This is a genomic window from Aliiglaciecola aliphaticivorans, assembly GCF_054782055.1.
Genome location: NZ_BAAGTF010000097.1, coordinates 1 through 57,671, shown reverse-complemented (window position 1 = coordinate 57,671; position 57,671 = coordinate 1). Strand labels below are relative to the sequence as shown.

57 protein-coding genes (1 of these 57 running past the window's edge) are annotated in these 57,671 nt (G+C 41.6%); 20 read left to right on the top strand and 37 right to left on the bottom strand.

Going from position 1 to position 57,671, the window contains the following annotated elements:
• Positions 1–206 carry the start of a TetR/AcrR family transcriptional regulator gene (locus tag ACYVIL_RS22010; RefSeq protein WP_460315063.1) on the bottom strand. The gene continues 394 nt to the left of window position 1, outside the view, so the window shows 206 of its 600 coding nt (coding positions 1–206); its start codon is at positions 204–206; the stop codon falls past the left edge of the window.
• Positions 207–405: 199 nt separating this feature from the next.
• Here ACYVIL_RS22010 and ACYVIL_RS22005 point away from each other — a divergent pair, with 199 nt between their 5' ends.
• The gene (locus tag ACYVIL_RS22005) at positions 406–1,167 is read left to right on the top strand and encodes a haloacid dehalogenase type II (protein ID WP_460315061.1); all 762 of its coding nucleotides are present in this window, start codon (positions 406–408) and stop codon (positions 1,165–1,167) included.
• 208 nt (positions 1,168–1,375) lie between these two features.
• Here ACYVIL_RS22005 and ACYVIL_RS22000 read toward each other — a convergent pair whose 3' ends face one another.
• The 15 genes from ACYVIL_RS22000 to pssA all read right to left on the bottom strand — a co-directional run bounded on the left by ACYVIL_RS22000 (position 1,376) and on the right by pssA (position 16,835).
• Positions 1,376–2,392: a proline iminopeptidase-family hydrolase gene (locus ACYVIL_RS22000; protein WP_460315059.1), complete on the bottom strand. Its 1,017-nt coding sequence runs from the start codon at positions 2,390–2,392 to the stop codon at positions 1,376–1,378.
• Positions 2,393–2,590: 198 nt separating this feature from the next.
• Complete coding sequence (locus ACYVIL_RS21995) at positions 2,591–3,001, bottom strand: DUF2802 domain-containing protein (protein WP_303474285.1); 411 nt, start codon at positions 2,999–3,001, stop codon at positions 2,591–2,593.
• A gap of 32 nt (positions 3,002–3,033) precedes the next feature.
• Entirely contained in the window at positions 3,034–3,528 is a 495-nt protein-coding gene (locus ACYVIL_RS21990; RefSeq protein WP_303474287.1) for a chemotaxis protein CheW, read from the bottom strand.
• 25 nt (positions 3,529–3,553) lie between these two features.
• A complete protein-coding gene (locus ACYVIL_RS21985) occupies positions 3,554–4,291 on the bottom strand; it encodes a chemotaxis protein CheW (RefSeq protein WP_460315056.1) in 738 nt (245 codons plus the stop codon).
• Positions 4,288–5,070: a ParA family protein gene (locus tag ACYVIL_RS21980; protein WP_303474289.1), complete on the bottom strand. Its 783-nt coding sequence runs from the start codon at positions 5,068–5,070 to the stop codon at positions 4,288–4,290. Before ACYVIL_RS21980 ends, ACYVIL_RS21985 begins: the two co-directional genes overlap by 4 nt.
• A gap of 34 nt (positions 5,071–5,104) precedes the next feature.
• Positions 5,105–6,256 (bottom strand): protein-glutamate methylesterase/protein-glutamine glutaminase, encoded by a 1,152-nt coding sequence (locus ACYVIL_RS21975; protein WP_303474290.1) that lies wholly within the window; start codon positions 6,254–6,256, stop codon positions 5,105–5,107.
• A 28-nt stretch (positions 6,257–6,284) separates the two neighbouring features.
• A complete protein-coding gene (locus ACYVIL_RS21970; protein WP_460315053.1) occupies positions 6,285–8,525 on the bottom strand; it encodes a chemotaxis protein CheA in 2,241 nt (746 codons plus the stop codon).
• A gap of 13 nt (positions 8,526–8,538) precedes the next feature.
• Entirely contained in the window at positions 8,539–9,306 is a 768-nt protein-coding gene (locus ACYVIL_RS21965) for a protein phosphatase CheZ (RefSeq protein WP_460315051.1), read from the bottom strand.
• A gap of 33 nt (positions 9,307–9,339) precedes the next feature.
• Positions 9,340–9,723, bottom strand: a complete 384-nt coding sequence (gene cheY, locus ACYVIL_RS21960; RefSeq protein ID WP_303474294.1) for a chemotaxis response regulator CheY — start codon at positions 9,721–9,723, stop codon at positions 9,340–9,342.
• 38 nt (positions 9,724–9,761) lie between these two features.
• Positions 9,762–10,493, bottom strand: a complete 732-nt coding sequence (locus tag ACYVIL_RS21955) for an RNA polymerase sigma factor FliA (RefSeq protein ID WP_303474295.1) — start codon at positions 10,491–10,493, stop codon at positions 9,762–9,764.
• Positions 10,490–11,356, bottom strand: a complete 867-nt coding sequence (locus tag ACYVIL_RS21950) for a MinD/ParA family protein (protein WP_303474297.1) — start codon at positions 11,354–11,356, stop codon at positions 10,490–10,492. The genes ACYVIL_RS21955 and ACYVIL_RS21950 overlap by 4 nt, the downstream gene beginning before the upstream one ends.
• Positions 11,353–12,735 carry a flagellar biosynthesis protein FlhF gene (gene flhF / locus ACYVIL_RS21945; RefSeq protein WP_460315048.1) on the bottom strand — a complete coding sequence of 461 codons (1,383 nt, stop codon included), beginning with the start codon at positions 12,733–12,735 and terminating at the stop codon, positions 11,353–11,355. Before flhF ends, ACYVIL_RS21950 begins: the two co-directional genes overlap by 4 nt.
• Positions 12,736–12,789: 54 nt before the next feature.
• Positions 12,790–14,886 carry a flagellar biosynthesis protein FlhA gene (flhA, locus tag ACYVIL_RS21940; protein WP_460315165.1) on the bottom strand — a complete coding sequence of 699 codons (2,097 nt, stop codon included), beginning with the start codon at positions 14,884–14,886 and terminating at the stop codon, positions 12,790–12,792.
• Between the two features lie 282 nt (positions 14,887–15,168).
• A complete protein-coding gene (locus ACYVIL_RS21935) occupies positions 15,169–15,762 on the bottom strand; it encodes a PEP-CTERM sorting domain-containing protein (protein WP_460315046.1) in 594 nt (197 codons plus the stop codon).
• Between the two features lie 257 nt (positions 15,763–16,019).
• On the bottom strand, positions 16,020–16,835 hold the full coding sequence (gene pssA, locus ACYVIL_RS21930; RefSeq protein ID WP_460315044.1) for a CDP-diacylglycerol--serine O-phosphatidyltransferase: 816 nt from the start codon (positions 16,833–16,835) through the stop codon (positions 16,020–16,022).
• Positions 16,836–17,292: 457 nt separating this feature from the next.
• On the opposite strand from pssA, the gene xdp1 reads away from it, so the two are divergent.
• Positions 17,293–18,096, top strand: coding sequence for an exosortase-dependent surface protein XDP1 (xdp1, locus tag ACYVIL_RS21925; RefSeq protein WP_460315042.1), 804 nt, complete (start codon positions 17,293–17,295; stop codon positions 18,094–18,096).
• Between the two features lie 182 nt (positions 18,097–18,278).
• Entirely contained in the window at positions 18,279–21,062 is a 2,784-nt protein-coding gene (gene prsT, locus ACYVIL_RS21920; protein ID WP_460315040.1) for an XrtA/PEP-CTERM system TPR-repeat protein PrsT, read from the top strand.
• A 117-nt stretch (positions 21,063–21,179) separates the two neighbouring features.
• On the opposite strand, the gene clpB is transcribed toward prsT, so the two are convergent.
• The 3 genes from clpB to rluD form a co-directional block, all read right to left on the bottom strand.
• Positions 21,180–23,750 carry an ATP-dependent chaperone ClpB gene (gene clpB / locus ACYVIL_RS21915; protein ID WP_460315038.1) on the bottom strand — a complete coding sequence of 857 codons (2,571 nt, stop codon included), beginning with the start codon at positions 23,748–23,750 and terminating at the stop codon, positions 21,180–21,182.
• Positions 23,751–23,935: 185 nt separating this feature from the next.
• Positions 23,936–24,691, bottom strand: a complete 756-nt coding sequence (gene pgeF, locus ACYVIL_RS21910; RefSeq protein ID WP_460315036.1) for a peptidoglycan editing factor PgeF — start codon at positions 24,689–24,691, stop codon at positions 23,936–23,938.
• Positions 24,684–25,667 (bottom strand): 23S rRNA pseudouridine(1911/1915/1917) synthase RluD, encoded by a 984-nt coding sequence (rluD, locus tag ACYVIL_RS21905; protein ID WP_303474308.1) that lies wholly within the window; start codon positions 25,665–25,667, stop codon positions 24,684–24,686. The genes pgeF and rluD overlap by 8 nt, the downstream gene beginning before the upstream one ends.
• 245 nt (positions 25,668–25,912) lie before the next feature.
• Between rluD and ACYVIL_RS21900 the strand changes: the two genes are divergently transcribed.
• Positions 25,913–26,680, top strand: coding sequence for an outer membrane protein assembly factor BamD (locus ACYVIL_RS21900; RefSeq protein ID WP_303474309.1), 768 nt, complete (start codon positions 25,913–25,915; stop codon positions 26,678–26,680).
• A 96-nt stretch (positions 26,681–26,776) separates the two neighbouring features.
• Here ACYVIL_RS21900 and ACYVIL_RS21895 read toward each other — a convergent pair whose 3' ends face one another.
• From ACYVIL_RS21895 to ACYVIL_RS21885, 3 genes are read right to left on the bottom strand one after another with little or no spacing between them, the layout of a single operon-like run.
• The gene (locus ACYVIL_RS21895) at positions 26,777–27,448 is read right to left on the bottom strand and encodes a ChrR family anti-sigma-E factor (RefSeq protein ID WP_460315033.1); all 672 of its coding nucleotides are present in this window, start codon (positions 27,446–27,448) and stop codon (positions 26,777–26,779) included.
• Complete coding sequence (locus ACYVIL_RS21890; protein ID WP_460315031.1) at positions 27,441–28,055, bottom strand: sigma-70 family RNA polymerase sigma factor; 615 nt, start codon at positions 28,053–28,055, stop codon at positions 27,441–27,443. The genes ACYVIL_RS21895 and ACYVIL_RS21890 overlap by 8 nt, the downstream gene beginning before the upstream one ends.
• A gap of 57 nt (positions 28,056–28,112) precedes the next feature.
• The gene (locus ACYVIL_RS21885; protein ID WP_460315029.1) at positions 28,113–28,694 is read right to left on the bottom strand and encodes an LON peptidase substrate-binding domain-containing protein; all 582 of its coding nucleotides are present in this window, start codon (positions 28,692–28,694) and stop codon (positions 28,113–28,115) included.
• A gap of 188 nt (positions 28,695–28,882) precedes the next feature.
• Between ACYVIL_RS21885 and ACYVIL_RS21880 the strand changes: the two genes are divergently transcribed.
• The 7 genes from ACYVIL_RS21880 to ACYVIL_RS21850 all read left to right on the top strand — a co-directional run bounded on the left by ACYVIL_RS21880 (position 28,883) and on the right by ACYVIL_RS21850 (position 34,363).
• Entirely contained in the window at positions 28,883–29,305 is a 423-nt protein-coding gene (locus ACYVIL_RS21880) for a nuclear transport factor 2 family protein (RefSeq protein WP_303474314.1), read from the top strand.
• Positions 29,302–30,030: an SDR family NAD(P)-dependent oxidoreductase gene (locus tag ACYVIL_RS21875; protein WP_460315027.1), complete on the top strand. Its 729-nt coding sequence runs from the start codon at positions 29,302–29,304 to the stop codon at positions 30,028–30,030. The genes ACYVIL_RS21880 and ACYVIL_RS21875 overlap by 4 nt, the downstream gene beginning before the upstream one ends.
• Positions 30,027–31,316, top strand: coding sequence for an NAD(P)/FAD-dependent oxidoreductase (locus ACYVIL_RS21870; protein WP_460315025.1), 1,290 nt, complete (start codon positions 30,027–30,029; stop codon positions 31,314–31,316). The genes ACYVIL_RS21875 and ACYVIL_RS21870 overlap by 4 nt, the downstream gene beginning before the upstream one ends.
• Entirely contained in the window at positions 31,316–32,059 is a 744-nt protein-coding gene (locus ACYVIL_RS21865; RefSeq protein WP_303474319.1) for a DUF1365 domain-containing protein, read from the top strand. Before ACYVIL_RS21870 ends, ACYVIL_RS21865 begins: the two co-directional genes overlap by 1 nt.
• Positions 32,049–33,302 (top strand): class I SAM-dependent methyltransferase, encoded by a 1,254-nt coding sequence (locus ACYVIL_RS21860; RefSeq protein ID WP_460315023.1) that lies wholly within the window; start codon positions 32,049–32,051, stop codon positions 33,300–33,302. The genes ACYVIL_RS21865 and ACYVIL_RS21860 overlap by 11 nt, the downstream gene beginning before the upstream one ends.
• Positions 33,303–33,368: 66 nt before the next feature.
• Positions 33,369–33,812, top strand: coding sequence for a chalcone isomerase family protein (locus ACYVIL_RS21855; RefSeq protein ID WP_303474322.1), 444 nt, complete (start codon positions 33,369–33,371; stop codon positions 33,810–33,812).
• A gap of 2 nt (positions 33,813–33,814) precedes the next feature.
• Positions 33,815–34,363, top strand: coding sequence for a DUF3833 domain-containing protein (locus ACYVIL_RS21850; RefSeq protein ID WP_303474323.1), 549 nt, complete (start codon positions 33,815–33,817; stop codon positions 34,361–34,363).
• 25 nt (positions 34,364–34,388) lie between these two features.
• On the opposite strand, the gene ACYVIL_RS21845 is transcribed toward ACYVIL_RS21850, so the two are convergent.
• Entirely contained in the window at positions 34,389–35,318 is a 930-nt protein-coding gene (locus ACYVIL_RS21845; protein ID WP_303474324.1) for a flagellar motor protein MotB, read from the bottom strand.
• Between the two features lie 3 nt (positions 35,319–35,321).
• On the bottom strand, positions 35,322–36,086 hold the full coding sequence (pomA, locus tag ACYVIL_RS21840; RefSeq protein WP_303474325.1) for a flagellar motor protein PomA: 765 nt from the start codon (positions 36,084–36,086) through the stop codon (positions 35,322–35,324).
• A 313-nt stretch (positions 36,087–36,399) separates the two neighbouring features.
• Between pomA and ACYVIL_RS21835 the strand changes: the two genes are divergently transcribed.
• Genes ACYVIL_RS21835 through dxs form a run of 3 tightly spaced genes read left to right on the top strand, consistent with a single transcriptional unit; the run spans position 36,400 to position 39,442 of the window.
• Positions 36,400–36,651, top strand: coding sequence for an exodeoxyribonuclease VII small subunit (locus ACYVIL_RS21835; RefSeq protein ID WP_303474328.1), 252 nt, complete (start codon positions 36,400–36,402; stop codon positions 36,649–36,651).
• Positions 36,648–37,541 (top strand): (2E,6E)-farnesyl diphosphate synthase, encoded by an 894-nt coding sequence (gene ispA / locus ACYVIL_RS21830; protein ID WP_460315020.1) that lies wholly within the window; start codon positions 36,648–36,650, stop codon positions 37,539–37,541. The genes ACYVIL_RS21835 and ispA overlap by 4 nt, the downstream gene beginning before the upstream one ends.
• A gap of 38 nt (positions 37,542–37,579) precedes the next feature.
• On the top strand, positions 37,580–39,442 hold the full coding sequence (dxs, locus tag ACYVIL_RS21825) for a 1-deoxy-D-xylulose-5-phosphate synthase (RefSeq protein WP_460315018.1): 1,863 nt from the start codon (positions 37,580–37,582) through the stop codon (positions 39,440–39,442).
• A 36-nt stretch (positions 39,443–39,478) separates the two neighbouring features.
• Here the strand turns inward: dxs and ACYVIL_RS21820 are convergent, their stop codons facing one another.
• The 8 genes from ACYVIL_RS21820 to nrdR form a co-directional block, all read right to left on the bottom strand.
• Positions 39,479–39,967 carry a phosphatidylglycerophosphatase A family protein gene (locus ACYVIL_RS21820; RefSeq protein WP_460315016.1) on the bottom strand — a complete coding sequence of 163 codons (489 nt, stop codon included), beginning with the start codon at positions 39,965–39,967 and terminating at the stop codon, positions 39,479–39,481.
• Positions 39,964–40,929: a thiamine-phosphate kinase gene (thiL, locus tag ACYVIL_RS21815; protein WP_460315014.1), complete on the bottom strand. Its 966-nt coding sequence runs from the start codon at positions 40,927–40,929 to the stop codon at positions 39,964–39,966. Before thiL ends, ACYVIL_RS21820 begins: the two co-directional genes overlap by 4 nt.
• Before the next feature lies 1 nt (position 40,930).
• On the bottom strand, positions 40,931–41,362 hold the full coding sequence (gene nusB / locus ACYVIL_RS21810) for a transcription antitermination factor NusB (RefSeq protein ID WP_460315012.1): 432 nt from the start codon (positions 41,360–41,362) through the stop codon (positions 40,931–40,933).
• Positions 41,363–41,364: 2 nt separating this feature from the next.
• Complete coding sequence (gene ribH / locus ACYVIL_RS21805) at positions 41,365–41,838, bottom strand: 6,7-dimethyl-8-ribityllumazine synthase (protein WP_303474336.1); 474 nt, start codon at positions 41,836–41,838, stop codon at positions 41,365–41,367.
• A gap of 65 nt (positions 41,839–41,903) precedes the next feature.
• Positions 41,904–43,001, bottom strand: a complete 1,098-nt coding sequence (gene ribBA, locus ACYVIL_RS21800) for a bifunctional 3,4-dihydroxy-2-butanone-4-phosphate synthase/GTP cyclohydrolase II (protein WP_303474337.1) — start codon at positions 42,999–43,001, stop codon at positions 41,904–41,906.
• A 37-nt stretch (positions 43,002–43,038) separates the two neighbouring features.
• On the bottom strand, positions 43,039–43,701 hold the full coding sequence (locus ACYVIL_RS21795) for a riboflavin synthase (RefSeq protein WP_303474339.1): 663 nt from the start codon (positions 43,699–43,701) through the stop codon (positions 43,039–43,041).
• Positions 43,702–43,736: 35 nt separating this feature from the next.
• Entirely contained in the window at positions 43,737–44,870 is a 1,134-nt protein-coding gene (gene ribD / locus ACYVIL_RS21790) for a bifunctional diaminohydroxyphosphoribosylaminopyrimidine deaminase/5-amino-6-(5-phosphoribosylamino)uracil reductase RibD (RefSeq protein WP_460315009.1), read from the bottom strand.
• Positions 44,871–44,902: 32 nt separating this feature from the next.
• A complete protein-coding gene (gene nrdR / locus ACYVIL_RS21785; protein WP_303474342.1) occupies positions 44,903–45,358 on the bottom strand; it encodes a transcriptional regulator NrdR in 456 nt (151 codons plus the stop codon).
• A 68-nt stretch (positions 45,359–45,426) separates the two neighbouring features.
• On the opposite strand from nrdR, the gene ACYVIL_RS21780 reads away from it, so the two are divergent.
• Positions 45,427–45,906 (top strand): DUF6265 family protein, encoded by a 480-nt coding sequence (locus ACYVIL_RS21780; RefSeq protein WP_460315006.1) that lies wholly within the window; start codon positions 45,427–45,429, stop codon positions 45,904–45,906.
• Between the two features lie 12 nt (positions 45,907–45,918).
• Here the strand turns inward: ACYVIL_RS21780 and ACYVIL_RS21775 are convergent, their stop codons facing one another.
• From ACYVIL_RS21775 to ACYVIL_RS21765, 3 genes are all read right to left on the bottom strand, one after another.
• Entirely contained in the window at positions 45,919–46,317 is a 399-nt protein-coding gene (locus tag ACYVIL_RS21775) for a rhodanese-like domain-containing protein (RefSeq protein ID WP_460315004.1), read from the bottom strand.
• 136 nt (positions 46,318–46,453) lie between these two features.
• Positions 46,454–47,710 (bottom strand): serine hydroxymethyltransferase, encoded by a 1,257-nt coding sequence (gene glyA / locus ACYVIL_RS21770; protein ID WP_303474346.1) that lies wholly within the window; start codon positions 47,708–47,710, stop codon positions 46,454–46,456.
• A 208-nt stretch (positions 47,711–47,918) separates the two neighbouring features.
• The gene (locus ACYVIL_RS21765) at positions 47,919–48,911 is read right to left on the bottom strand and encodes a Gfo/Idh/MocA family protein (RefSeq protein ID WP_460315001.1); all 993 of its coding nucleotides are present in this window, start codon (positions 48,909–48,911) and stop codon (positions 47,919–47,921) included.
• 225 nt (positions 48,912–49,136) lie between these two features.
• Between ACYVIL_RS21765 and ettA the strand changes: the two genes are divergently transcribed.
• The 3 genes from ettA (at position 49,137) to ACYVIL_RS21750 (ending at position 52,313) form a co-directional block, all read left to right on the top strand.
• Entirely contained in the window at positions 49,137–50,804 is a 1,668-nt protein-coding gene (ettA, locus tag ACYVIL_RS21760; protein ID WP_460314999.1) for an energy-dependent translational throttle protein EttA, read from the top strand.
• Positions 50,805–50,919: 115 nt separating this feature from the next.
• Positions 50,920–51,273, top strand: coding sequence for a PilZ domain-containing protein (locus tag ACYVIL_RS21755; RefSeq protein WP_303474349.1), 354 nt, complete (start codon positions 50,920–50,922; stop codon positions 51,271–51,273).
• 119 nt (positions 51,274–51,392) lie between these two features.
• Positions 51,393–52,313, top strand: coding sequence for a GGDEF domain-containing response regulator (locus ACYVIL_RS21750; protein WP_460315163.1), 921 nt, complete (start codon positions 51,393–51,395; stop codon positions 52,311–52,313).
• A gap of 15 nt (positions 52,314–52,328) precedes the next feature.
• On the opposite strand, the gene radA is transcribed toward ACYVIL_RS21750, so the two are convergent.
• The gene (gene radA / locus ACYVIL_RS21745; RefSeq protein WP_303474350.1) at positions 52,329–53,693 is read right to left on the bottom strand and encodes a DNA repair protein RadA; all 1,365 of its coding nucleotides are present in this window, start codon (positions 53,691–53,693) and stop codon (positions 52,329–52,331) included.
• A gap of 137 nt (positions 53,694–53,830) precedes the next feature.
• Between radA and ACYVIL_RS21740 the strand changes: the two genes are divergently transcribed.
• Positions 53,831–56,338, top strand: coding sequence for a PilZ domain-containing protein (locus ACYVIL_RS21740; RefSeq protein ID WP_460314996.1), 2,508 nt, complete (start codon positions 53,831–53,833; stop codon positions 56,336–56,338).
• A gap of 135 nt (positions 56,339–56,473) precedes the next feature.
• Positions 56,474–57,247, top strand: a complete 774-nt coding sequence (gene suhB, locus ACYVIL_RS21735) for an inositol-1-monophosphatase (RefSeq protein ID WP_303474353.1) — start codon at positions 56,474–56,476, stop codon at positions 57,245–57,247.
• Positions 57,248–57,577: 330 nt separating this feature from the next.
• Here suhB and ACYVIL_RS21730 read toward each other — a convergent pair.
• On the bottom strand, positions 57,578–57,671 hold a 94-nt coding region (locus ACYVIL_RS21730), incomplete at its 5' end, for an IS3 family transposase (RefSeq protein WP_460312743.1).

Below are 57,671 nucleotides of genomic sequence, written 5' to 3'. Positions count from 1 at the left end.
TGTTCTGAGCCTAATTGGGTGTAGCGTATAAGCGCTTGTTTAAATAAACCTTCTTTACTGCCAAATGCAGCGTAAATACTGCCTGGGCGCATATCAATTTCATCCTGTAATATGCGCATAGAAGTGCCGTGAAATCCCCTATTCCAATATAGCTGCAACGCCTTATCAATTACCTCATCGCGATCAAATTTTGTATTATTTGCCATCTGCAACCTCCTTTTGAACAACCGCTCAATATTATCTTGAACGATTGTTCAAAGCCAGATATATTACGCCAATGAATTTAAAAGCCTTCAATCGGTTTTGTTTGAAAAATTTAAATTCGTTCCTGATATTGGTTGTTTAAGGAAATGTTTTCCCCTTTTGAATAACTGTTTTCCCACCTAATAAATGTAGCGAGTACCCATGTATTTAAAAGTATTATCCCAATACGTCCGTTTTTTACTGTTAAGCATTATTTTGGTTGGAGTCAGTTTTACTAGCCAAGCTGCAATTAAACCTAAAGTCATTGTATTTGATGTGAATGAAACCTTACTTGACTTGGAGTCTATGCGCACATCCATAGGTAAAGCACTGAATGGAAATGATGATCTCATCAGCTTGTGGTTTTCAACTATGTTGCATAACTCACTGGTGACCACTGTGACCGGCGACTATCACGATTTTGGTAAAATTGGCGTTGCAGCACTGATGATGGTGGCTGAAAGTAACAATATTGAAATCTCCGAGGAGCAGGCACTTACAGCCATTAAAACCCCGTTGTTATCATTGCCTCCTCATCCAGATGTAAAAGCTGGATTAGCGGCATTAAAGTCTCAGGGTTATATGCTCGTAAGCTTAACCAACTCATCAAATAAAGGGGTGGAAACACAATTTAAGAATGCGGGTTTAACCGAGTTTTTTGATAAACGTCTGAGCATAGAAGATATCAAAATCTATAAGCCCGACTTAAGATCTTATGCTTGGGCCCTTGAACAATTAGGGATCAAGCCTGAAGAGGCCTTAATGGTCGCAGCCCATGGTTGGGACGTTGCCGGCGCTAAGGCCGCGGGTATGCAAACAGCATTTATTGCGCGTAAAGGAAAAGCCCTTTATCCCCTTGCTGAAAAGCCCGATTACATCGTTAAAGATTTACAGCAATTAGTAACGATTTTAGAATCTAAATAGAAGCGATAATGATGCAAAGAACAATCTAAATTACTCGACAAAGGGCATTAATCGGCTCTTATCACAAGGGCTCATATCAGATATTACAGTTGAATTTGAATAGATCTTTTTCCTTCGACGTAACTGATATGAGCGAATAACAACACAGATGTTTGTTGCACTTTACCTAGTAATGCTACTGTTAAAGTCTTGGGTTAAATGCACTTATTTAAAAACCAGAATCTTTTCGAGCAAGCCAGTCTTTTAATATGGCTTGGGTGATTATCGGCCGATCGGAATAGAAACCATGAGCCCCTCCTGGTACCACAGCCAGTTCAGCACCCGGGGTTAGTTTAATATAATCTTGAACGGTATCAATGCGCGCCGAGTCATATTGGCCAATCATGAAAAGAGTGCGACTGCCATCAATCTCTGTCAATAAGTGGGTGGCATCGTAGTGTTTAAGCACACCTGTGGATGAAAACTCACTTGGCCCCCACATTTGATTATAAATAAGCGGATTAAATCCCTTTCCACCTACGTTTTTATAATAGTCTTTTGCCGCTTCAGTGGCTGGTTTAGGCTGGTAATAGGGTGAATACAATACACTGTAGGCATTTTCACAAATATCTTCAGCTGGCGGCGAGTCAGACTCACATTGTTTAAGGCTTTCTCTTATAGTTTTTGGTGCTGCCGTTACAAGCAAGTTGGCATCCATGATCCAGTGTGGCGTAGAGATAAATGTACCGCCCAACACCGTGGAGACAGTATGCTGCGGATATTTCGCCGCATATTCGAGAGCCAGCGCAGAGCCCCAACTATGTCCAACCACATGCCAGCGTTCAATGTTAAGTGCTAGGCGTATTTTATCCAATGATTCAACAAAGCGCTCAACGCGCCAATTTGCCGGGGCGTTGGGCTGATCAGATTTACCGCTGTCGAGCTGATCATACATTATAACCCTGCGCTCATTAGCCAGTCCCAACATTGCAGCAAAGCCGTTATGTGTGCCCCCTGGCCCTCCATGAACAAAAATAACCGGGATAGCATCACTGTGAGACAGGCCATTTTGCCTGACATACACTTTGCCGCCTTCGACTTCGACCATTAATTCCTGTTCAGGTGGACCAAAAGGCTCTGTGATATCTGTACTACTTTCAGCTTGTGTAGCTGAAGCCGAAAATGGTATCAGGGTTGATTGAACAGCAATTAAAAAAGCGAGCACTTGCAAAACAGTCATTTTCATAAATGTATATCTCATTAAGGGAATGTTAGTCATTCGATACATGGTTAACACCACGGTAAATCAACTTATCGACGATAAAGATCATCTGCTGATATTACAGAACATATCGCTTAGTTGCGCCATAACTTTATAAACACGACTAAGGAAACCTTTTTAGAATGGATACGAATAAATGCAGTTAGCGAGATTAGAGATATGTTACTGAGATTTTTTAACCGCGATTAACAATTCAGCTTCTGCCCGAGGAAGCTCACATTCACGCATGAGTTCTTCAACACTTGCACCTGCATCGGCCATTTTAGCGGCTTGTGAATACAATTTGGTTTCCGGATCAAGATATTCAATCTCTTCTAATTTATCTTGCATCAAACCAATTTTAACCACTAAATCCTTGACCTTTGCCGCAACTCCCATGGCACCGGATCGCACTTCATGTAATTCTTCTTGGGAATAGGAAAGCTGTTGTTGTAATTGATGAACTTGTAACTGCAAGTCATCAATACGCTGATGACTTGTTCTGTTTCGACGAGAAAAAACGTAGGCTACAATACCGATTAAAATAGTGAATAAAAACACCATCAACACAGACGCCAATTGCCAAGTGAGCATTTAACTATGCCTTTTAAACAAAATAAAACGAATTATAAATCACCTATTTCGTCCCATTCTTCGTCACTGAGTAATTTGTTCAAATCTACCAAGATCAGTAACTCACCATCGCGATTACTCACACCTTGAATGAACTTAGCACTTTCTTCGGTGCCGACATTTGGCGCACTATCTATTTCAGACGAGCGCAAATAAACCACTTCGGCAACACTGTCCACTAGAATACCCACCACCTGCTCTTCAGATTCGATGATAACGATACGAGTGCTATCGGTAATTTCATGGGGCGGAAGTCCAAATCGAGTACGCGTATCAATGACGGTAACCACGTTACCGCGCAAATTAATAATACCTAGCACGTAATCCGGCGCACCAGGAACAGGAGCGATCTCTGTATGCCTAAGCACTTCTTGTACTTGCATAACATTAATTCCATAGGTTTCATCACCTAATCGATAAGTTACCCACTGCAGCACTTCATCATTACTATCAACGGCTGCATTTTTAGCACTTCTTTCATCACTCATATGACTCGCTCCCTACAAGCTGCGTCTAGTTATCATTACTGTTATGTCCCTTGTCTAACAATGTAATCAATTGTTTCACATTCACAAGAGCACACATCTTATCTTTTACCATTCCAGCCAACCAGGGTCTTTTAGAGTTAGCCTTTCGCCATTTGACATCATCTTGCGCTAACGTTGTGGTTGTAACCAAACTTTCGCACGCTAACCCCCAACCACTTGAATCTAACATTATTAAGTATTGATAATTTAATGATTCTGCCAGTTCTTCATTGTATTTTTCTGGCATGACCCACAAGGCCGTATCGACTACGTTTAATTTTTCATCTCTGTGAAGCATAACACCTTTAAACCATTTAGGTTTAGCAAACAAGGGCCCCACTTTTTTAATCTTATGTATGCCACCAAGCTCTGTAAGAGGCAATGCCAAGGTTAAACCAGCCACGTCAAAAAATAACACTTGAAAATCAGCGGTTGGCACTGAAAAATCTGGCTCTGTCGATTCATTCTCTGATGAACTTTTAGCACTTACCAATGCCTCGGGGGTAACTTTAGCTTGGAGTACTTGTGGTTCATTAACAGGGGCGGCAAGGCCCTCTTGCTTTTGCTTTGGTGTAACAGCAGCTGTTGATAGTAACTTAGCAACGCTTTCTAGCTGCAAAGTATCCTCGGCTGCATCTTCGGTCAACGGCAAAGCATCCTCGGTCAACAGTGACGTGAGGTAATCTTCTACCACATCTTCTTTTGCAAAGGTGTCTTTACTCATTTGACATAATCGATTTTATTTTTTAATTGTGACAGTAAATTTTTATATGCAAAAACCCCTCGGGTTTTAGGGCTAAACAACGAAGGAGGTGACTGTGCCTGACTAGCATCCCGGAAGCGCGTATCTACAGGAATAACGCCTGACCACACCCTGCCCTTGTAATTGTTGCATAAATCTTTGTATGCATCTGAAGCCGCATTAACGCGCTTGTCATACATTGTAGGTACAATAATATAATCAAAATCTCGCTTTTGCGACCTCGACATTATTTTTAAGGTGTGCATCATCCGCTGCAAACCTTTGAGGGCTAAAAATTCAGTTTGTACCGGTACAATTAGCTTGTCACAAGCGGCTACCGCATTGACCATTAAAACACCCAATACAGGAGGACAGTCGATTAGAACATAGTCAAATTCATCTTCAATTTTTGAAAACGCTTTTTTCAATATCAGCCCCATACCTGGACGGGTGCCCATGGTACGATCTAAGGTAGCTAACGCCATTGAAGAAGGCAAAATAAACAATGAATCGAGTTTGGTAGAACATAGACTGTCCAACACAATGTCTTTATCTAGTTCATCTCCCGCGATGAAAACGTCGTGGACGCTATGGGATAATTGCTCAGCATCAACTCCAAAATAATAACTCAAAGACGCTTGGGGATCTGTATCAACCAGTAATACTCGCTTTCCTTGTTGAGCGAGAATTCCCCCTAAGGTCACAGTAGTTGTGGTTTTACCTACACCACCTTTTTGATTAGCGATGGCCCAAACTATCACCGGAGAGCTCTTTTAGAAGAATGGACATAGGTGCTCATTTTACTCGCATTTCCAGCATAATGCTCTTAGGGATTTCAAACAATGGTAGGTTTCGCTCAGAAATATTCGCTTTAGTAATCGCTTGAGGCATGCCATAAACCACGCTTGTCTGTTCGTCTTGTGCCCAAATTTTAGCGCCTTTTTGTTTCAGCGCTGCACAGCCTTCTTTTCCGTCTGCCCCCATACCAGTTAAAATAATAGCCAATACGTTCCCAGCGTAAACCTGACTCAACGACTGAAAGGTTAAATCGACACTTGGCTTGTACAGGTGATGGTCGCGGCTCTCAACCTCGGTTATTTTTACTCTCGCATTATGGCTTAAGCCCTCAATTAACATTTGTTTACCGCCAGGTGCTAAATATGCACAACCGCTAACTAAGCGCTCACCATGGGTCGCTTCTTTCACAGTTATGTTGCACATCTGGTTCAAGCGATTGGCAAAGGCTTTAGTAAAGCTGCCAGGCATGTGTTGCACAAGAACAATGGGGTGAGGAAACGTCTCCGGTAATTCGGTCAGGATATTTTGCAAAGCAATAGGCCCACCTGTAGAGGTACCAATTGCCAACAATTGATACTCTTTTCCCGAAGAGCGGCGAATATTAGTAAATGCTGGTTCTAAATTAGTTTGTGCTGTTGCAGGTGCTACGGCAACGCTAGAACTTCTCATAAACACGTGAGTATTGCCAGGTCTGCCAGGAGAAGATAACGGTGTATTTGGTTTGACTCCGTGACGTCGAGCTACCAAGCCTCGTTTTGAGGCTAGTATTCGTACTCGAGTCTGCAGTAACTCACTCGACTCTTTACTATTTCTGGCAATATCTTCAAACTTCTTAGGTAAAAAGTCTAATGCACCAGCATCAAGTGCGTCTAAAGTGGCTTGTGCGCCCTCTGAGGTTAACGATGAAAACATTAAAATGGGTAGGGGATGCACTTTCATGATCCGCTTAACAGCTGTAATACCATCCATGACGGGCATTTCAACGTCCATTGTAACAACATCCGGCTTTAGCTCTGCGACCATTTTAATCGCTTCTTCACCATTACGGGCAATACCTATTACTTCCAACAGGCGGTCTTGATTTAGAATGTCTTTTACACGTCGGCAAAAAAAACTAGAATCATCAACTACCAATACCCTATATGCCATTACAAAAAAGCGTCCTTTTATTTAATTATTATTTCTTTTTAGCATACCGCTTTAATAAGCTCGGAATATCGAGAATTAGGGCAATGCCGCCATCACTAGTGATGGTTGCCCCCGCCATACCAGGCGTACCTTGTAACAGTGCATCAAGCGGCTTAATCACCACTTCTTCTTGGCCAATTAAACTATCGACAACAAAACCAACTTGCTGGGTTCCAATTTGTACAACCACGACGTGTCCCTGATTTTTATCGCCACTGCCACCTAGCTTAGTTAACCAGTCACGCAGATAAAAAAGAGGAATCGCTTTTGAACGCACTATCATAGTCAATTGACTATCAACGGTATTGGTTTTACTCAAATCCATATTGATAATTTCATTTACCGCGCCCAGGGGCAAAGCAAAAGTTTGTTCGCCCACAACAATCATCAAAGTAGGCAGGATAGCTAATGTTAAAGGGACTTTAATTTCTAAGCGAGTACCTTTACCTAACTCGGAACTAATATTGACAGTACCATTGAGTTGATTAATCTTGGTTTTCACCACGTCCATGCCCACACCGCGTCCAGAGATATCAGATATTTCTGTTTTAGTGGAGAACCCCGGGGCAAATATAAGATTGAATGCTTCTTCATCAGTCATTCGAGCAGCAGCATCAGCGTCTAACACGCCGCGACTAATAGCGATATCTTTTAACTTGTCAGGATCCATGCCTTTACCATCATCTTCAATGGTAAGCAGTATATGATCACCTTCCTGTGAAGCTGCCAGCTTTACTGTTCCTAGTGAAGGTTTTCCCACAGCTAAACGCTCTTCAGGCATTTCAATACCGTGATCGACTGAGTTTCGCACCAAATGAACCAGAGGATCGGCCAAAGCTTCAACTAGATTTTTATCTAAATCTGTTTCCTCACCTTCTAGAATCAAAGAAATTTCTTTTTTAAGGCTTCGTGCTAAATCTCTTACGACTCGAGGAAATCGGCCAAATACCTTTTTAATGGGCTGCATACGGGTTTTCATAACCGCGCCTTGCAAGTCGCCAGTCACTACATCAAGATTGGCAATGGCTTTAGTCATGCTCTCATCGTTGATATTAACCCCTAAACTCAACAATCTATTTCTAACCAATACCAACTCACCAACCATATTCATAATCTGGTCTAGACGCTTGGTATCTACCCTTACGGTCGTCTCACCTTGGGCACCGGCAACAGGTTTCTTTTCTTTTTCGTCTTTTTTCACGACGGGTTTAGGAGCCGCAGGTTTAGGTGTAATAGAGGGTTTTTCGTTAGTTACACCTGATTGAGATTTAGTCTCAGATGTAGGAGTTTGTTTTGCTGTTGGCGCTGGTGTCGGCGCTGGCGAAACAGGTTTGCTAACCGCTGCAGGCCCTTTGCCTTCCCCGTGCAATTGATCAAGCAAGGCTTCAAATTCATCATCTGAAATATCATCTGAATCAGAACTGCCTGCTGATGCAGAAGCTGCTGTTGGCTCGGATGGAGACGCCGGTTTAGAAGGCTCTGTTGGTGTAGAAGGTTCTGTTGGTTGCGCTTTATCAATTGAAAAGCTTCCTTCACCATGGAGTTGATCAAGTAAGGCTTCAAATTCGTCATCAGTGATATCTTCATCACTGGCACCACTCATCAAATCCGCAGGGACTGCGTCTTCATTTGCTGAGTTTGTTGAAGAGCCTTCAGCATCTTCATCAGTTTCTGTTTTACTTCCATTAAAAGTTTTGGAACCATGGAGCTCATCTAATAGCGCTTCAAATTCATCCTCGGTAATATCTTCCATGTCGTCATTCGATTCATCGCTTTTTACCTCAACCACCTCTTCTGTAACCACAGGAACTTCAGGGGTAGGCGAAGATGGATCTTCTGATTCAGGTTTGCTCAAACGGTGAAGGGTTTCGATAAGTTGGGGGTCGGCTGCTTCCAGGGGTTCGCGCTTTTTTACACTTTCAAACATTTCTACAACCACATCTGTGGCTTGCAAAATAACATCCATCAACTCAGGTGTTAACGTTCGTTGCCCATTTCGCATAGTATCGAAAACGTTTTCGGCACCATGACAAATGTCCACCAGCTCAGTGAGCGACAAAAACCCTGCCCCCCCTTTTACCGTGTGGTAGCCACGAAAAATCGCATTCAATAAGTCAGAATCATCAGGGTTGTTTTCAAGATCTACAAGCTGCTCTTGCAGTTGCTCTAGTAGTTCACCTGCTTCTACTAGAAAGTCCTGTAGAATCTCTTCATCAACTTCAAAAGACATGAATAAATACCTCTTAAAACCCTAGACTAGACAATAAGTCATCTACATCGTCTTGACTGGTAACTACATCATCTCGCAATTCTGCATCAATAATAGGTCCTTCAGCTTTCACCACTTCTGTTTCAGCTTTAGATTTATGAGGACTTTCATCTGCTTTTGTGATTAATGGACTGGTTTCAGAAGCACCAAAGACTTTCAACATATGGACTAAACTATCTTCCACTTCTTTTACAAGTTCAATGACTCTGCGTATCACTTGTCCGGTAATATCTTGATACCCTTGAGCCATCAGTATATCGGTTAACAAGCCTGTCAATTTATCGGTATCTTTTGAAGACTCCTCCAACAAAGCATCCAAGTCATTGCACAAGGATTTAAATTCACCCAGTTGCAATTCCCTCGTCATCAGCTTTTTCCATTCCGGTAGCAAATTACTAATTCCGGAATGCAGTTTTTCAGCAATTGGCATACTCGCTTCCACGGCATCCATTGTATTATTTGCTGCTTTTTCGGTCGTTTCTAAAACATAATTGAGACGACTTTGCGCATCGGGAATATCTTCGTTGGCTAAATCTGAAATACGTTCGTCGAGTTGAAAGCTGTTCAGGGAATCATGAAGTTGGCGGGTCAATTTCCCCACCTCTGCAAATAATTCAACAGAATTAGTTAACGAGGTTTCTTCAAGTAATTCACTGGCTGCCTGGTTATCTCCACGCTCCAGCAACTCAACTAATTTTTTAGCATCATCAAGAGACATTGGAGCTTTATTAGAACCGGTCATATAGACACTCCTAACTTCATTACAGATTAATTATCAACCAAGTCTCTCAAAAATTTTGTCTAGTTTTTCCTTTAACGTTGCCGCAGTAAAAGGCTTTACAACGTAACCGTTTACACCGGCTTGCGCGGCCGCAACAATTTGCTCTTTTTTAGCTTCAGCAGTAACCATTAACACAGGTAAATGTTTTAAACTATCATCTGCGCGTATTGCTTTGAGCAAGTCAATTCCTTGCATTCCTGGCATATTCCAATCAGTTACCACAAAATCAAAGTCACCTTGTTGCAGCATAGGTAGTGCGGTACTGCCGTCATCGGCTTCTTGAACACTGGTATATCCCAGATCTTTAAGTAAATTTTTGATGATACGTCTCATCGTTGAAAAGTCATCAACAACAAGAATTTTCATATTTTTATCCAAAACTATCTCCAATGAGGATTAAATCAAATGGTGTTTTATTATTCTTCGCTTAATCGCCAAGATTGCATTTTGCTTTTCAGTTTTAGCATTGCTTGACTGTGAATTTGGCTCACTCTAGACTCACTGACTTCGAGTACTTCGCCAATTTCCCTAAGATTCAACTCCTCATCATAATACAATGACAAGACGATTGCTTCTCGTTCTGGTAATGTCGTGATTGCATGGGCTAATGCTTTTTGAAATGAACCTTGTAGTAAATCTTGAAATGGCGTATCACTGCCTTTATTTTGCTCAGTAGAAATAACATCTTCAGTGATGCCCAAGTCTTCGATACCGATAATTTTGCCAGCGTTAACTTCATTCAACATTTGATGATATTCAGCTAAACTGACTTCTAACTTTTCAGCGATGTCTACGTCTCTGGCATCTCTACCTGTTTCACGTTCAACCTGATTAATAGCTTGGGTGATTGCCCGACCATTTTTGTGAACAGATCTTGGTGTCCAGTCGCCTTTGCGGATTTCGTCTAACATGGCACCGCGAATACGGATCCCTGCAAAGGTTTCAAAACTTGCCCCCTTAGAGCCATCGAAATTTTTTGCAGCTTCAAGCAATCCAATCATGCCAGACTGAATTAAATCATCCACTAAAACACTGGCTGGTAACCTGGCTAACAAATGATGCGCAATACGCTTAACCAAGGAAGCATGTCTTTCTACAAGTTGAGCCAAATCGGCTTGTTGTTGATAAGCTGCTGCCCTTTTATTCACCGTTGCCCACCTACCATTTTCTCGCTGACAAGTTGTTCTAGGAAGAACTCTAAATGCCCACCTGGTTGATTAGGGATTGGCCAATGAATAGCTTTATCTGCGAGTCCTCTAATGGCCACAGATGCTGGTGAACCTGGATATGCATCTACAATGGCTTTTTGTTTGCGAACGGATTTTCGAATATTTTCGTCGTAAGGAACGGTAGCGACGAGCTCTAGCGCAACATCAAGAAAGCGGTTAGTCACTTTAGATAACTTAGCAAATAACTCTTGACCTTCGCGCATATTACGCACCATGTTAGCCACAATTTTAAAGCGAAACACACCATGCTCTCTATTCAGTAACTTAATCAGAGCATAGGCGTCAGTGAGTGACGTTGGTTCATCACATACCACCATCATGATATCTTGAGAGGCTCTGGAGAAACTTAACACCATATCGGAAATACCTGCCGCAGTATCGACAATAAGCACGTCTATATTAGTGCGCAATTCACTAAATGCTCGGATCAGACCAGCGTGTTCCGTCGGACTAAGCTCCGTCATTGATTGGGTACCGGAGGTTGCCGGCGCAATCAAAATCCCATGGGGTCCCATCACTAAGACTTCATCTAAGGTACACTCACCAGATAAAACATGGGAAAGATTTTTTTCTACTCGCAAGCCTAACATGACGTCAACGTTTGCCAACCCTAAGTCAGCATCCAATACCATGACGCGCTTGCCCATTTTAGCCATTGAGATAGCCGTATTTAAGGTGATATTAGTTTTACCCACTCCACCTTTGCCACCGGTTACCGCAATCACTTTAATTAATCGAGATTGATTCATTCGTCTTAAGCTTCTCGCTTGGTCGTCGATCATATTGCTAATGCCGATTTATTCTGTTCTGAATTAGCAGTATGGATCAAACCATATTTTTTATAAAGCTTAGCTGCTGCAGAGATTAAAAACTTCGCATCTGCAACTTTAATATCTTCCGGGACTCGTTGCCCATCGGTTAAATAGCTTACAGCTAGCTTATGTTCTATTGCCACACTTAACGCTTCTCCGAGACTATAACTCTCATCGAGCTTGGTTAAAATACATCCCTGCAAATCAGTTGTGCTAAATGCACTAAGAGTATGTTCCAACACTTTATATTGAGCATTGGCTTGAATTACAACATACTTCTTGATGTTAGCACATGAATGCTGATTTAAGGTATCTAACTGCTTGATTAAGCGAGAATCTCTTTGCCCAAAACCGGCAGTATCAATTAAAACCAAACGTTTGTTGCGTAGTTGAAAGAGTATATCTGACAATTCTTCTGCGTTTTGTGCTTTTTTTACGCTACAGCCAATAATTTTACCGTAAGTTGCCAATTGTTCAAAAGCTGCAATACGATAGGAATCAATTGTCACCATGGCAATTTGGTCTGCGCCGTACTTTTGTGCGGCTCTAGCAGCCAATTTTGCAATAGTTGTGGTTTTACCCGTGCCCGTAGGTCCCACAAGGGCAACCACTCCTTTGTCAGCAAGAATAGCATTACCCGTGGTTTGAATACGATTAGACAATAGTTTAAGTAAAAATAACCATGCTTGTCTTTCATCTGCATTTTCGGGGGTATAAGACACTATGTCATCGGCAATTTGGCTACTTATGCCCATATCAACTAATCGTGAGGTTAAATATCCATGCATAGGATGAGCACTTTGACGCTCTTGCTTGAGCAATCCAGAAACTTGAAATTGAAGAACGTTTCGTAACGAATTCAACTCGCTCTTTATTTCACTTATGGCGGAACTTGACACCGTTTCAGGGGTAGCATTTTTTACCTGACTTAGGTTATTCACGTTGTGAACATGGCTTTCACTCTGGGCATCGGAAGAATTCGCAGCGGCTTGCTTTTCGAGTAATTCACGCAAACTGTCTGGGCCAGTATCACCAATAATTTCACTTAGGCTGGGGACTTTTTGCTTACTAGCTGGTGCACTTTGCCCTTGGGTCAATTTAGCGCTGCTAGAATGTGACTGGGCATGCTTCCCAGTGGTTGCGCTACTATTCACACCGGTGCTAGGTTGCATATTAATGTGATTAGGTTCGCCAATGGCTTCCGGTTTTGCTTGATCGTATGCCGCAACAATCTCAATTCCTTCCGAAGTTTTCTTGTTGGACATAATCACTGCATCTCCACCAAGTTCTTTTTTAACTTGGTTAAGTGCATCACGCATGTCTTTTCCGATAAAACGTCTAATTTTCACATTGCCCCCCAAAGAAGCATCTGGTCTAGTTTAAATAAATTACTCTGCGCCATTTTATTGACCCACTGCACTGACAATTCGAATTTGTTTGTCGCTTGGAATTTCCTGATAAGACAACACATGCAATCCCATCACTGAATGTTTGAAAAACTTTGAAAGTACAGGTCTGAGCATACCCGAGGTCAGCAGAACAGCAGGCTCACCTTCAAGCTCTCTTTGTTGCGACGCTTCTGTTAACGAAGTTTGCAATTTTTCTGCCAAGCCTGGCTCTATTCCCGCACCATCTTCCCCACCGGCTTGCAATGATTGATGGAGCATTTGTTCTAAATCTGGTGCCAATGTAATAACCGGTAACTCTTGTTCGTTATTATTGATTTCCTGCACAATCAAGCGTTTTAACGATATTCTCACCGCAGAAACCAACACATCTGGATCTTGAGTTTTAGGACCATATTCACAAAGGGTTTGTACAATGCTACGCATATCACGAATAGGCACGCCCTCGTAAAGTAGGGTTTGCAACACTTTCACTACTGTGCTCAATGGCAGGACTTCTGGTACTAACCCTTCAACTAATTTAGGGCTGTTTTTAGCGAGCATATCGAGAAGCTGTTGCACTTCTTCATGACCTAATAATTGATAGGCATTATTGGTGAGCAATTGGCTAAGGTGTGTTGCAACGACGGTAGCGGCATCTACAACGGTATAACCTAAGGTTTGCGCGTGCTCCCGCTGTTGCGGGCGGATCCAAACGGCTTCTAAACCAAACGCCGGATCTCGTGTTGCGGTGCCGTCTAACTTTCCAAATACTTGTCCAGGATTGATAGCCAATTCATCATCATGACTAATCTCAGCATCCCCCACAGTTACGCCTAGCATAGAGATGGTGTAACTATTCGGGTTTAAATCTAGATTATCGCGGATATGCACAGGAGGAATTAAGAACCCCAATTCTTGAGATAACTTTTTACGGACACCTTTTATGCGCGTCAGTAGCTCACCACCTTGGGTTTTATCCACCAGTGGTATTAACCGATACCCCACTTCTAGACCAATGGTGTCAACATGTTGTACATCATCCCAACCAAGCTCTTTAATCTCTTGAGGTTGGCTTGGCTCCTGAGTATTTTCCAATACCTGAGGTTCCGCGGCTTGTTTCTTTGCATTCCAAAAGTTGTAGTAGGCTACGCCACCAACAAAAGCGCTAAAACCAAGAAAAGCTAAATGAGGCATTCCTGGTACTATGCCCATCACGAACAAAATGCCAGAGGTCACATAAAGGGCTTTTTGATTCCCTAATTGACGTCTCATTTCCTGACCCATTTCTTGTGAATCATTTTCACGGGTCACAATAATGGCAGTAGCAACCGATAGTAATAAGGAAGGTATTTGGGCAACTAGGCCATCACCTATGGTGAGTATCGTGTATATTTCAATCGCTTCACTAAAGGCTAAGTCATGCTGAATAATACCGATAAACAAGCCACCAACAATATTAATAAGCATAATGAATAAACCAGCGACGGCATCTCCTTTTACAAACTTCGATGCACCGTCCATTGAGCCGTAAAAATCCGCTTCGCTAGTAATTTCCATGCGTCTTTTTCTTGCTTCATCTTGATCAATATAGCCAGCATTCAAATCCGCATCTATCGCCATTTGTTTACCCGGCATGGCGTCCAAGGTAAAACGTGCACTTACTTCTGAAATACGTCCTGCACCAGCGGTTACCACTTTAAAGTTAATGATCAGTAAGATGGCAAAAACCACAATACCTACTGCATAATTGCCTCCAATGACCACTTCACCAAAAGCTTGTATAACCTTACCGGCGGAATCGCCACCTTCATGCCCCTCTAACAAGACAATTCGAGTGGAAGCTACATTTAATGCCAAACGCAGTACCGTCGCGACTAACAATACGAGAGGGAAAATACCAAAATCCACAGGTTTATTGGTAAAAACTGCCACCAAAATGACCATAAGTGATAGGGCGATATTAAAACTAAAAAGAATATCCAGCAGAAATGCAGGCATCGGTAGAATCACCATGCCCATAATGGCTAGCACTACGATTGGGGCGCCGATCCCATTCATAAAGCTCTTGACCTGATTTTTATCTACCCGATTAAGGTAACCTGCAAGTTCCATAAACAATTTTTTGACGGTTGTGAATATAATCATAGGTTTTGCAACAAACGCGCCAAAAATATCGACTGATAATTGACGTTTTCCCAACTTAGAATAATCAACTAAGCCAATAGGACACGGTTGCTAAGGAAATTGGGTGGGGGGTAATTGAAATAGCACGTAATAAGCGTTTTAGTTGAGCTAGATGTGAGTGTTAGATAGCCGCGTTTCGTAGTGAGTTTGGAACAACAAACATAAAAAAACCCGGCAAAACTGCCAGGTTTTTTGATAAATTAGTTTAGCTTACTTAGCAGCAATTTTTCTGCGCACTAATAAACCTAGGCCAGCTAACATAAGCACTAAAGCCGAAGGCTCTGGAACATAGGTTACGTCGCCAAGTGTTGTAATACCAAAGGCGTCAAGATAAGGCCCGTCTATATTGCCACTTGCATCGTACAAATATTCATCAATAACAACTATACCATCGTAATTGCCAACATCTAACGTTAATACGTAGTCTGGCATAGCGCCAAATAAAGCGAATGTTTCAATTAAAAAATCTAACCCAGCATTTGGATCAAATGGATTAATACCCGCTATAATTGGAAGGCCAAAATCCGCTGACTCACCATCAGCCATGGTTAAAGCTAAGTCACCGATAGACAAATCAAGGTCTACAGTGCTTAAGAAACCTACTGCATCCGCGTCTTCAGTATTGTAAGTAACAGAACCTATAACCTGAGGACCTAAATCAATATTGAATGGATTAAAATCAGAAAACTGAACATCTGCATAGATATCTTGTTGAATAATCGCGCCAGCGTTTGCTGACAGAGACATTCCCAATGTTGTTGCCATAAGACCTGTCGCGAGCAAAACTTTTTTCAAATACTTCATACTAGTGAACCTTAATTATTGTTTTAAACGATTTCGTTCATTATTTATTGTTATTGTTATAGTGTTTTTGAATCATCGGTCACGACTTAAACAGTGCGACCTCTGCCACTAAGTAAAGCAATTACCGAACCAATTTATTTTTATCAAAATAATCAGTAACTTATTTTCACATGAATAAATAGGGCAAGAGAGATCGTTAAAATATTTGACACTTAATCGCTATATCATTGCTCACTTTCTGGTGTTTTTTTATGCGTCTATTTTTGTTCTGATGCCTTTTCTTGCTCTGGCTCCGATACTTTATTCGGTGATACGGCAAAATCGCAATCGGACTCTTCATGGTCGCCAACCACATCTTCCAATCGCACTTTATCGACACTGCGAAAAGTGTTAATTGGTCCCGCTAACGCATACAAGGCGAAAACGAAAAACAATACTAAAGAAGGAGCGGTAGCCACTATGATGAAAACCAACATCACGATTAATAGCCCAACAAAAGGTACCTTGCCATGCCAGTCCACTTCTTTGAATGAATTGTATTTGAAATTACTCACCATTAATAAACCAGCTAAGCCAGTTAGCACAGCAACGACAAGACCAAACTCTTTACCATCAACATCATAATCAACGCCAACCCATACCATACCCGCAACCAATGCCGCAGCCGCTGGACTAGCCAACCCTTGGAAGAATCGCTTGTCGGCTACCCCTAATTGGGTATTAAACCTAGCGAGTCTCAATGCTGCGCCTGCAACATAGATAAAAGCAGCTAACCAGCCTACTTTACCTAAATCAGTTAACCCCCAATTATAAGCAACAAGAGCTGGTGCCATTCCGAATGACACCATGTCTGCCATGGAGTCGTATTCAGCACCAAACTCGCTTTGGGTATTTGTCATACGTGCAACTCGGCCATCAAGGCCATCAAATATCATCGCCACAAAAATCGCAACGGCGGCGGCTTCAAATCGACCATTCATTGATGCAACCACGGCATAAAAGCCAGAAAACAGACCTGCCGTTGTCAGCAAATTTGGCAATAAATAAATACCTTTACGTTTAGATTCTGACATTATTCCCCCTTCAAAATGAGCGCACAAGATAGCACAACCCTGAATTAGCTCAAAATCATAGATACATTCATATGGTTTAATTTTACCCCTTACAATGACAAATATAAGTTTTCTTTTTGAAAAAACTTTTACAGTTTGTGTTTTCCATTTTAATTTTGCGCTTATCCCTCAACATACCTATGTGACAAACGATATACACAACAGCATTCAATCCCAGGCTACAATTGGTCTTTCGAAGATTTGAAGGGTGGCATTTTGTTTAAGTAGCCATTTGGAAACAGGTAATTTTTTTACTGTCCATTATTTTTACAGTAGAACTATTCCACCTGATAAAAAATCACCAAAAAAACGCGCAAGCCCTTGTTTACAGTGAATTTACTAAAGTTGGTTTAATTATTGCTTAAGACCTCTAGCAAAGGCTTAGGCCAACAGTTTCGAAGATGTAGGAATAATAGTTATGGTTAATAAAATTTTAGCGGGTTTTTTCGCGTTGGCAGTAGCAGGTTACGCCTCAGCAGGCACAACAACCTATGAGACCCAATCCTGGAATTTAGCTTCAAGTGGCAGTTGGGGATCGAATTCCCTTAGTTATACCTCTGGAACAATCGGTATGACGGTAACAGCTTGGTCATCAACCGGTAATGCCAGTTGTGGCACAGGTCCAGAATGTAACAGTAGTAATGTCGCATACGATCAAGACCCGTTTATCGAAAGCGCAGATTTAAAACGTTACTCCTCTGGTCTTGGCGCAGTCAACGATGATGAAGGTGATTCTTCTCCTCATCATGCTTTAGATAATAAAGGTAGTAATAGCGGTTGGCTTGACTACGACATGGTGTTGTTTGAATTTGACACTGCGGTAGAGTTAACCAGTATTAAAGCCGGTTGGACTAAAAATGACTCTGATGTCAGTATTTTGGGTTATACAGGTACAGGCGATTTAGGAAGCACACCATTTTCAACCAGCACCAAATGGAGCGATTTGATGTCTGATGGTTGGGGATATCAAACTGACAAATTTAATATTGGTACTAACACCGCAACCATATCTGCCGGATTTGAATCCAAGTATTGGTTAGTGGGCGTATATAACTCGGTTTTTTCAGGTAATTCTGGAGACAACTATTACGATGCGATTAAATTAAAGAACATCACGACTCGTAAAAGTGAAGGTCAAACCCAAGAAGTACCTGAGCCAGCAACATTCGCTTTATTGCTAATTGGTGCTGCGGCGATATTTAGACGCAAACTGTCAGCCTAAACAATAAATCTGTGAAAAAGACGGTTCGCCGTCTTTTTTTATGCCTGCTTGTTAGCGATATAACCTCCTCTATGTTCAGTATTTTATCCACTAACGGTGTAAAGTCTTTACGCTTTGCGGTATCTTGTTGTATCAACTTACGAACAATCCTTGAGCTCACAATTATAGAGAGATCTTACGTGGTGAAACTTGCCAAAAAAATATCTATCGCTGCCTTATTGTTATTGAGCAGTCAGGTTTTCGCACAGAGCAGTAGTGAATTTTATGAAAAAGCTCTGGCTTCATTTGAAGATAAAGATTTTGAAACTGCTTATATCCACCTAAAAAACAGCTTAAAAGAAAATGAAGATAACCTTCCCGCTAAAATACTCATGGGAAAAGTATTATTGATTAGCGGCTATATGTATGAATCAGAAGAAATTTTAGAAGAAGCTTTAGCTATGGGTGCAGACCCTAGTTTAGTTGTCGATACCCTTGGTAAAGTTTGGCTTTATACTAAGCAAAATGAAAAAATCATTGATAGCCAATTCAATAACCTTAGCGCCAAGAGTTTAAATGAATGGCAAATTATTGTTGCCACAGCCCAGTTAAATCTTAAAAATGTTGAAGCAGCACGTCAGGGTTATGAGTTAGCTTTAAAGAATGATCCAGCCAATATTCGAGTTCTCAATGCCCTTTCCTCTCTTGAGATGCGAGATGAAAAATACGACAAAGCATCGTCCTATTTAGAACTGTCAATTGCTTTGGAACCTGACAACGCACAGACTCTGCGGATAAAAGGTGATTTATATCTTTTTCAACAAAAGTTGGACGAGGCAATTAAATATTATCAACAAAGTTATGCTCTTGAACCTGAAGACCCAATCATAAAACGCTCATTAGTTAGTGCGTATTTGAAAAATCAAGATATCGACTCTGCCAAACAACTTTTAGATGAAATATTAGAACAAACACCTGGTGATCCTACCGGCATGCTATTGAAAGCGTGGTTATTGGCGAAGAATCAATTGAGTGATGATGCCGCTAGAGAATTGGAAAAGTTAAGCGCTCAGTTAGCCGGTCTTAGTGAAGAAAGTTTGCAAGACGATCCCTCTTTATTTTACGTGAGTGCGTTGTCTGCTTATGCACTACAGAATTACATTCAAGCAAAAACGTTTTTCATTCAGTATCTTAACTTTGTGCCAGATAATTTAGAAGCGGTAGCTTTATTAGCAAAAACACATTTAAAACTAAATGAATCTAAACTTGCCCTAGAAGTGATGCAGCGACATGAACGCCAACTCATTGAAAAACTCGACAACGCTTTACTCCTTGCCGAGTTATATTTAGCCAATGACAAAGCGTTTAAGGCTGTCGAAATATCAGGAAAATTGAAAAAGCAGTATCCTGACAACCCCAACGTAGAATTATTAGAAATAAAAACCCTACAATCTCGGGGTAAAGTTGAAGATGCCTTAGCACAACTAGAGCAATCTAAACATGCAAAAACGAACCTTAGGTTTGTGATTTTACGCAGTGAATTATTGATGAACCTGAATCGGTTAGCGGAAGCCGATGAAATAGCTGATCAACTCCTAGAAGCAGTACCAGAAAATATTGATTTTCTTAACTTAAAAGCAGGAATTCAGATTCGCCTAGGTAAGCCTACGGAAGCCGAAGAATACCTAGACAAAGCACTAGCCATTAATCCTGATCACTTTTCAGCACAATACAATAAGGCTAACCTCCTAAGCTCCCGAGGTAAACATCAAGAAGCACTGGAAATTGTCGAAAAACTTAACACTATCCAACCTGATAACATCCGTGTACTAACCCTTTTGGCCCGCTGTCAATTTAATGCAAGTATGTTAGAAGACGCGGAAAAAAACCTGCAAAGAGTACTACAAAAAGACATTAACAATTTGGCAGCACTTGAATTATTAGCCACGATTTATACTCAGCAAGGTGAGCTTGAAAGAGCCGTTAGACAATTAAATATTGCAATTAAAACTGAGCCGGATGCGGCTGTTTATCAGATGCGTCGAGTAGAGCTATACATTGCGTTGAAGCAAACGGATAGAGCCGCTCGGGAAATTAAAAAGATCTACAATTTGGTTCAAGATAATGCAATAGGCTTAGTTGAATTAAGTAAACTCCAGTATAAAGCAGGCCTGATTGAAGACGCTAAACAAAGCATTGTCGAAGCTTACCAAATTCATCCTGATAGCTTATTCTTAGCCACTGAATATATAAGTTTACATCTAGCAACGAATGATCTTAACAGTGCCAGTGAAATGGTTGAGAAGTGGTTGAAGACCCACCCACAAGAGTCAAGACTGTTGATATTATCGGGTGACTTAAATATCGCAAAAAATGCACTCGAAAACGCCTTTGACAATTACTTTAGCGCCTTGCAGATCAATAATTTAAACCGCAACGCCATGTTTAAATTATATCAACTCGCTTCCAGAGGGATTAACAGTAATAAATTTGAAACTTTTGTCACGGATTTTTTAGAACAGAACCCAGAACAACATTTTCAACGTAGTATCTATGCAGACTATTTACTGAATTTAAATCGTTTTGATGAAGCCACACCCCATTATAGAAAGCTAGTAACGGTTGAAAACATACCTAATAAAGCATTTATGCTCAATAATTTAGCCAATATTTATGTGGCCAAAGATTTAGCCAAAGCAGAGCAATATGTCGAGCAAGCATTAGCCATTGAATCTGAAAACTCAGCGATTTATGACACTCAAGGGTGGATAAAAACCTTGCAAGGTAAATACAATGAAGCACTTACTATACTGCGCAAATCATTTGCTATGGATTCTAATTCCCCTTCGAATCAGTACCATTTAGCCGTCACTTTACAAAAACTTGGTAGAACAGCTGAAGCCAAAACTTCAGTGCAAAGAGCCTTAAACGCTAACCAAGATTTTATGGAAAAGAAACAAGCAGAAGAATTGCTAAATCAGCTATAAAACACGCCCTCTAATTAAGCAACATAGTAAAAAACGCCGCCTTTAAATAATAAGCGGCGTTTTAGTTTTTAGTTGAATCGCATCAACATCAGCGAGACAAAGGTTTTATCCCCTTGCTTAACTGATTTTCAAAGCATCTCCATCCATATCAATTCGAATAGTACTATCAGGTTGAATATCGCCAGCTAGCAGGCGTTGTGCTAGCGGGTTTTCAATTTCTATTTGAATTGCCCGTTTAAGGGGTCGTGCTCCGTATACAGGGTCAAATCCTGCTTCGGCTATTTTTTCCAAAGCCGCGGGAGATAGGTCTAGTTCAAAGCCTTTCTCAAGCAAGCGTTCACGTAAAGACGATAATTGTATTTTCGCTATTGCTTTAATTTGCTCTAAGCCAAGGGGATGGAAGACCACCACATCATCAATACGGTTAATAAACTCGGGTCTGAAATGCTGTTCGACCGTTTGCATCACCATATTTTTCATTTCATCATATTGACTCTCTTGGTGTTTATCTTGGATCACATCAGAACCAATATTTGACGTCATGATAATAACTGTATTTTTAAAGTCTACGGTTCTTCCTTGTCCATCTGTTAAACGGCCGTCATCAAGGACTTGAAGCAATATATTAAACACATCGGGGTGAGCTTTCTCCACCTCATCCAATAAAATAACGGAATAGGGCTTTCTTCTCACAGCTTCGGTTAAGTACCCCCCTTCTTCATAACCGACATAACCAGGAGGTGCGCCAACTAAACGAGAAACAGAGTGTTTTTCCATAAACTCTGACATGTCTATTCTTACCATCGCTTGCTCGGTATCAAACAAGAAGTTGGCTAAGGATTTACATAACTCGGTTTTACCTACCCCCGTTGGACCTAAGAACAAAAATGAACCTATAGGTCTACTTGGGTCAGACAGTCCCGCTCGGGAACGTCGAATAGCGTTACTGACTGCATTCACCGCTTCAGTTTGGCCGATTACACGACTTTGCAGAGCTTCTTCCATGCGCAGTAATTTGTCTTTTTCTCCTTCGAGCATTTTGCTCACAGGAATGCCCGTCCAACGCGACAGCACATCTGCTATTTCGTTTTCCGTCACTTTGTTTTTCAACAACTGGGTTTCAGTTTGTTCAGCTTCTGATGCTTGTTCTAGCTTTAGCTCTAACTCTGGAATACGGCCATATTGCAATTCAGACATCCGATTAAGATCAGACGCCCTACGTGCGATTTCCATATCGAGTTTGGCTTGTTCAAGCTCAGATTTAATGTGTTGGGTACCTTGCATGGCACTTTTTTCAGTATTCCAAATCGTTTCAAATTCAGAAAATTTATTTTCGAGTTGCTCGCGCTCCAACTCAATGAGCTCTAAACGCTTATGACTGGCATCATCCTTTTCTTTAGATAATGCCTGCTCTTCAAGTTTTAACTGTATAATTCTACGCTCTAAACGATCCATATCTTCTGGTTTAGAGTCCATTTGCATACGAATACTTGATGCTGCTTCGTCAATGAGATCAATAGCTTTGTCAGGTAATTGCCGATCCGGAATATAACGATGAGACAATGATGCCGCAGCAACAATTGCCGGATCCGTAATATCGACTGAATGATGCAACTCATACCGCTCTTTAAGTCCACGCAATATGGCAATGGTGTCTTCCACACTAGGCTGATCTACAATGACTTTTTGAAAACGACGCTCTAGTGCAGCATCTTTTTCAATATATTGGCGGTATTCATCTAATGTCGTTGCTCCAACGCAATGTAGCTCACCTCGCGCCAAGGCCGGTTTTAGCATATTACCGGCATCCATTGCACCTTCGCCTTTGCCCGCTCCCACCATTGTATGCAACTCGTCAATAAATAGGATCACCCGACCTTCTTCTTTAGAAAGCTCGTTTAAAACGGCTTTTAAGCGTTCTTCAAACTCACCTCTAAATTTGGCACCTGCGATAAGTGCGCCCATATCCAAAGATAAAACTCGCTTATCCTTTAGTCCCTCAGGTACTTCAGAATTAATGATCCTTTGTGCCAAGCCCTCTACAATCGCGGTTTTACCCACACCAGGCTCACCAATTAACACGGGGTTATTTTTAGTGCGGCGTTGCAAAACTTGAATAGTACGGCGGATTTCTTCATCCCGGCCAATCACTGGGTCAAGTTTTCCTTGCTCGGCTCTTTCTGTGAGATCTGTAGTGTACTTTTCTAATGCTTGACGAACGTCTTCTGCATTAGGATCTGTTACTTTTTGACCACCGCGCATGGTTTCTATACCTTGCTCGATTTGCTCTTGAGTAATACCTAATTGACGGAAAATGTCCCCCAATTTGCCTTTATCTTGCAAAGCCGCCAGCACGAATACTTCAGAACTGATGTATTCATCCTTGCGTTTTTGCGCAATTTTATCGCTCAGGTTAAGCAACACTATGGTGTCTTTACTCAATTGCACATCACCGCCTATGCCCTCAACTCTGGGCAATCTTTCGATCGCTTCAGCCAAGGAAGAACGCAGCGCATTGACATTGGCGCCAACACTATCAAACAGCGAGCGAATCGAACCTCCCTGCTGATTAAGCAAAGCCGTCATTAAGTGTACAGGATCGATGAATTGATGATCTCTGCCCAATGCTATTGATTGTGCGTCAGAGATTGCCATCTGAAATTTACTGGTAAATCTATCTAATCGCATAAAATTTCCTCAAAATTGATTTACTAGATTAATGGGTACTTTTAGTAACCAATTCAAGGTAACGATGTAGTTTGATTGATCTAGATCAGTAAAAACGTCAATTTTTTGAGGCTATTTAGGGTTGAATCTTGGTTTCAAAAATTTTTGCTAAAAAAAGATTATATTTTACACAATGCGTTGGATTTTTATTGCAAATAAATCCCGCACGCAAAGCGACCTGTTTGGGACTGACCTTGATGCTGAGCGTAGCGGTGGGAATAAAAGTCAGCATGATGAACATAAGTACAGATACCACTTTCAACAACGTTATTTACGCCAATAGCACGGCACTTTTCACGAGCGATTTTGGCCAAACTGCACAAGTATTTTCCATGCTCCACATCCGCAACAAATGCCTCTGGGTAGTTAGCAAATACTTGCTTTAAATCTTCAGATACTTGGAAATGTCGTTGTGAAATATGCGGACCAATCCAAATCGTTAAGGTGTCTGGATCACAATTCATGCTAGCAAGGGTATTTTCAATCACACCATTCACCAATCCCCTCCAGCCAGCGTGAATTGCCGCCACACAAGTACCGGCGGTATTGGCGACTAAAATTGGCATACAGTCAGCAGTCATCACCGCGCAGACGTTTTTTGATTCAGTGGTAAAACTGGCGTCTGCTTTGGCCACTTCTAAGGGCAAAAAATAATCTTTAGTGATGCGTACACAGCGAATTCCGTGTACTTGGGTTAGCCAAGCGATTGAATCACTCAGGGGCAATGCATCCCGATTTAACTGCACATCTGCTGAGTTATCGCCAACGTGCATCGCCAAATTATTACTGTCATAAGGCGGCTGACTTGCGCCTATATTACGTGTAGTGTAAAACGCCTTAACGCCCGCAGGTAAGTTCCAGTGCGGCGTCCGAATAGGGCTTGTTAACACGGCTTCAGTCATCGGCAATTCCATGTTCGCTAGTATCTTCTTTTAGCACACTGAGAAGTTCCACCATGTCATCCGGTAACGGCGCTTGCCAACTCATCCACTCCCCTGTGGTTGGGTGAGATAATTCCAATTGAATAGCGTGTAATGCCTGACGTTTAAACCCCCTAAGCATATTAATCATATCTTCAGAACAGGCCTTAGGCAGGCGCGGTCTGCCCCCGTACAACACATCGCCCACTAGGGGATAACGTAAATGCGCCATATGAACGCGAATTTGGTGGGTGCGGCCAGTTTCTAATTTTAATCGCAGATGAGTATGGGCGCGAAACTTTTGTTTAATACGATAGTGAGTCACGGCTGGCTTGCCAGTTTCACGAACCGCCATACTGGTGCGTTTAGTGGGATGACGACCAATAGGCGCATCCACTATCCCACCAGCAACCATAGTGCCATAGACTACCGCTTCGTATTCTCGACTAATTTCTCGCGCTTGCAGTTGTTCAACAAGATGAGTTTGTGCAGGCACTGTTTTGGCAACCACCATCAGACCCGTCGTATCTTTATCGAGACGGTGAACTATGCCAGCTCTAGGCACACTAGCAACCTCTGGAGCGTGATTTAACAACGCATTTAAAATTGTTCCATCAGCGTTACCTGCCCCCGGATGAACGACCAAATCAGTGGGTTTGTTAATTACCAATATATGCTCATCTTCATAGACAATGTTCAGTTCAATATCTTGTGCTTTGTGATTTTCCTGAATTTGCAACCAGGCTTCGATAGCAATTTGTTCACCACCAAACACTTTTTCTCTGGGTTTATCACAAACAGAGCCGTTTAAATGAACATTTCCGGCTAAAATCCATTCTTTTAAGCGAGATCGTGAATAATCAGGGAACAATTCGGCTAAAGCTTGATCTAACCGTTTACCAATTAACGTTTCTGGTACATCTGCAGAGAGTTTTATCGCTTGTGGATCGCTGGGCATGTAAAATAGTGTCCTTTAAGAGCTGTGTTTAAGAGCTATAAAAATATAATATCCCGCAACTGGCGATTTGATTCACATTATGCGGGGACAAATGCAAACACCAGACATCACGATTAGGTGATTTATAACAAAACGTGCATCCCATGGATCCCTAGGGTAGAATGCCTCGGATCGATGGATTACTGAAAACAAAGTTTAGCGGATTTTTTAATGCCTGCTAAATCCCTGTATAGAATAAGAGTAACATGACATTTAAAAATTCATTCTACAAACTAATCGTTCTGATTTCTGTTGCCACTATGTATGGCTGTTCTTCTTCACCTGATGATGATGACATCCTAATTGGTAACAGAAGCGAAAGTGCGCTGTATGATCAAGCAAAAGAAAGTATGTCGCAAGGTAATTTCAACGTTGCCACAGAAATTTTAAGTACACTTGATTCCCGCTTCCCTTTTGGCCCCCATTCTCACCAAGTACAACTGGATCTAATTTACTCTTATTACAAAGTAGGTAAAACAGACGAAGCTATCGCAACTATTGATAGATTTGTTAGACTTAATCCCAACCATTCAGATGTGGATTATGCACTATACATGCGTGGTCTAACTAATTTAGATGCCGACAAAAATCTTTTCCAAGAACTTGTGGGCATTGATCGTTCTGATAGAGACCCAAGCCGTTCAAGGGAAGCATTTGCTGATTTCCGGCGTTTAATCAATAAGTTTCCAGACAGTAAATACGCTGCGGATGCGAAAAAACGCATGGTTTTCATTAAAAATCGTTTAGCTAAATATGAAATAGCCATTGCGCGTTTTTATATGCGTCGAGAAGCCTATGTTGCCGCAGCGAATCGCGGGCGATATGTACTTGAATACTTCCCTGACTCTAGTGAAATTCAAAATGCGTTGGAAATCATGGTTGAATGTTATGACCAATTAGACCTTGAAGACTTGAAAAACAATGCATTAAAAACCTTAAAACTAAATTATCCAGATAGTCGCTATGTAAGCTAATTTTTTAATGGTTTGATCATTTCATTAAGATCATAAAAAACCGCCGTTGATGAGTCATCAACGGCGGTTTTTTCATGCTTTAGATTTTCTAAGCGACTAAAAAAACAGGTGACTAAAGGGATTGAGTAAACGTGCAATTCCAGAAGTAAAATGTAATGGTGCGTCAACAATGGTAAACACTAAACACCCCTCACTAGCTTCGGAATAAGGCGCATGGGTATTATTAGAGTCCATCAGAATAAAGTCACCAGTATCGTAATGTGAGATACCGTCGCTGAACTCCCCATCAATGACTAACGTTAGCTCTGTGCCTCTGTGGGTATGTTCTGGTACCCGACCTTCTTTTTGCATGAAAATAAAATTAGCTTTACCCACTGGCCCTAAGTCCACTGGCGCCTGCCAAAGATTCCCCAATAAGTGCGACCAATTACCGGTTTTTTCCACATAACGTTTCAGCGCCCGTGGTACGTTAAACTTACGCCCGTCCAGTTCTATTTGACGGCTTATGCTGTTACTGCTCGGTACCTCTGCAGCAGGAAGGCAGGTAATATCAGCAAGCATAGATGCAAAATCAACAACTTGCTCAGACTGGCCAACCAACCTTGCGTCATCCAGCGCCTTTGCTGATTCCCTTTCCATTTGAGTCAGTTGTTTGCGGCAAATGGGACACATGTCTGCATGGGCAGAAATAACCAGGGAAAGTGCTGGTGCGCTCAAACCTTGGGCAAATTCTCTCAGCTGTTGTTGAGAAGGGTGGAAATTAATCATTGTCTTTAATCAACTCTTTTAAGCGCTGTAACGCTAATCTGGTACGAGACTTCACAGTCCCTAAAGGAATATCTAATTGAGAAGCAACTTCCTGTTGTGATTTTCCTTCGATATAAATGGCTTCTATCACCACTTTTTGCTTCTCTGGCAGAGAGTCAAACAGGGTATTAATTTGCTGCATAGTCATTTGCTGCTCAAGCGATACCTCATTAGCATCTGCAGTATGCTCGCATAGCACTGGCCACAAATCGTCTGAGCAGATATCTTCTTTTCGATTTTGCTGCTTTCTCAGCATATCAAAACGCAAATTTCGAGCGATGGTGAAAATCCAAGTAGAAGGGGAGCCTTTTTCAGCATTAAATAAGTGCGCCTTCTGCCAGACGTTAGACATAGTGTCTTGCACTAACTCCATAGCTAAAGCTTCGTTGCCAGTTTGTTTCAAACAGTACGATCTAAGCCTGGGGGCGAAATAGTTAAATACCTCAGCAAATGAGCGCTTACACCGATTTTCAGCCACAGTGACCAAATGCTCAGACATTTCTTTGGCGCATTCTTTAGGTGTTGGTATGTTTGCATTTTTCGACTGCAATGGAATTCCGACTAACATGCGTATTTTCCTGAAATCATTCTTGTTCCAGTTTTTACGCGGTAAAATAATAAAGGATCACTTTACCAGTTGTGATAAAAATTCCAAGACTGGTCGACAATCTTTCTGCTTTAAAAATATTTGTTTCTTATCTGCATCGACGGGAAGCAGTTCTAACCAGCGATAAGCAACCCAAACTATATTCTCATATTCTGGCTCTGAATAAAGGGAATCCACTTCGGGGTAACTATCAAAAATTTCTTTTAATTTAGACGCTATAATAGTGTCTTGGCTGTCAGGTTTTGAGGGAACCCAGCTTTCCTGCCGATGGCACTGCCCTATTCTAAGGTCATCCTTTGCCGTTTCCACGGATTCGATAGTCACGCAAAAGTGCCCCTTCACAGTGATACCTAATAAACCATCTTCCAATAAATCGAAATCTTCAACGGTAACAAAGGTCCCTATGGGATAAAAATGTTGGTTTAAGTCCTTGTCTCCCATCGTATTGAACATGCAAATAACAAATCCAGATTGTTGCGCACATGCTTCTTTCACCATGCGGATATACCTAGGCTCAAAAATGCGCAATGACATCACCCCACCTGGCAGTATGTGTGCAGACAACGGAAATAAGGGATAGGTTAAATTTTCAAAAGCCAAATTGCTGTTCCTATTAATTCATCACAGTCAATTACGCTAGTAACAGCAAATTAGATCCAATTAATTCATCCGATAATTCAGTATCATTGATAATTTAACCGCAAACGAGAATATTTTAAGTTTTAATATGATCCCAATGATAGTAGACAAAGTAATGCTAATCATGGTCAAACAAAAAATGACAACTTATGAGTTTATTAACAAAATTCGAAGATTTTTATCGAGATATATCAATACAGTCTATTGCTCGTTTAAGTGAAATCTATGCTCCAAACGCAGTCTTAATAGACCCCCTGAGCAAACACCAAGGGCTTGATAATATTCAACATTATTTTGGAAACTTGCTCACTAATACATCTAAATGTGAATGCACTATTCAACTTATAAGCCAGCTCAGATCAGATATTTTTGTGACTTGGAAAATGCTGATAATTCACCCCAAATTAAATTCAGGAAAGGAGTTTGAAATAGATGGGGTGAGTCATTTAAAAAGTGACGATGAAAAAATTATTTTTCACAGAGACTATTATGATTTAGGGGAGATGATCTACGAACAAGTTCCTGTACTAAAATTTGTGATTAAAACACTTAAAAAAAGGTTAGTGTCGTGAAAACTATTTTAATTACCGGCGCCACCTCAGGGATTGGTAAAGCGCTCTCTCTTTTGTGTGCTAACAATCAATATCAGGTGATTGCTTGCGGAAGAAATCAAGTCGAGCTGAACAAAATGGCGGTACACGATAATATTTCAACCTTAAAGTTTGATACATCCGACCAACAGCAGGTAAGCGAAGCCCTTCAAAACGTGACAATGGATATTGCCGTTTTAAACGCAGGTGTGTGCGAATATGTTGATATAGATAACTTTGAAGTTGACCTTTTTAAACGCGTATTCAATGTTAACTTTATGGGCGTAGTAAATTGCACGGCGGCTTTACTCAAAGAAAATCAACCTCCTTCACAAATTGTTATCGTGGACAGCCTTGCCAGATTGCAGCCTTTCACCAAAAGCCAAGCTTATGGTGCAAGCAAAGCCGCGTTGCATTACTTTACCAAGAGCATGCAAGTTGATTTAGCGTCTAAAGACATATTGGTGCAAAGTGCGTCGCCGGGCTTTGTGGAGACGCCATTGACCGACAAAAATGACTTTGAAATGCCCATGAAAATAAGTGTTGAAGAGGCTGCACAATCCTTTTTGCACGGCATTGAACAACGGCATTCAAGTATATATTTCCCCAAAAAATTAAGCTTTATTTTGCGTTTTTTAAATCTTTTTCCTGCATGGGCAAAATTCAAAATAAGCAGCAAGCTAAAGAACACTCAGGATACTAAATGAAAAAGCGAATAGCGATTATTGGAAGCGGCATTTCGGGGATGACATGTGGTCATTTGCTCCATGAAAAATTTGACATCACTGTTTTTGAAGCCAATGACTATATTGGTGGCCACACGGCTACAATTGACGTTGAACTGGAAGGAAAACAATATGCCATAGACACTGGTTTTATTGTTTATAACGATTGGACCTACCCCAATTTTATTAAATTGCTAAGGAAAATTGGGATCCAAGGTCAGCCAACAGAAATGAGCTTCAGTGTTAAAAACATAAGAGACCAGTTAGAGTACAATGGCAACACAATTAATAGTCTTTTTGCTCAACGTCGAAATATTTTCCGTCCCAAATTCCATCGCATTGTCAGGGACATTTTACGCTTCAACAAATTATGTAAGCAGCTTTTTCAAGATCAAACACCTGAACAAATTGGGGAAGTCACTCTCGGCGAATTCTTAATTCAACATAAATTTAGCGAAGATTTTAATCACAACTATATTTTACCTATGTGCGCAGCAATTTGGTCAGCGACATTGGAAGACATAAAAGGGTTTCAGTTAGCCTTCTTTTTACAGTTTTTCAATAATCACGGACTATTAAACATTACTGACAGACCACAATGGTACACAATTATCGGTGGCTCCAGAGAATATATCGCCCCATTAACTAAGGGCTTTAAGGATAAAATTCTGCTCAACAGCCCAATAAGTCAGGTGGAGATTAGAGATGGTAAATACGTTATCTCATTGGCTAAGTCCAATGACGAAAATGGCAATACCGTACTTGAATTTGACGAGGTTATATTTGCTTGCCATAGCGATCAGGCACTTAAAATGATAAAACACCCAACACCGCCTCAAAAAGAGATTTTATCGGCTATGCCCTACAGTGCCAATGAAGTAGTGCTGCATACAGATACCTCAGTGTTGCCAACACGCAAGCTCGCCTGGGCCAGCTGGAATTATTTACTTAAAGGTAATCCTAACGAGCAACATGAACCAACATCCTTAACCTACAACATGAATATTTTACAACGTTTGGAATCTGAACATACCTTTTGCGTCACTTTAAATAATAGTGATCACATTGCACCGGAGAAAATTTTAAAACAGTTTGAGTATCACCACCCTCAATTTAGTTTGCAAAGCGCCAAGGCACAATCTCGCCGAGACGAAATTTGTGGAATATCAGGTATGCATTTTTGCGGTGCATATTGGTACAACGGTTTTCATGAAGATGGTGTGCGTAGCGCCTTAGATGTTTGCCGGCGATTTGGAGTAGAACTCTGATGCACAGTGCACTTTATACCGGCCAGATTTTCCATGCGCGACATTTTCCTAAAAAACATGCATTTAGCTATAAGATATTTATGTTTTGGTTGGATTTAGATGAAATAGAACAGCTGTGTGAAACAGTAAAAGGGTTTTCGCAAAATCGTTTTTCCGTGGTCAGGTTTAAACGTTCTGACTACTTAGGAAACCCCGAAAATGACCTTAAGTCTTCAGTTTTGAAAAGGATGTCAGAGTTAGCCAACAAACCACTCACAGGGAAGGTTTTTCTTTTGGGACAATTACGCATGTTTGGTTTGTATTTCAGTCCAGTGAATTTCTATTATTTACAGCAAGCCGATGGCACATTTAGCCATTTGCTTGCCGAAGTAAGCAATACACCGTGGAATGAAAGACACCATTATTTAGTTGATTTAGCGGACCAGCAAGACTGTGAAAAAGAGTTTCATGTGTCACCCTTTAATCCATTGGACATGCAATATAAATGGCAAGTTAAGCAACCTGACAAAAAGCTCAACCTCGTCCTTAGTTGCTTCAAAAAGCAGAAACATTTTGACGCAAAACTTAACCTTGTGCGCGAACCTTTGAACTCAAAACATCTTTTACGCGTATTACTAAGTATCCCAAGTATGACAATAAAAACCGTTGTTGGTATTTATTGGCAGGCATTGAAATTATTTATCAAAGGTGTGCCTTTCTATGGTCATCCTGGCAATAAGGAAAAAGAAGCAGATGTTAAATAGTGAAAACACCCTGACGGGAACGGAAACTTTATCCACAACAGACCGTATTTGCAGAAATATTTTGCTTAAAGTTTTCAGTCAAATCCCCCAAGGGATGATGACGGTAAAAGAACGTGGTGTGTTAGTAGATAGATTTGGTGACGCTAATTCGGATCTTCATGCTGAAATTAACTTTCTCGATCTCACGGCTTATCGAAAGTTGCTGTTTGGCGGCAGCGTGGCATCAGGAGAAACCTTCACTGACAATTTATGGGAAACGCCCAACCTCACTGATGTGATTCGTATCTTTGCTCGTAACTTACCAATGTTGGATGCTTGGGAGGCCAAAATGCGTTGGTTAGCGACGCCCCTTCGTCAACTCAGCCATTTGAAAAACAAAAATTCTAAGCAGCAAGCTAAAAAGAACATTTCTGCACATTATGATTTAGGCAATAAATTATATACCGAATTTTTAGATAACAGCATGATGTATTCGGCTGCCATTTATCCCACTCCAGATACCACTTTAGAACAAGCACAACAAATCAAATTAAAAACAATATGCGACAAATTGCAGCTCACTGAACAGGATCACCTTCTAGAGATTGGCACGGGTTGGGGCGGATTGGCGATATTTGCGGCTAAACACTATGGTTGTAAAGTAACGACTACCACGATTTCCGATGAGCAATTCGCCTATGCTCAACAATGGGTTTGTGAAGAAAACCTATCAAATCACATCACTCTGCTGAAAAAAGATTATCGTGAGTTAACGGGCAAATTCGATAAATTAGTATCCATAGAAATGATTGAAGCCGTTGGCAAAACGTTCTTACCTAACTTCTTTGAAAAATGCTCTTCGTTATTAAAAGAGGATGGTTTGATGCTTTTGCAGTCTATCACCATCGACGATCGTCGCTACGAAAGTTACAGTAAAGATGTGGATTTCATTCAGAAACACATTTTCCCAGGTGGATTTTTACCCTCGCAATTTGAATTGAACCGCCACTTAAAATTGTACAGCGATATGATGATCCGCGACTCACATGACATAGGTCTTGATTACGCGCAAACCCTCAACCATTGGCACCAGCGATTTTTGGCTAAACGGGAAGTGCTTGCCAAAGAGGGATATGATGACAGGTTTGTGCGTATGTGGCGTTACTATCTTAGTTACTGTGAAGGGGGCTTTTTAGAGCGCACCATCTCAACACTACAGCTAGTACTGAGTAAGCCATCATTTATTGGACAAGTGGTGAGATAGAGTATGTACAAAATACTCCGATTTTGTCTTATTTTAATGCTTAGCATTTACCCCCTAGGTTCAGTTATGGCAAATCCAATTGCAGATCTATCAAAAGTGGGTTCTGCCAAGTTAGAAGTGTTCTTTTTCGATATTTATTTCTCTACCCTTTACAGCAAGAGCGGCAAATACAGCGAAGATGAGCTGCCACTAGCACTACAAATAAAATACTTAAGAGCAATTAAGAGTGAAGATTTACTCAATCGCACAAAACAAGAATGGCAGAAACTCGGCTTTTCTTCCCAGGATGTGGAAAACTGGTTACAGACACTCGATTCCATTTGGCCCAATATTAACAAGCATGACGTACTAACCTTAAAGGTTGGATCTAACGGTCATAGCGAATTCTTTTTTAACGATGCGCCAATAGGCGTTATTGAAGATCAGAAATTTGGCCCAAGCTTTTTAGCCATTTGGCTAGATGAAAAGTGCAGTTATCCTAAGCTTCGTAAACAACTTATTGGGAGTTAACGATGAACCTTTTTCAATCTGCTACTGTTTGCGCAGCGGCACTAGCATTAACAGGCTGTTCAACGTCAATAGATGAGTATCAAAATACCTCACCAAAATTTGACTTGAAACAGTACTTTTCAGGAGATGTCACCGCTTGGGGGATTGTTCAGGATTATAGTCAAAAAACAGTGCGTCGTTTTTGCGTTGACATTGTTGGCACTTGGCAAGGCGATACTGGCCAATTGCATGAAACCTTTTACTACGCAGATGGTGAAACACAAATCCGAGTATGGCAGCTTAGTATTCAGCAAGATGGTTCTGTGACGGGTTCAGCGGGCGACGTTATCGGTCAAGCAAGCGGTAGTGCTTCTGGCATGAGTTTCAATTGGCATTATACCCTTAGAGTCCCCATTGATGACTCTGAATATGACCTAAAGGTAGACGATTGGATGTTCATGATGGACGATAATCGTATGATGAATCGTTCTTATATGAGTAAATTAGGTATCGGTGTGGCGGAGATATCCATCTTCTTCGACAAAACCCCGCCCATTAGAAAGTGTCAATAGACTATTCGCTAACGAGAAGCCCATATTAAGGTTCAACCACCGAAATAGGTTGTGAATACATGGGTTTCCCTTGATTGATGGCAATTTCCACACGACGATTTCGGCTTCTATCTCCAGAGTTTTCATTGGTGGATAAAGGTGAAGTATCGGCTTTACCTACAACCACCATACGCTGCTCATCAAAGCCATCAGCCTTTCTTATTTCTTCCGCGACTGCTACCGCTCTTTGGGCTGATAGATCCCAATTGGAGCGATACAATTCATTGGATATTTGCTGACTATCACTGTGCCCTGAAATTTCAATTTCACCCGGGACATCTGCCAATAATTCACCTATGGTATTCAAGATAGGTCTGAATTGAGGTTGTAAAAACGCAGAGCCTGCTGAAAATGAACCATTTTCTCGGATACGAATGATAATTTGTTGGCCTAATGATTCCATTTCAATAGAACCATCTAATATTTGCTTTTGTAATTGTTGCGCTACTTTTTTCATCAGCTCATTGGTTTGCTCTTGACTAGATTGCTGTTGAGCAGAAGAAGAAGACTGATCGGTGGCCGTTTGCTGTGCTGCCCCACCTCGTTGTTCACCCCGTTGTTTTTGACGTCCCCCTGCGGAATCTTCGTCTCCCGCTTGGAACTCCAGCATTTCTTGGGTCATATCCACCGTCTGTTGTTGGATATTTTCGATGGGAGTGGGATCCGGTCGACCGGGTCGAAATTCCATGGCGATAACACTCGTACCTTTTGGAATATCCTTAACCTCGATTTTATTTTGCACCCCAAAGGCAAATTTCATAGAGCCGGCAATTTGCTTAAATTTCAGCACATCCATTTCAGAAAAGGCCAATAAAAGCACAAAGAAGCACATTAGCAGAGACATTAAGTCCGCAAAGGTTCCCATCCATGCAGGCAGCCCTTCAGGAGGACATTTGGGACATTCTTGCTCTGCCATTAACTATTCTTCCTCTGTTGCCGCACCGCGTTTATTCGCAGCAAGATAACTTTTCAAAATCCCTTCAATGACTCTTGGGTTTTGCCCATCAGCAATACCAATGATGCCATCTAAGACTAAGCTTTGATTCAGTTTTTCCTCATTAGCACGGTTATTGAGTTTTACCGACATAGGTAAACAAATTACATTGGCAAAAAAAGCACCATACAAAGTCGTTAGCAGTGCTACCGCCATTGCCGGACCGATAGCTTTAGGATCATCCATGTTAGACAACATGGCTACCAAGCCTATGAGGGTACCAATCATCCCCATGGCTGGAGCAACATCCCCCATGCCTTTATAAATTGTAGCACCAAATTCGTGGCGTTCCGTTGTCATTGCTATGTCTTTAGCTAAGGTATCTCTTACCACATCTACATCATGGCCATCCACCAGCATGTCGACACCTTTTTGCATAAAGGCATTCTCAATTTCAGCTTCTTCAAGGGCTAAAAAACCGCCTTTTCTTGCTGCATCAGCCATTTCTACAATTTTTTCAATTAAATCGTCTGGCGATTCAATTTTAAACATGAATGCTTTTCCGCCGATTTTTCCAGCACCGAAAAACTGCCCAAGTGTGTATTGAGATAACACAACAAACAAGGTACCACCGAATACGATTAGAATAGATGGGACATTCATAAACATACTAATGTCGCCACCCATAACCATGGCCATGACGACGAAACCGATTGCACCAAGCATACCTATAAGGGTCGCTAAATCCACATTGTCCTCCCTAGGATTCGATAAGCTAATCGAAAAAAGACCCGATTACCTTGCTCTTTTTAAGGCATTTGACCGGATAAGTCACTGAATTATTCCATTTTATCGACTGTGCAAGCCAATTCTAAAGGAGTTATCTCCAAGTTATAGGAAAACATAGCATATACCGTGCAAGTTTGGGATAAGTGAACGATGAATTTTATTACCTTTATTACATACAAAATGCTGAGTTGAGGTAAAATCCATTGACCACAAATGGTGCCTCAGGTATCGTTCCCAACTTTCAAAATATTCGCTATTAAGGACACTGTGCCAGATGAGTAAAAACAACGAACTATCTGAAAATTCGTTTGAAGATACCATGCAGGAACTAGAGCAACTGGTTACAGAAATGGAACAAGGGGATATTCCTTTAGAACAAGCATTGGCGAAGTTTGAAAGGGGCATAGCGTTGGCCCGCAACAGTCAAAAAATGCTCAAAGCTGCAGAACAACGAGTTCAGATATTAATGCAACAAGATCAAGAGGAAGTCCTTCAAGATCTAGACCAACAACGGATAGATGAGTGAATCCCTTAGTTCAAAATCAGCAACGTTACCACCTCCGCATTGACAATTTACTCAATCAATATTTTGAAGATCAAACGTCAGCAGCACCACGATTGACCCAAGCAATGCAATATGCGCTGCTTAATGGCGGCAAACGAACACGCCCTTTTTTGGTCTACGCAACGGGTGAAATGCTAGGTGTGAATTTGGATAAGTTGGATGTGCCCGCATTTGCGGTGGAATGTATTCATGCCTATTCATTGATCCATGATGACTTGCCTGCAATGGATGATGACGAACTAAGACGTGGTAAACCCACTTGTCATATTGCCTTTGACGAGGCGACAGCCATTTTGGCAGGAGATGCATTACAAACGTTAGCCTTTGATGTACTTGCTTCGCCTGTATCAGTCATTAATGATGCAACTAAACAATTAAAATTGGTGAAATTGCTCGCAGAAGCTTCTGGAGTACAAGGAATGTGTGCCGGTCAGGCATTAGACTTGGCGGCAACAGATGCCCCCATTTCGCAATCGCAATTGCAACAACTACATAACCTTAAAACCGGAGCCTTGTTTAAAGTATCTGTTTCAATGGCGACTATTTTGGCAGATGATCTGCCCCAAGAAGTGACTCAAATGCTGAGCCAATATAGCGAAGCTTTGGGCTTAGCTTTTCAGGTTCAAGATGATATTTTAGATATCGTAGGTGACTCTGACGTGATTGGAAAACCCCAAGGATCAGACCAAGCCCAGAATAAATCCACCTACCCTTCACTGCTGGGATTAGAAAGTGCGAAGACATATTTGCAACAACTTCATCAACAAGCACTTCACGCGTTAGACGCTTTGCCATACAATACAAGGTTATTACGCGAATTTTCCGATTTTGTTGTTAATCGACGTTTTTAGACTCGCTCGCCACAAACATAATTAATACTAGGCAAAACATGACACTAGATTTAGCTCACTACCCTATCTTGGCAAAGGCCAATACGCCTGAAGAATTGCGTAAATTACCACAAGAACAATTAAGACAGTGCGCTGATGAATTACGTCAATACCTTTTGTCATGTGTGAGTAAAAGCAGTGGCCATTTTGCTTCTGGTTTAGGGACTGTTGAGTTAACTGTTGCCCTTCATTATGTTTACAACACCCCTTTTGACCGCTTGATTTGGGATGTGGGTCACCAGGCCTATCCCCATAAAATTCTCACTGGTCGCCGAGAGAAAATGACAAGTATCCGTCAAAAAGACGGTTTACATCCCTTTCCTTGGCCACCAGAAAGTGAATACGATACTTTTGCTGTAGGTCATTCATCTACATCAATTAGCGCAGCGTTGGGGATGGCTGTCGCGGCAGAAAAGGAAGGCAAAGATCGTAAAGTGGTCGCAGTCATTGGTGATGGTGCAATGACCGCTGGTATGGCCTTTGAGGCCTTGAACCACGGTGGCGACATCAATAAAGATGTATTGGTTATTCTTAACGATAACGAAATGTCGATTTCAGAGAATGTAGGGGCTTTAAATAGTCATTTGGCTAGACTGCTTACCGGTAACTTTTTTAATTCTATTCGCGATGGTGGTAAAAAGTTATTAAGCAATGTTCCGCCCATTAAGGAATTCGCCAGTCGAGCAGAAGAACACATTAAAGGGATGGTTGTACCTGGCACCATATTTGAAGAACTTGGATTTAATTATATTGGCCCAATCGACGGTCACGACGTAAAAGGCGTGGTGGAAACCCTACGTAATATGCGCTCGATTAAGGGCCCGCAAATCCTTCATGTAGTCACCAAAAAAGGCAAAGGATTTGAGTTAGCGGAAAAAGATCCCATAAAGTTTCATGCTGTACCTAAGTTCAATCCCGCAGACAATGGTCTGCCCAAGTCCGCGCCAAGCGGACCTACATTCTCAGATGTATTTGGTGAATGGTTATGTGACATGGCAGCTTTAGACAGTAAATTGATGGCTATCACGCCTGCCATGCGCGAAGGTTCTGGCATGGTTAAGTTCTCTCAGGAGTTCCCAGAACAGTATTGTGATGTGGCTATCGCCGAACAACACTCAGTCACCTTCGCAGCCGGTCTGGCTAAAGAAGGATTAAATCCAGTTGTCGCCATTTACTCTACATTTTTACAGCGAGCCTATGATCAATTAATTCATGATGTGGCGCTGCAAAACCTCCCTGTACTTTTTGCCATTGATAGAGCCGGTATAGTGGGCGCAGATGGCCCAACGCATCAAGGTGCATTCGATATCCCATTTATGCGCTGCATTCCCAATCTCGTGATCATGGCTCCTTCTGATGAAAACGAATGCCGTCAAATGCTATACACTGGCCATAAATTAAATCAACCCGCAGCTGTACGATATCCTCGTGGCACGGGCATCGGCGCTAGAATAGAAAAAACCATGGACGAAATAACCATTGGTAAATCTCGTACCCTTAGGCACGGTATTAAAGTAGCGATTCTAAATTTTGGTACCTTACTCCCCTTCGCCCTTGAAGCGGCAGAAGAACTAGGTGCTACCTTGGTAGACATGCGTTTTGTAAAACCCCTAGATACGGAAGTCATTGATTCATTAGCACAAGACGTTGATTTATTCGTGAGTGTTGAAGATGGAGCTATCGCAGGTGGTGCAGGCAGTGCTGTAGGAGAATATCTACTGAGTCAAAAGTACAACTGCAAACTATTGCAAATAGGCCTACCAGACGAATTTATTATGCAAGGTACCCAACAAGAGATGTATCAAGCGCTACAGTTAGACGGTGCTGGGATTGTGACTAAAATAACCGAGTTTCTAGACTGACTCGGTTTACTAACGTCACATAGGAGGGATAGCCCGTTAAAGAACAGTAAAGTGAACTAATAAATGTAAACTCACTAACGCTGCAATGCCCGCCAGCACATCATCAGCCATAATCCCAAAACCACCATGTACGTATTTATCTAGGTAACTAATTGGCCAGGGCTTAAGAATATCGAAAATACGAAATAACACGAATCCGGCCAGCATGGTCTGCCAATTAAGTGGCACTGCAATCATTGTAATCATCATCCCTGCCACTTCATCCCAAACAATAGATGAGTCATCGTGGACACCCATATCATCGGCGGTTTTGCCGCAGATCCAAATACCCGCGACACTGGCTATTAGACACAGAAAAATATAGACATTAAGGGAAACAGTTTCGAGTAACAACCAAACTAATGGGACGGCGGCAAGGGTGCCGAATGTACCCGGCACCTTAGCAGCAAGTCCCGAGCCTGCTCCTAGCGCAAGAAAATGAGCAGGATTACTTAGCCTTACCCGGCTTCGCTGTTCAGCGTTCAAGCGCTGAAATGCTCAAAACATGCACCCTGTTGTTCATAAGGCTCGTCATCGTAAACTAATTCAAGTTTTCGTTTTACGCCTGTAAGCTGACCAATGCAAGTGGCATTGATATTGGCGTTAGCCAAGCCAGTTTCTAGATTACCTTTTTGTTCTTCATTAACAGTAAACAAAAGTTCGTAGTCATCACCGGAACTAAGGGCATATTGAATGGCTTGATCAATATCAACCGTTTCTTTTAAAGCCACCGATAAGGGAAGGTCTTTAACATGAATTTTAGCACCACACTCAGATGCGTTGAGAATATGTTGTAGATCTTGTACTAAACCGTCAGAGATATCGATACAAGAGCTTGCAGTGCGACGCAGGGCGGTACCTGCAAGTAATCGTGGAGCGGGATAGTTCAAGCGATTTAATAAATAATTAGCCGCTAGCTCAGAGCTGGTCAGTTTGCCCAATTTAATATCTAACCCAGCACCGGCATCTCCGATGGTACCAGTAACATAGACTAAATCTCCTGGTTTTGCAGTACTGCGCATTAGCGCTTGTTCATTGGGAACAAAACCTTGGGCGGTAATGGTGATTGCTAAAGGACCTTGAACCGTGTCTCCACCAATTAACTGAATTGAATAATATTTGGCAACTTCAAATAGTGATTGAGAAAACGCCTCTATCCAGTCTTCGTCAATTTTGGGCAAAGACAGAGATAAACTAAACCAAGCCGGCTCAGCTCCCATGGCAGCTAAATCACTTAAATTAACAGCCAGGGCTTTGTGTGCGATGGCTTCAGGAGGAGTATCTTCTGGAAAATGTACACCACTGATTAAGGTATCAGTGGTGATGGCTAAGTTTAAACCTTCGGGCACACGAGTGATTGCACAATCATCTCCAATGCCATGAATTACGTCCTTGCGTGTTTCTCGCGCTTGTTTAAAAAAGCGATCAATAATGTCAAATTCTTTCACGTTACTCTTTTGAAGATAATTCGTGTTTTCTAAGGGTTTTAATCGCTTTATCAAGCACACCGTTTATAAACTTATGACTCTCGTCAGCACCAAATGATTTAGCTAATTCAATGGCTTCATTAATCACGACTTTGTATGGGACGTCAATTCGGGCAGTAAGTTCATAAGTGGCGATACGTAATATCGCTTTTTCAACGACATCTAATTCTTCAGGTAAACGTCCTAGATAAGGTTTCATCGTCTTATCTAAGTTTTCGCAGTCTTTGACGACATTGCGCAACAATTCTTGAAAATAAGCCATATCGACTTTTTCCATATTGTTACTGGTCGCTATTCCTAGTTCAATTTGCTCAACAGGGTTTTTACTCATTTGCCAAGAATAAACAGCTTGTACCGCAAGTTCTCTTGCTTTTCTACGTGCAGATGGCTTCACGTTTATGCCTCTTCTATTTGAGCAATAACATTAACCATTTCCAGTGCACCCATGGCTGCGTCAGCACCCTTGTTACCGGCTTTGGTACCTGAACGTTCTATAGCCTGCTCAATGCTGTCGGTAGTGATAACACCGAAGGAAATGGGTATGCCGTATTCTAATGAAACTTGCGCTAGACCTTTATTGCATTCACCAGCAACAAAATCAAAATGTGGGGTGCCGCCACGAATAACCGCACCTAAGGCAATTATCCCATCATATTTTTTTTGTTCAGCCAATTTCTTAGCAACAATAGGTAGCTCGTAAGCACCAGGAACTCGAACCAAGGTAATATCTTGATCACTGACTTCACCGACACGCTCTAACGTGTCTAATGCCCCGTCAACTAAGCTTTCAACAACAAAACTGTTAAAGCGAGATACAACCAACGCAAACTTTTTACCTGTTGCGCGAACATTACCTTCAATGATATTCATGTTTGTGAAGCCCTGTAAGAAAAACGGCGCGGATTATAGCACAACCCAGTGGAAACCCAAATGGATTAATATATGTAATCCACAACTTCTAAACCAAAACCTGATAAAGCGTGATATTTTTTCGGTTTACTTAACAAACGCATTTTACGCACACCAAGCTTCCGCAGAATTTGACTTCCAACACCAACCGTTCTTGACGTTCCTTGGTATGTGCCCGCTACCGCTCGGCTGCCCATGTCTTCAGCCTCAAATTGTTTAACCTGGGCAATCAGATCCTCTTCCTTACCCAACAAAACCAACACGCCACCTTGGTCAGCGATTTTTTCCATGGCTTGTGGTAATCCTAAACTACGTTGAGCTGATCGTTCTGAGCCAAATAAATCGTTAAAAGTATTATGCAAATGCACACGGACTAGGGTCGCTGAATCCCCATCTATTTCACCTTTGCACAAGGCAAAATGCACCTGATCATCAATCACATCTTTAAAGGTATGCAGATCAAATTCGCCATAACGCGTGGGTAACTTACAACTTGCCACCTGTTCAATGGTCGTTTCATTCAAGTTTCTGTATTCAATTAAATCGGCAATAGTGCCCATTTTCAAATTGTGCTTTGCGGCAAATACTTCTAATTCAGGCCTGCGCGCCATGCTGCCGTCTTCATTTAATATTTCGACGATGACGGATGCAGGTTCAAGGCCTGCTAACCTAGCCAAATCAACGCCCGCCTCCGTATGACCGGCGCGATTTAGTACTCCACCTTCTTTGGCAATTAACGGAAAAATATGACCTGGCTGAACGATGTCTTCAGCTTTCGCGTTTTTATCCACAGCCGCTAAAATGGTTTGCGCTCGATCTGCTGCAGAAATACCCGTAGTCACGCCCTGAGCCGCTTCAATTGATACAGTGAAATTAGTTGAGAATTGGGCGTTGTTATTATCAACCATCAGGGGCAACTTCAAACGTTCGCAACGCTGTGCAGTCATAGGCAAACAAACAAGTCCCCGGGCATGGGTAACCATAAAATTGATCGCCTCAGGTGTCGCATGTTCTGCGGCCATAATCAAATCACCTTCATTTTCCCGATCTTCATCGTCCATCAGGATTACCATCTTGCCTTGTTTGATGTCTTCGATTATTTCTTCGATGCTGTGCATTGCCATTGTAGGGGGTACTCTGTTCTTTTATATTAAATTAGGGTTATTTTAAATAACCATTTTCCGCCAAAAATTGCAGATCTATGCCTTGCGACTTTTGACTATGTGCGGCTTTATCTCCTAAAATCAAGCGTTCCAAATAACGGGCAATCAAATCGACTTCCAAATTCACTAAGCTGCCGACTTGGTAGTTGCCAATAATAGTTTCTTGCAATGTATGTGGAATTAACGTGAGCATAAATTTGGCACCGTCCACGTCATTTACCGTCAGGCTAACACCATCTATGGTTATAGAGCCCTTTTCGGAGATATATTTGGCGAGTTCATCTGGTGCTTGAATCCAAATTTCTAACCAGCGATCGATTGGATTGATAGCCACGATTTTGCCTACCCCATCCACATGCCCACTGACAATATGACCACCAAAGCGAGAACTGGCTTGCATGGCTTTCTCAAGGTTGACTTTGTCTCCCACCGTGTAGTTGGCAAAACCAGAACGTTTTATGGTTTCCGGAGAGACATCAACGCTGTAGTGTTTATCTGAAAAGTCCACAACCGTTAAACACACCCCGTTAGTGGCGATACTGTCACCCAACGCCACATCAGACATATCCAGTTTTTGCACTGCAACGGTCAAACGAATATCGTCACCCTTAGGTTGCAATTTAGCGATATGACCAACGTCTTCTATTATTCCAGTAAACATGTTTTATAATCCGATATTTGCAGAAGTTTATTCTTCTATTCAGTAGTTTGATTAAAATGCGCAACCATTTTTAAATCGTCACCAACCATTCTAACGCTAGACCATTTTAATCGCTTAGCTTGATTCATTTGGGTCAGCTCATCCATCACAAACAAATTCTGTCCCTTGTCCCCTAATAGTTTGGGCGCTTGGTATAAAATCAATTCATCCACTAGATTTTGTTGCACTAACGCCCCTGCGAGCATGCCACCAGCTTCAACCCAAACCTCATTTAATTGTTTGTCAGCTAAAACCCGCAACATGGCTGCTAAATCAAGTTTATTCCCCACACTGGCAATCTGCACTTGTTCTACGCGGGCTCTTAATAGCGGGTTGGGTTTACGATTAATAATTAGGTTTTGACCAGGCAGGTCAAACATTTTCAAATTGTCATTCAGTTGATTTTTACCATCCAGAATAATTCGTAAGGGCTGACGAAGTTCAGACTCTTGGATCAGGTTTTTCGCACTATTTAATTCGTTGTACCTGACATTTAAACTTGGATTGTCAGCTAACACCGTTCCTGAACCAGACAATATTCCGCAGCTTCTAGCGCGATGTGCTTGCACATCCGCCCTTGCATCTGGACCAGTAATCCATTGACTGAGTCCATTCGCTAATGCCGTTTTACCATCTAAACTTGCGGCTAATTTTACGCTCAGCCAGGGACGATTATTTTGCATGCGTTTAATGAAACCACGATTTAACTCTTGTGCTTGCTCGCTGAGAAGCCCGAAAGAGACATCTATGCCATGTTCGGATAACCGCTTTAACCCACTCCCTGCCACAGTAGGATTGGGATCAACCATAGCAGCGACTACTCGTTTCACACCGGCTTGAATTAATGCATCAGCACAGGGGGGAGTTCTACCGAAATGGCTACAGGGTTCTAAGGTAACGTAGGCAGTTGCCCCTAGGGCTTGCTCCCCTGCTTGCTTAAGGGCATGCACTTCAGCATGGGGAGTTCCCGCTTTATGATGCCAACCTTGGCCTATTACCTCACCATTTGTATTAGCAATAACACAACCAACATTTGGATTGGGTGTTGTCGTAAATTGCCCTTTACGAGCCAACTTAATGGCAAGACTCATCAAATGATGGTCTAGCCTCGAAAAATGAAAAGCAGACATTGTGTCGCAAACTTCCTAAATAAATACGCTAATCAGGGTTTCTCACCTAATTTAGCAATTTCTTCACCAAACTCCCGAATGTCTTCGAAGGAACGATAAACCGAAGCAAAACGCACATAAGCCACCTTATCCAGTTCTTTGAGGGCATCCATGATGAGGCCTCCTAAGAACTCACTACTGATTTCTCGCTCTCCGGTTGCGCGCAACGATGACTTCAATTGACTGATGCAATGTTCGACTTTTTCCGTACTCACAGGACGCTTTTCTAGAGCACGTAGTAAACCTGCACGAAGTTTATCTTCATTAAATGGTTCTCTGGAACCATCACGTTTAACCACTCTTGGCATGACTAACTCGGCGATTTCAAACGTCGTAAATCGCTCGTGACAAGTAGTACACTCTCGCCTGCGGCGCACCTGATGACCTTCAGCAACCAACCTGGAATCGATAACTTTAGTTTCTTGTTCTGAGCAGAAAGGACAAAACATAGTCGTATTTTCTTTTCACTATCTATAGATGCTGGCTAAACTAGCATAAAAAAGTTAAAAGGTGATACATGCAACGTTTAATTTATCTATTATCAATAGTGATAATAACGCTTAGTTGGTCAGCGACAGCTGCAGACTCGAAATGTGATGGGCTGCTTAAACTGCAATGGATTTTGGGTGACTGGGAAACCCTTCCGGATGGCAACACCCAAGAAAATTGGTTAAAAATCAGCGACGATACCTTCACCGGCTCTGGCAGCAGCCGTGATGTTTCTGGCGTCCTTGAGCAACAAGAAAGCATGCGTTTAGTACACATGCAAAGGGAAGTCTTCTATTTGGCAAAAGTCGGCCACAATAGTCTACCTGTGGCCTTTAAAGCTAAAAATTGTGACTCGAATACCGTTACTTTCGTCAATCCAAATCACAACTTTCCCAAGCAAATACTATATTTACGCACAGATAATAAATTGGTCGTCAATGTAACAGGTAGTAATGGCAAGGGATTTACTGTGCATTATCAATTGAAGCCCAATAAAAATGCGCCCTAACAGGCATTTTCTTTACTCATTAATGACGAGCTTGAACCCTTCATCCAACCAGCCTGTTATTCCGCCTATGAGTTTCTTAACAGGGCGGCCGAGCTCAGCAAGTTTAAGGGCAGCTTTATCCGCGCCATTACAATGGGGACCGGCACAATACACGATAAAGAGAGTGTCACTGGGGTACATGTGAATAGTTTCAGCTTTAATATTCTTATGGGGTAAGTTTATTGCGTTAGGTAAGTGCCCTTGTTCAAATAACAATAAGCTTCTCACATCCAATAATACAAAATCTTGGCGATTATTGCTGATCGCAAAATGCGTATCCCAACAGTCTGTTTCTAAACTGAGTAAACTCGCAAAATGGGCTTTAGCAACTTCCGCTGCAGCTGCAGGGACTCTTGACACAACTGATGACATACACGCCTCCATTTAAAGTTGAGTTTTATTATCAACAACTTAATTGAAAACACCAAGTAGCTAGTCAGCCAATTACCGATTATTTTGAGACAAAAAAGCCGCTTAAAAAGCGGCTAAGTGACGATTAACGTAAATACTACCCGTAAACAGGGAATTTTTCACACAGGTCAACCACTTCTTTCTTGACCCTTTCGATAGTTTCAACGCTTGAGATGTCATCAAGCACATCACAAATCCAATTGGCGACTTGCTTCGCCTCCTGTTCACCAAAACCTCGACGAGTAATGGCTGGAGAACCAATGCGTAAGCCACTAGTGACAAAAGGTGAGCGAGGATCATTAGGTACTGAATTCTTATTAACGGTAATATTTGCACTGCCTAAGGCCGCATCAGCGTCTTTGCCAGTAATATCTTTATCAATGAGATCAAGTAAAAATAAATGATTATCTGTGCCGTCAGAAACAATTTTATAACCACGTTCTTGCATCACGCTGACCATGGCTTTTGCATTTGCCACCACTTGTTTTTGATATTCTTTAAACTCTGGCTCTAACGCTTCTTTAAATGCGACCGCTTTTGCCGCAATCACGTGACACAAAGGACCACCTTGATTGCCAGGAAACACTGAGCTGTTTAACTTTTTATAAATAGTCTCATCACCGCAAGCAGAAAGGATCAATCCGCCACGAGGACCAGCTAAGGTTTTATGGGTAGTTGTAGTAACAACATGGGCATGAGGTAATGGATTCGGGTAAATCCCCGCCGCCACTAAACCAGCAACGTGGGCCATATCAACCAACAAGTAAGCGCCGACTTTGTCTGCAATCTCACGAAACTTCTGCCAATCAACAATGCCCGAGTAGGCAGAGAAACCACCAATAATCATCTTAGGTTTATGCTCAAGTGCTAAGGCTTCTACTTGTTGCATATCAATTTCGCCAGTGTCTTCATTCAGACCATACTGAACTGCGTTGTAAGTTTTACCTGAAAAACTCACGTGGGCACCGTGGGTAAGGTGGCCACCATGAGCAAGGCTCATTCCTAATACAGTGTCACCAGCGTCTAATAATGCCATAAACACCGCTGAGTTGGCTTGAGAGCCTGAATGGGGCTGTACATTAGCATAATCAGCGCCAAACAACTGCTTCGCTCGTTCTATGGCTAAATCTTCGGCGATATCAACATATTCACATCCGCCATAATAACGTTTGTGAGGATAGCCTTCTGCATATTTGTTGGTAAGTTGAGAACCCTGAGCTTCTAAAACGCGCGGACTACAATAGTTTTCCGAAGCAATAAGCTCGATATGATGCTCTTGGCGTTGAGTTTCATTTACAATCGCATCATATAACTCGGGGTCAAAGTCAGCAATATTCATATTACGTTTCAGCATGGTGTCTCCTCAACAACTCGGCACAAAGTTCGGGTGAAACATCTATCTTCACCTTCGTAGGGATAAAAAATGAGCGCTTATTCTAGTCATTTAGATTATTTTGTACATACCTTTGGGGAAAAATGATCCAAACCCTTGAGTATAATTTATAGCTGTTAGATTGGCGCTATTGAAATTACTCAGCTTCGCAACTTGTATGACCAAATATTTAATCAAGGGACTCGATGCATTCTGGGTAGTTAAGATTTATTTGTTGTCGTATGACATCTAAGGTTTGCATCACGTTAATACTGTCTGCATGATTCATTCTTGGATCGCAGCGTCTGCCGAGCAGGATTGACTCCATTGTGGACTCTATTTGATATTCAAAACCATTCACTGGATGAGGAAAATCCACCGTGCGGATCAACTTCTCGTTTTGATATAACTGCGCTTGTCGGCCGTTCCAAAAATAGGCTGGAACACAAATATAACCTTCTTTTCCATGAATACTCATGATATTGGAACACTGGGCCGCCATGGTACAGGTAAATTGGCTAATCACACCGGATGGATAGGTCAAATTCACCATTGTATTTTGGTCTACGCCGTCTGCAGACAGCTTGGCCACAGCCTGAACGCGAGTGGGATACTCGGCCAACAAATACTGACTTAAACTCACACTGTAAACACCTAAATCTAGTAAAGCGCCACCAGCTAAAGCGGGATCCGTCAAACGATGATTTTTCAGGTGCGAAAAAGCAAAGCCGATTTGTGAGTTAATGTATTCTAATTCGCCAATTTCCTGCTGCTCAATCCACTCTTTAAGTTGCTCGAAACAAGGCATAAAACGGCTCCACATTGCCTCTTGAAACACACATTTATGCTGTGCTGATAGACTCACCAGCACCTCAGTTTGCTGTGCATTTACAGTCAGGGGTTTTTCCATAAGTAGATGTTTACCTGCCTGCAAACATGCTCTGGCTATAGGAAAATGATGGGAATGGGGTGTCGCAATATAGATCACATCAATATTGGGATCTGCAATTAGAGATTCATAGTCCCCATAGGCAACAGTGGCTCGGTATTGTTGAGCAAATGCCTCCGCTCGTGCTAGGTTTCGACTGGCAACCCCATATAACTTGCCTTGCACTGAACTTGCCAACGCAGTAGCAAATTGATTTGCAATGCCACCTGGCCCAATGACTCCCCAATTCAACATTCTTCTTCCTAGTATAACTTCGGTTATTAGTTATTCTGAAGTCAGGGAATAAAAATTCAAGCTTTAGCGCCTTCATTTTCAACATTAATCGATTTTAGCTTAGTTGATCAGCGCTCTATTTCTAACCAGATTGCACCTAAGGATATGCAAAAAATTTCTGTTCGCCATTGGACTGTGAGCCGGTCTGGATTACACTATCGTTTTATCCTTCATTAAATTGGCACTATGGCACAATACGTATATAGCATGCACAGGGTGGGAAAAATTGTCCCCCCCAATAGACACATACTAAAAAATATTTCTCTTAGCTTTTTTCCCGGCGCAAAAATTGGTGTGTTGGGTTTAAACGGTGCAGGTAAATCCACCCTGCTGCGCATCATGGCTGGTATTGACCAAGATATAGAAGGTGAGGCTAGACCTGCGCCAGAATTAAAAATTGGTTATCTTCCTCAAGAACCTCAGCTAGATGAAACTAAAGATGTGCGTGGCAACATTGAAGAAGCCGTTGCAGATGTTGCCCACGCGTTAAAACGCTTAGATGAAGTCTATGCAGAATATGCAGAAGAAGATGCAGATTTCGATGCCTTAGCAAAAGAGCAAGGCCAACTAGAAGCCATCATCCAAACCAAAGATGGTCATAACCTTGAAAATGCTTTGGAGCGCGCAGCCGATGCTCTTCGACTTCCTCCTTGGGATGCAGATGTAAGTAAACTTTCTGGCGGTGAAAGGCGTCGAGTCGCCCTTTGTCGACTACTCCTAGAAAAACCGGATATGTTGCTTTTAGATGAGCCAACTAACCACTTGGATGCAGAATCAGTAGCATGGTTAGAACGTTTTCTTCACGATTACGAAGGGACTGTAGTAGCCATAACCCACGATCGTTATTTCCTTGATAATGTAGCGGGTTGGATATTAGAACTAGACCGAGGTGAAGGTATTCCTTGGGAAGGTAATTACTCCTCTTGGCTTGAACAAAAAGATCAACGTCTTGCCCAAGAAGAGCGTACCGAAAGTGCACGTCAAAAGTCCATTCAACAAGAGTTAGAATGGGTGCGTTCAAATCCCAAAGGGCGTCAAGCTAAAAGCAAAGCCAGAATGGCAAGGTTTGATGAATTAACTACTGGTGATTATCAAAAACGGAATGAAACCAATGAGTTATTTATCCCCCCTGGAGAACGTTTGGGTGATAAAGTTATTGAGGTAACAGGGTTATCTAAATCTTATGGTGATCGTTTGCTGATTGACGATTTATCTTTCAGCATCCCCAAAGGGGCAATAGTCGGTATTATTGGCCCTAACGGAGCAGGTAAATCCACGCTATTTCGCATGCTGACTGGACAAGAGCAGCCTGATTCAGGAGAAATAGTACTTGGCGACACTGTGCAATTAGCAAGTGTTGACCAATTTCGCGATCATATGAACGAGAAGAACACCGTTTATAAAGAAATCTCCGACGACTCAGATATTATTCGCATTGGTAATTTTGAACTAAACAGCCGTGCTTATTGTAGCCGTTTTAATTTTAAGGGGACTGATCAACAAAAATTCATTAAAGATCTTTCTGGTGGTGAACGTAACCGGGTTCATCTGGCAAAATTGCTCAAAGCTGGTGGTAACGTGCTTCTGCTCGATGAACCGACCAATGACCTTGATGTTGAAACTTTGCGGGCACTGGAAAATGCGATCCTGGAATTTCCAGGTTGTGCCATGGTTATTTCTCACGATCGTTGGTTTTTAGATAGGGTCGCCACGCACATTATGGATTACCGAGACGAAGGAAAAATCAACTTTTACGAGGGTAATTACACAGATTATGAAGCCTGGTTAAAAGACACCTTAGGCGAAGACGTGGTGGAGCCACATCGACTTAAATACAAAAAAATTAGTAAATAATCTCAGATCCTTTCATATTGATAGCGTGTAATTTAACACTTGGGTAAAATCTTGGGCGAAATTACACGTTTTTTATGCTTAAATATTGTTATTAAAGGCAACGTTGAGGATCACTATGGAAAAACGTCAATTTAATCGCGTAGACTTTTCAGCTCCTGCCATTTTATTTCAGCAAGATCGCCATTGGCATACCCACATTATTGATATTTCATTAAATGGGGCGCTTATTGGCTATCCAGATGAGTTTATTGGCAATTTAGAGCAAGAATTTGAATTAAATGTAGAAATTGAAGGCACTCGCAAAGTGATCACCATGTTCGGTGAAATTGTGCACAATGCTAATCACTGTTTGGGTTTCCACATTAAGTGTATGGATATCGATAGTATTTCAGATTTGCGCAAGTTAGTTGAATTGAATTTAGGCGATATGTCACTTTTACAGCGAGACTTAACCTCACTAGTTTCCTAATCCTAAGTATAATAAACATTCGGATAATTTTTAGATAAACTACGCAGAGAATAAGGTTAAAGTTTAATCCATACGTAAAAAATGTTTTGTTGAATATGCTTAACAAAGGAGTTTGAGTTATCTTCAAAGTTGTTGATCAGTTATATGAAAAGGATAAAGTTTTAATTCTTATTGTAGAAGATGAACCCATTAGTGCATTAATTGCGGCTAAAGCCCTTTCAGATAATTTTATTACCCATCATGTGAGTTCAGGGCAAGAAGCGCTGGATTTTTGTGATCAAAAGCTACCTGACATCATATTGATGGATATTAATATGCCTGTTATGGATGGGTTAACCGCGTGCAGAAAACTCAAAGATAACGATAATACCCAAGAAATACCGATTATATTCGTCAGTTCTCACAATTCACCAGAAGCGGAAGATGAATGTTGGGAAGCGGGCTGTACAGATTTTATCACCAAGCCTTTTTCAGTCACAACATTACGACATAGGGTTAACTCACATTTAGCAGCTAAGCTGATGTCTGACAAATTAAAACGTTTAGCGACTGTCGATGGTTTGACAGATGTGCAAAATCGCCATTATTTTGATGGTTTCTTAGCGGATCAAATGAAATTATGCACCCGCATGAAACATCATATAGGTTTAATCTTAATCGATATCGATTACTTTAAGCTTTATAATGATACCTATGGACACATTAAAGGCGATGAGTGTTTGCGACAGGTAGCAAGTACTCTGAGAACCGTATTAAAGCGCCCTACCGATTGTATAGCAAGGTATGGGGGGGAAGAATTTGCAGTTGTACTTCCCCATACTGACGCTCGTGGCGTTGAGCACATTGCCAATAGCATGCTAAGTGCAATACGCGATCTAAACTTACCTCACAAACTTTCAAGCTTAAGCCGGGTCACTATTAGTGCAGGCGGCATTTGCGTTTCACCTCAAAATCTTAGCCAAATCTCACTCATCCAAAAAGCCGATCAAAATTTGTATTCGGCAAAAGATGCGGGGCGTGACCAATTTGTTGTAGCCTAAACCTTAGATAAAGGTTTAGAGGGCCTCCAGAGCCTCTGACAGACGTGAGACTGCCACTACTTCTATACCAGGGATGGATTGTTTCGGTTTATTTCCCTTAGGAACAATGGCGCGTTTAAAGCCATGTTTGGCCGCTTCTTGTATACGTTCAGTTCCATTCGGGACAGGCCGAATCTCACCTGCTAAACCGACTTCTCCAAATGCAATTAATTCTCTGGATAGAGTATGGTTTCTAAAGCTGGAGATCATTGCTAGCAGTAAGGCTAAATCAACACTGGTTTCTGCAACACGAACCCCACCCACCACATTAACAAACACATCCTGATCGTTCATTTGCACATTTCCATGGCGATGTAAAACAGCAAGTAACATAGCTAAACGATTCGCTTCAGTTCCCACCGCGATACGTTTGGGGTTTGCCATTTGAGAGTAGTCAACTAAGGCTTGAATTTCCACTAACAATGGTCGTGTCCCTTCCCAAACCACCATAACAATGCTGCCTGGTGACTGTTGCTCTTCGCGACTTAAAAAGATAGCTGATGGATTGCTGACCTCTTTAAGACCTTTGTCTGTCATGGCAAACACGCCCAACTCATTTACTGCACCAAAACGATTTTTATTTCCCCGCAACGTTCGATAACGACTGTCACTTTCCCCTTCAAGCATCATTGAACAATCTATGCAATGCTCCAGCACCTTAGGACCTGCCAAATTTCCTTCTTTGGTGACATGTCCGACCAAAAACATTGCAATATGATGCTGTTTGGCAAAGCGCGTTAAAAACGCGGCACTTTCTCGCACTTGGGAAACACTGCCAGGTGCGGATTGAATATCACTCACGTGCATGACCTGTATGGAATCAATTACCATAATGTCGGGTTTGTGCACTAACGCCAATTCACAAATGGTTTCTACATTCGTTTCCGCCAACACTTTTAATTTAGATGTGGGTAATCCTAATCGTTGCGCTCGCATCGCCACTTGTTGTAAGGATTCCTCCCCCGTGACATAAAGCGTATTACGTCCTTGGGCCAAATGACACATTACCTGCAGCAACAACGTACTTTTACCTGCCCCAGGCGAGCCGCCAATTAACATTGCAGCACCAGGCACTACACCTCCCCCAAGAACGCGATCGAGTTCTTTGAAACCCGCACTGAATCGCGGTAATGCTTGTAAGTCAATTTGATCTAAGGTTTCCACTTTCGCGTGGGTTTGCCCTGCGTAGCCTTTTAAATTCCGTTCAGGTGCATGTTTATCATTACTAAGAACAACTTCAGAAATGGTGTTCCATGCCTGACAATCATTACATTGTCCTTGCCAGCGAGGGAACTCTGCTCCACAATCAGTACATACAAAAGCGATTTTACGTTTAGCCATAAGTTATTGAACTACATTAAATTAGGGCTAGTTGATTAATTCAACTAAACCGGTAAGTTGGGATCAAAGGTTATTTATTCGTTGCCGATAAAAGAATATCATAACGACGCCTTAACCATAGCGAACATTTGATTGGCATGAGTCAAGATTTAGAAAAGTATCACGACATTATAGAACAGTTAAAACCAATGATAAATGAACCTGAATTTAATCAGGTTCTATCACAGGTTGCATCTGGCATCCCGAAACAAAAACGCTTTTTAATCAAAATGGAATTAAAGCGCCTATCTCGTCCATGCCTCCGCCTCATCGACCTCAGAGGGCAGGTAGCTGGCGATTGCCGCGAATTTACTTATCAGGATAAAACTCATTTTTTAGACGATACTGCCATTGATGTTTTCGAAAAGCAGGTTCGACTGTTTGGTGAATATACCATGGGAGTATATGAGGCAGTTAAAAATACCGAAAACAGTTATCGTGTTATTTATCAAAAGCAGCGGGAAGAAGCTGAAAAAGAAGGGGTTGTGGTAGAAGAGCGTAAACCCCATCACGCCACCGTTTTACGCTTCGGTGAATATGCTAAACGTTGCGAAGAGCGCATGAATTTCGCAGTGAATATTGAGTTATTTACAGAGTTAAATAAAAGTATTCAAGCAACCACAATAGATGTATCAGTAAGTGGTTTAAAAGTTAAAGTGGCGAATGAACACTTATTTAAAGTCGGTGATAGGATTACTGTCCAGTTTCGAGGGTTAGAAGGCGAATACTCAATAGATCGAAAGGCTGGCGTGGGATACAACATTGTTAATGTTGAAAGTAGCAAACGAGAGCAACGTATTTCATTACAAAAAAATGAAGAACACACTCAACACTCGTTTAAAGACTTTTTTGAAAAGTTCATACACGGCAACAAACGTCGCTATAAAGTTAATATGGATAATACGCTCACGGCGATTAACCTAAAGACCTACGAACAGTATTTTATTCCCAATGTGTCCTCTGTCCCCATATACATTGAAAAAATAAAAGATCTTTATGTTCCCAAATACGCCCTAATCAATAACTGCAATAAAGATCCCTTGTATTATTGGAGTGATGAGCTATTTGAATTGCGCCTTGGTTATGTCTTAGGACATCAGCGTATTGCAAGGCTATTAAGCCAACCTGAAAATTATCAGGAAACCACTGTTTATTCGTTCAATCACATTAAAGATGACAAAGTTTATTTTTATTCTGCCACTCAAGAAGAGTTGTTCGACCGTCCTGATTTGATGAAGGTGTTTCTGGGCTATGGCGGTAGGAAAGCAAGTTGGCGGGTTTTCAAATTACAAATTACCAATGTAGATCTCAACCAAGTACATATACCACTGTCTTTACCCGACTCTGTTAGCAGTGCGGTGAAACGTCAGAATCATCCACCCGCACCGAGGTTGATGTCACGCCTTAAAAATGTGAGATACATGGCGCTCCTAACCGATATTACTGATGAAGTTGGTACTCAAAATTATGAAAAAGTACCCATTCGCCGTGGAGAAATCTCACAATTAAAAGTGTTTGGACACCCAAGAAATAAACTGCCTCCAGCGGTGCAGATGTTCAGGTTTAAATATCACAATCAACGCAAAGAGACCCGCTATCAATTGCGAAGTAAAGTGCAATTAAATTTTGGTGATATAACAATTGAAGGAAGCAGTGAAGATGTTTCTACGCGAGGAATGCGCGTTGAGTTGAATGACTTTTTTCATGGTGAAGAAAATGATTTGGTCAAACTCAGTTTTCCACTTTTACAAAATGTTACCAAGAAATTTAATTTGTCTAATCTGCCATACGTCGTCAAGGGAATTTCCTATGGGCGCAATGTTTTGCACCTTCAAGCCGTTGTAGATTCAGTCAACAAAACTGCACAACGATTTTTTGAAGAGCTTATTCGTAATAACCGCGGAAAACTAAAAGCCCATAGTGAAGAAGAGGAAATTCCAGGGATTGGCTCAGCGTTGCGAAATTTATTTGCGAAGAATGTCTTAAACACCGCATTTTTTATCCGCAAAGAAGGGATTGATTTTCTCCCCGATGCCATTGTTACCAGTAATCCCAATAGTCGTTTGAATAATCTATTGGCTTTCGATGCGGAAAACGGTCAATACAATATGCACTTTTTGTATTCAACTTATGGGGTTGAATTAGACTTTATTCAGTACACGTTAAAACGAATTAAAACCAATAAAAAGCCGGTAATGCGCGAGATATTCGTCGCTTTTGATCCAAGCCGAGAATATATTGACGAAGCTATAAAAAGCCGTTTTTCCGATCAATTCCATGGTGATAAAGAACGTAAAAACTTCATTAATCAAGCTCGTGAATCAGGCCAATTTATAGCGGTGAAAGTGTTCTTAGCCAGAGCGGGACGTCCGGATATTGAACGCTTACAAGCAGAAATTAGTTATGTGGGAATTTATGCAATCCACAAAGCAAAAATACTCGAAGAGCAGCTTTGGAATATTATTGGTGTGGGCGACCTAATTGATGTGACTGATGAAGTATTAATACGACACAATTTCAGCCAACAACAGATTATAGATAATCAGCAAATGCCGGCTTATCACAAAGTCAATTCGGACAAAATTGAAAATTTATTAAAAGCCTAATCTACGGTACTACCAAGAATTTGATTGCATCTACAGGCAAAACTGGTAGACTTCGCGGCGAAATTTTGTGCGGTCTTGAAATCAATTAATAAGCCAAGGCTGCTCGTCCGTTCTTTTAAAAATTGGTGGTAACTTATGCATCCTATGCTGAATATTGCGGTGCGCGCTGCTCGCGCTGCTGGAAATGTGATAACTCGTGGTTTTGAAAATCGTAATGATTTGTTGTTGGAAAAAAAAGGTGAGAACGACTTCGTCACTAAAATCGACAAAGAAGCCGAAAAAATCATTATTGAAAAAATTCAGCAATCTTTCCCCGACCACTCATTTTTAGGTGAAGAAGGCGGCATAGTCGAAGGCAGTGACGAATTTAAATGGATCATTGACCCCCTTGACGGTACCACTAATTTTATCAAAGGTATTCCCCACTTTGCGGTTTCGATAGCCCTAATGCACAGAGGTCGTATAGACCAAGCCGTGGTATTTGACCCAATTCGTGGTGAACTTTTCACTGCAAGTAAAGGCGCTGGTGCACAATTAAATGGTTTCAGGATCCGCACCGGTAAAGCAAAAGACTTAAACAATACTGTGCTTGCCACTGCGTTCCCTTTCAAAGCGAAAGAAACATCTGATGAAGCTATACAACGTTTCTCAAACATATTTAAACAATGTGGCGATGTCCGCCGTTGTGGCTCTGCAGCGTTAGATTTAGCTTATGTTGCTGCAGGTCGATATGATGGTTATTGGGAACGCGGTATCAAACCTTGGGACGTTGCTGCTGGAGAACTACTGGTACGTGAATCTGGTGGCTTGGTTACTGACTATAAAGGCGGTAATGATCCCCTCGATAAAGGTGAGATAGTCGCTGGCAACCCGCGCGTGGTGCAGTCGTTGGTGAAACACTTAAAATAATCGATAATGAAAAAGACATAGGTTTAATTTCGTTCTCGAAGATCTAAAAAGGAAGCATTTTGCTTCCTTTTTTTGTGCCTCAAGCCAGCAAGTATAAATACAACACAACAGGGTTGCTTGGCATTTTATTCAGGTCTATTCATTAGATTTTCTGCCTGCGCTACAACTGCTAATTTAAAAGCGAGGGAATAATCTCGTTGAGTACGTTTAGTTGTTGATTGCATTGCACTGTCCAAATCAAGTTTGAAGGGTGTCAACGCTCTTTAGGGCGGGTCGCTGACATAAAAAAAGCCGGGTAAATGAAGTGACCCCGTAAAGTTGGACTCATTTCTAAGCGGCAACCAAGGCCTGATTTCGATATTGTGTCGGACTCAGGCCTTTTAGTTTTAGCTTAATGCGTTCGTTGTTGTAATAGTCGATGTAT

What these genes read in the sequence shown, in the direction of transcription:
- ACYVIL_RS21780 (WP_460315006.1), top strand. Translation starts at nt 45,427, where the DNA reads ATGCAACGTTTAATTTATCTATTATCAATAGTGATAATAACGCTTAGT.
- pgeF (WP_460315036.1), bottom strand. Translation starts at nt 24,691, where the DNA reads ATGACTGAAGCCGTGTTAACAAGCCCTATTCGGACGCCGCACTGGAAC.
- ACYVIL_RS21795 (WP_303474339.1), bottom strand. Translation starts at nt 43,701, where the DNA reads ATGTTTACTGGAATAATAGAAGACGTTGGTCATATCGCTAAATTGCAA.
- ACYVIL_RS21855 (WP_303474322.1), top strand. Translation starts at nt 33,369, where the DNA reads ATGGCAAATCCAATTGCAGATCTATCAAAAGTGGGTTCTGCCAAGTTA.
- clpB (WP_460315038.1), bottom strand. Translation starts at nt 23,750, where the DNA reads ATGCGATTAGATAGATTTACCAGTAAATTTCAGATGGCAATCTCTGAC.
- ACYVIL_RS21765 (WP_460315001.1), bottom strand. Translation starts at nt 48,911, where the DNA reads ATGTTGAATTGGGGAGTCATTGGGCCAGGTGGCATTGCAAATCAATTT.
- ACYVIL_RS22000 (WP_460315059.1), bottom strand. Translation starts at nt 2,392, where the DNA reads ATGAAAATGACTGTTTTGCAAGTGCTCGCTTTTTTAATTGCTGTTCAA.
- flhA (WP_460315165.1), bottom strand. Translation starts at nt 14,886, where the DNA reads ATGGAACTTGCAGGTTACCTTAATCGGGTAGATAAAAATCAGGTCAAG.
- ACYVIL_RS21755 (WP_303474349.1), top strand. Translation starts at nt 50,920, where the DNA reads ATGGAAAAACGTCAATTTAATCGCGTAGACTTTTCAGCTCCTGCCATT.
- ACYVIL_RS21740 (WP_460314996.1), top strand. Translation starts at nt 53,831, where the DNA reads ATGAGTCAAGATTTAGAAAAGTATCACGACATTATAGAACAGTTAAAA.
- ACYVIL_RS22005 (WP_460315061.1), top strand. Translation starts at nt 406, where the DNA reads ATGTATTTAAAAGTATTATCCCAATACGTCCGTTTTTTACTGTTAAGC.
- ACYVIL_RS21850 (WP_303474323.1), top strand. Translation starts at nt 33,815, where the DNA reads ATGAACCTTTTTCAATCTGCTACTGTTTGCGCAGCGGCACTAGCATTA.
- ribH (WP_303474336.1), bottom strand. Translation starts at nt 41,838, where the DNA reads ATGAATATCATTGAAGGTAATGTTCGCGCAACAGGTAAAAAGTTTGCG.
- ACYVIL_RS21990 (WP_303474287.1), bottom strand. Translation starts at nt 3,528, where the DNA reads ATGAGTGATGAAAGAAGTGCTAAAAATGCAGCCGTTGATAGTAATGAT.
- ACYVIL_RS21995 (WP_303474285.1), bottom strand. Translation starts at nt 3,001, where the DNA reads ATGCTCACTTGGCAATTGGCGTCTGTGTTGATGGTGTTTTTATTCACT.
- dxs (WP_460315018.1), top strand. Translation starts at nt 37,580, where the DNA reads ATGACACTAGATTTAGCTCACTACCCTATCTTGGCAAAGGCCAATACG.
- ribD (WP_460315009.1), bottom strand. Translation starts at nt 44,870, where the DNA reads ATGTCTGCTTTTCATTTTTCGAGGCTAGACCATCATTTGATGAGTCTT.
- rluD (WP_303474308.1), bottom strand. Translation starts at nt 25,667, where the DNA reads ATGCCCAGCGATCCACAAGCGATAAAACTCTCTGCAGATGTACCAGAA.
- radA (WP_303474350.1), bottom strand. Translation starts at nt 53,693, where the DNA reads ATGGCTAAACGTAAAATCGCTTTTGTATGTACTGATTGTGGAGCAGAG.
- ACYVIL_RS21845 (WP_303474324.1), bottom strand. Translation starts at nt 35,318, where the DNA reads ATGGCAGAGCAAGAATGTCCCAAATGTCCTCCTGAAGGGCTGCCTGCA.
- ACYVIL_RS21935 (WP_460315046.1), bottom strand. Translation starts at nt 15,762, where the DNA reads ATGAAGTATTTGAAAAAAGTTTTGCTCGCGACAGGTCTTATGGCAACA.
- ACYVIL_RS21950 (WP_303474297.1), bottom strand. Translation starts at nt 11,356, where the DNA reads ATGATCGACGACCAAGCGAGAAGCTTAAGACGAATGAATCAATCTCGA.
- ACYVIL_RS21975 (WP_303474290.1), bottom strand. Translation starts at nt 6,256, where the DNA reads ATGGCATATAGGGTATTGGTAGTTGATGATTCTAGTTTTTTTTGCCGA.
- ACYVIL_RS21835 (WP_303474328.1), top strand. Translation starts at nt 36,400, where the DNA reads ATGAGTAAAAACAACGAACTATCTGAAAATTCGTTTGAAGATACCATG.
- ribBA (WP_303474337.1), bottom strand. Translation starts at nt 43,001, where the DNA reads ATGGCAATGCACAGCATCGAAGAAATAATCGAAGACATCAAACAAGGC.
- ACYVIL_RS21970 (WP_460315053.1), bottom strand. Translation starts at nt 8,525, where the DNA reads ATGTCTTTTGAAGTTGATGAAGAGATTCTACAGGACTTTCTAGTAGAA.
- ACYVIL_RS21870 (WP_460315025.1), top strand. Translation starts at nt 30,027, where the DNA reads ATGAAAAAGCGAATAGCGATTATTGGAAGCGGCATTTCGGGGATGACA.
- ACYVIL_RS21985 (WP_460315056.1), bottom strand. Translation starts at nt 4,291, where the DNA reads ATGAGTAAAGACACCTTTGCAAAAGAAGATGTGGTAGAAGATTACCTC.
- ACYVIL_RS21865 (WP_303474319.1), top strand. Translation starts at nt 31,316, where the DNA reads ATGCACAGTGCACTTTATACCGGCCAGATTTTCCATGCGCGACATTTT.
- ACYVIL_RS21860 (WP_460315023.1), top strand. Translation starts at nt 32,049, where the DNA reads ATGTTAAATAGTGAAAACACCCTGACGGGAACGGAAACTTTATCCACA.
- ettA (WP_460314999.1), top strand. Translation starts at nt 49,137, where the DNA reads ATGGCACAATACGTATATAGCATGCACAGGGTGGGAAAAATTGTCCCC.
- nrdR (WP_303474342.1), bottom strand. Translation starts at nt 45,358, where the DNA reads ATGTTTTGTCCTTTCTGCTCAGAACAAGAAACTAAAGTTATCGATTCC.
- suhB (WP_303474353.1), top strand. Translation starts at nt 56,474, where the DNA reads ATGCATCCTATGCTGAATATTGCGGTGCGCGCTGCTCGCGCTGCTGGA.
- ACYVIL_RS21900 (WP_303474309.1), top strand. Translation starts at nt 25,913, where the DNA reads ATGACATTTAAAAATTCATTCTACAAACTAATCGTTCTGATTTCTGTT.
- ACYVIL_RS21775 (WP_460315004.1), bottom strand. Translation starts at nt 46,317, where the DNA reads ATGTCATCAGTTGTGTCAAGAGTCCCTGCAGCTGCAGCGGAAGTTGCT.
- xdp1 (WP_460315042.1), top strand. Translation starts at nt 17,293, where the DNA reads ATGGTTAATAAAATTTTAGCGGGTTTTTTCGCGTTGGCAGTAGCAGGT.
- ACYVIL_RS21965 (WP_460315051.1), bottom strand. Translation starts at nt 9,306, where the DNA reads ATGACCGGTTCTAATAAAGCTCCAATGTCTCTTGATGATGCTAAAAAA.
- ACYVIL_RS21890 (WP_460315031.1), bottom strand. Translation starts at nt 28,055, where the DNA reads ATGTTAGTCGGAATTCCATTGCAGTCGAAAAATGCAAACATACCAACA.
- glyA (WP_303474346.1), bottom strand. Translation starts at nt 47,710, where the DNA reads ATGCTGAAACGTAATATGAATATTGCTGACTTTGACCCCGAGTTATAT.
- ACYVIL_RS21895 (WP_460315033.1), bottom strand. Translation starts at nt 27,448, where the DNA reads ATGATTAATTTCCACCCTTCTCAACAACAGCTGAGAGAATTTGCCCAA.
- ACYVIL_RS21880 (WP_303474314.1), top strand. Translation starts at nt 28,883, where the DNA reads ATGAGTTTATTAACAAAATTCGAAGATTTTTATCGAGATATATCAATA.
- pssA (WP_460315044.1), bottom strand. Translation starts at nt 16,835, where the DNA reads ATGTCAGAATCTAAACGTAAAGGTATTTATTTATTGCCAAATTTGCTG.